Raw genomic sequence first — 53,820 nt, forward strand, 5'->3', positions numbered from 1 at the left:
GGTGGGGGGGGGGGGGTGGGGGGGCCGGGGGGGGGGGGGGGGGGGAGGGGGGGGGGGGGGGGGGGGGGGGGGGGGGGGGGGGGGGGGGGGGGGCCCGGATGCGGGCGCGGCGCGCGGCGCGTCAGGTGCGGGCGGGGCGGGGCTCGCGCCCGGCGCGGGTTCGGCGGGCTTCAGGCCGAGAGCGGACGTGGACGTGGGGGGCGTTGGGCCGGAGCCGGGCCGGGACGTCGTCGCGCCTGGTGCGGGCACACCGCGTGCGACGGCCGCGAGGTGACTGATCAGCGCGGGCGGTGAGGTGTGTGACGGCGGTGAGGCCGGTGATGAGGTCACGGTCCCCCGAATTCGTGCGGTGACGGTCATGGGCCGGTGGGCTGCGGGTGGCCGGGATGCGCGAGCGCGGGCTGCCCGAGCCTGGTGGGTCAGGGCACCGCCCTGCGGCAGCGTCGAAATCGTACGCACCCGGGCGTTGGTGCGGTGCCTCGGGTGAGCGGCGGATCCTGCCGCACGGGAGGGCTCGGGAGCGGGTGCTTGGGTTCCGGTCCGGCCCGGTACGGTCCGGCCGGGGCCGGTCCGCTCCGGCCCGGCCCGGTACGAGCAGGCCAGGCCAGGCCCGATCTAGCCGGCCAGGCCAAGCCCGGTCCAGCGATCAGGTCCACCCCGGCCCCCGGGCCTGCACGCGCGAAGCCCGGACACCATCACTGGTGTCCGGGCGTTCGTGCCGTCCGCCGCACCCCCGTCCCCACGGGGTATATGGCCGAATGTCCCCGGCCCGGGCCGCTCTCCCGGGCCTGGGGCGCCGCTCAGCGCCCCAGCACTCCGGCCACGGACGACGCCTGGATGACGACGGCTTCCCAGCCGCCGAAGACGACCGCGAGCAATACGGCCAGCGGCAGCACCATGGCCGCCGCCACCAACGGATGCCGGGTGCTGGACTGCCGGCCGCCCAGCGCGGCGAACATCCTGCGCCCGTGCGCTCGGATGACCGTGCGTCCTGCGATGTCCGCCATCGTCCTGCTCCTGTCGTCTTGTAAGGGGCGGCGGGCGTCTGACCTCGGGGGACGAGTGCACCGCCCGCCGCTTGTCCTCAACATTAGGCGCGGCGCGAGCGCCGGGCGTCATGCCGTCGTATCGATTGGCGGGCCTCCCGGAGGATGACAACGCCCGCCCTCGCGTACTCCCCTGGGTGGAGAACGCTCTCTAACCCTTGGGGTCTTCCCCGAGGGGACGCTCTGTTTCGTCGATCCTGGGCACGGGATGCTCGACCAGCGCGAGCACTCGCGTGGCCATGAAGCGCGCCGTACGCACCACCGAGCCGCTGCGGGTGACTTCACTCACTTCCACCACTCCTCTGCGGACCGCCGTCTCCACTCGACGCCCCGCCCGGCCGGCCACCACCTCATAGGTGCGTGTGGTGTCTCCGGCATCCACGACTATCTCCACCCGGTCACCCTTCACCGATCCAATCCCCCTTCTGCGATGGACCATTGGGATCGCGCGCGAGGGTCAGGACGGCGGCTTCGCCGGCTGTCCCCCACTCCTTAAGGATCCCACCAGGCACTGACAATCAGGGTGCCGCCGCATGCGCGGCCTATCAGCACGCCGGGCCGTCAATCCGTAAGCTGTGCCTCGTCAGCGGGACCGGACGGCTCACATGGTCCGGGCAGCGGAGTGGGGCCTCCCCACCGGAGGTAGGGGTGGGGTATCCCCACCGGTAGGTAGGGGACGGAAGATGGCGATGATGCGGCTCCGGCGCGAGGATCCGCGTGTCGTCGGTTCGTTCCGGCTGCACCGGCGGCTCGGTGCGGGCGGCATGGGCGTGGTCTACCTCGGCTCCGACCGCCGGGGACAGCGCGTGGCGCTCAAGGTGATCCGGCCCGACCTGGCCGAGGACCAGGAGTTCCGCTCGCGCTTCGCCCGTGAGGTGTCGGCGGCCCGGCGCATTCGCGGCGGCTGCACGGCGCGGCTGGTGGCCGCCGATCTCGAAGCGGACCGACCGTGGTTCGCAACCCAGTACGTACCGGGGCCCTCGCTGCACGACAAGGTGGGCGACGAGGGGCCGCTGCCGGCGGCTCAGATCGCGTCGATCGGCGCGGCCCTGGCCGAGGGGCTGTTGGCGGTGCACGACGCGGGCGTGGTGCACCGGGACCTAAAGCCCTCGAACATCCTGCTGTCCCCCAAGGGCCCCCGGATCATCGACTTCGGCATCGCCTGGGCGACCGGCGCCAGCACGCTGACCCACGTCGGCACGGCCGTCGGGTCGCCCGGATTCCTCGCCCCCGAGCAGGTGCGCGGCGCCGCGGTGACGCCCGCGACGGACGTCTTCGCGCTGGGCGCGACGCTGGCCTACGCGTCCACCGCGGACTCCCCCTTCGGGCAGGGCAGTTCGGAAGTGATGCTGTACCGCGTCGTGCACGAGGAGCCGCAACTGGTCGGCGTGCCCGACGCGCTCGCGCCGCTGCTGCACGCCTGCCTGGAGAAGGACCCCGAGGACCGGCCGAGCACGCTCCAGCTGTCGTTGCGGCTCAAGGAGATCGCGGCCCGCGAGGCGCACGGGATGGACGACGGGCCGCCCCCCGGCGAGCGGCACCCCGAACGCCCCACCGGGCACCAGGCTGAGGAGTACGCGCAGCAGCGCACGGAGCGGCGCCCGGCCGGCCCGTCCACGCCCCGCGCGCAGGCCCCGCGCGCCTCTGCCCACCGGACGACCCCGAACACGGGGGCGCGTTCCTCGTCCCGTACGCCCTCTTCCCGCACCCCCGCGCGCCCGGCGGGCAGTCGCGCCGGCTCGCGCCCCGGCGGGCGCAAGACCTCCGCCGGACGGCGGGGGCCAGGCCCTGACCGGAGACTGATGCGGCAGCGGCTGATCGTGTTCGTCACGGTGACGTTCCTGGTCGCCCTGGGGATCGCGGCGGCGCAAGGGTGCGAGGGCCCGGCCAATGGGCTGGGCGCGCGCCCGCAGTCGGTGAACACCCAGCAGGTGCACGGGCCCCGCTGAGCCGATCCGCGCGGTCAGTTCAGCGAGCGGCCCGTCGCCACGGCGTAGAAGGCGACCGCCGCCGCCGCGCCCACGTTCAGCGAGTCGACGCCGTGCGCCATCGGGATGCGGACCCACTCGTCAGCGGCGACCAACGCCTGCCGCGACAGCCCCTCGCCCTCCGCGCCGAGCATCAGCGCGACCCGGTCGAGCCGCTGCGGCGCGGCCTCGTCGATGGACGCGGCCTTCCCGTCCGGGGTCAGGGCGAGCAGCTTGTAGCCGGCCTCGCGCACGGACTGCAGGCCGCGCGGCCAGGTCTCCAGGCGGGCGTACGGAACGGCGAAAACGGCGCCCATCGACACTTTGACCGAGCGCCGGTAGAGCGGATCGGCGCAGTCCGGCGAGAGCAGCACCGCGTCCATGCCCAGGGCCGCCGCGCTGCGGAAGATCGCGCCGACCATCTTCGCTTTGGGTCTACAATTGGAACTAGATTGGGGCCATTGTGGGTATACCTTCAGCCTTCCAGGGGAAGCGCGCGGTCATCTATGCGCGCGTATCCCTCGACGCCACGGGCGAAGGGCGATCCGTCGAACGCCAACTCGAAGCCTGTCGGCAGCTCTGTGAGCTGCGCGGCTGGACCGTCGTGGAAGAGCGGGTCGATAACTCGATCTCCGCGTCGACCGGTAAGGTTCGGCCGGCCTGGCAGTCAGTGCTGGCCATGGTCGGAGCTCGCGAAGTGGACTTGATCGTGGCCTGGCACATCGACCGAATGACGCGCTCGATGCTCGACCTAGAGGAGTTGATACTTCTCGCCGAGGACGCTGACATCGGCATCGCGACCGCGTCAGGCGACCTCGACCTGACCACTGATGTCGGCCGCATGGTGGCTCGCATCCTTGCAGCTGTCGCGCGCGCCGAGGTCGAGCGGAAGGGCGCCCGCCAGAAGCTGGCGAACGCCGCCCGTGCCGCCGAGGGCAACGTGCACTCCGGTGGCGTGCGCCCCTTCGGCTACGAGAACGACCGGATCACGGTAGTCCCCGAGGAGGCCGAGGCCATTCGCCAGGCTGCGGTAGACGTGCTCGCCGGCAAGGCGCTCGCCGAGGTGGCCCGCGAGTGGGCTGCTGCCGGGCTCGTTTCTTCTCGCGCCGAGGTCGGGTGGGAGAAGGGCAACCGCAAACCTAAGGCCGGCTGGACTCCGCGCGGGGTGAAGAACGTCCTCGTCAATCCCCGTTACGCCGGCATCCGCGTCTACAACGGCGACGAGGTGGGCACGGGCGTCTGGGACAAGATCCTCGGCCTGGAGACCTACCTCTCACTCGTCCAGATGCTCGTGGACCCCAACCGCAAGAGCGGCGAGAATGCGGGTCGCAGCGGGCGCAAGCCTCAGTCCCTTGTTACCGGCATCGCGCGGTGCCAGACGTGCAGGGAAACCGTACGCGCGGCGTCCAGTCGCGGCGAACTGACGTACTCGTGCCCTATGTCGCATGTCCACACGAACCGCGAGTACGTCGACACTCGTATCCACGGCGACATGATCGACCGGCTCTCCCGGCCGGATGCGCTGGCTCTGCTGACTCCCTCTGGCGACGACAAGGCGGACGAGGTGAAGGCCGAGGTGGAGAGGCAGCAGGCCAAGCTCGATCAGCTCGCCAAGCTCCTGGCCGCCGACCTGATGACCGTTGAGCAGTTCACCATCGCGACCGCAGCAGCCCGAGAGAAGCTGAAGAGGGCTGAAGGAGCGCTCGGGCAGATCGGTGTCAGGACTTTGATCGTCGGTCTCGACCTGGGCACGCCGAAGATCAAAGAGCAGTGGATGCCTCTCCCCCTGGAACGGCAGCGGAAGCTCGTCCAGGCCCTGCTTGAGGTGACTCTCGTCCCGCGCGGCCGGAAGCGTCGCCATCCAATGCCCCTGGGAGATCAGGTGATCATCGATGACTCGCAGGCGGAGCCCAGGTCGTAAGTCTCGACCCCAGGGATGTGTCAGGGCCCCCTCGCTCCGGACGCCCGCGGAGGAGGGGACCCGTGTCATGCCGCACATGCGTGTTTCTTCCCCATGGGGGCAAGCAGTGCCCGTACCAAACGAGACTGTTCTTCTGTGAGAGGTGGGGGCGGAGTTGTCTGCCTGCGGCGCCTCGCGATCTCGATCGCCTCATCCAGTGTCAGCCCCATAGCGCCACTCGGGCGTTCGCGGCGCAGGCGGCGGACGTGGCGGGAATGATTTCGGTGAAGACCGCCTCGGCCTTCTCGGCGCACATCTCGGCCTCGCGCTGCGCCTTCGAGACGAAGGCTGTGGACTCATCGTGGGTTCGCCGGATCAAGTAGGTGATCACGTCCAACTCACACGACGAACCCTGCAGGTTGCGAGACCTCCGCTTCTCCTTCGGGGTGTCCCCGCTCGGGGCCGGGTTCGAATGCGAATCGGCTTCCTGCTGCTCCGTCAGCCAGGCTTCAAGCGGGTCGCCGCGATACCTGCCCCTGCCTCCGGAACCCATGCGAAGACTGGGCGGCCCTTGCCGCCGGTTTCGCCAGACGTACAAGGTGTTCGCCGAGATAGCGAGATAGGTGGCTGCGCTCTCCACGTTCAAGCACGCTGGTTCGACGCGCGGCTGATTCTGATGGTCCATCACATATCTCCGAATTAGGGCGTTGCTTCTCGCCCATCGCGCAGAAGCCCTGAACTTGCCTCTACTGGCAGGAGAGGCCAGGGTCCGGAGAAATGCCGGTTTGGAGCGGCTGCGATGAAGTGATAGACGCCCGCCACAACGTCCAGGAGATCGCGATCGGGGCCCCTCACACACGCAGAACATCATGATCGGCATGGCCCTGAACATCACCAGGCTCGGTGCCCACTACCAGGCCACTCCACCGCCGATCCGCCGACCCACCCGGATCCACCAACTCTGCCTCGACCACGGCCTGACCGAAGCCGCCTGATCCCCAGGTACGACTTCGCCAACGGAGTCAGACGCATAGTGGTCTGCGGGAATTCAATGATGATCTTCAGAGGGTAACGAACGTTCCTTACCCGCCAGTCGAGCCGCGCTTTCCCGCTTCGCTCCGCCAGTGAGCGAGGTTGTACCTAATGATTTGTATGTGGGGGTGCTTGTCGCCCAGAACTCGCGCCATGAGCTCCAGCAGTTCGGCGAAGGCGTCCGCGGCCCCGGCCGCGTCCCCCGCCTTACCTCGCCAGTAGGCAAAGCTGCCCCAGGCAGCGAGGGTGAGAGGCGCGCTTTCGCCCAAGAGCCGTCGCCGAGCAGTAAGCAGCTGGTCGTACGCCTCTGCGGCCCTGGCCTCGTCAACGAGCTTCCTCATCGAGTTGAGATCCACAGCGACCATTACCTCATGAGCGGGCGTCCTGCGTCGCTGGATCAGGCGGATCTAGCGGGCGTGGCCAGCCTCGGGTTGGTCGTCACGGACTATGCGGCAAGTTCTGCCTCCTCGCCCCTGGTGTCTTTGACAGCAACGCTGACAGCTACGACCCCGAGCAACCACGAACGACGTCGTGCGAGCAAGATCCCGTCAACCTCTGTGACGTGATCCTGCACACGACCAAAAGGCACTATTATAATGTCAGGGCAGTTGACGATCCACTCTGATCGGGGCTCACCCATGGTCGCGGAGAGCGTCGCCCAGATGATGAGCAATCTCGGGGTGACGAAGTCGCATTCGCGGCCCAAGACGTCGAACGACGACCCCTTCAGCGAAGCCCAGTACAAAACGCTCAAATACCGACACGACTATCCGGACCGGTTCGGATACATCGAGGACGCCCGCGCGTGGTGCGAAGACTTCTTCGACTGGTACAACCTGGAACACAGACACTCCGGCATCGCCATGCACACGCCATTCGACGTCCACTTCGGGCTCGCCGGACAACTCCGCGAGATGCGCGCCGACGTCCTGACCTCGGCCTACGAACAGCACCCCGAACGCTTCGTGCGCAAGGCACCCGAACCACCGAAGCTGCCCGACACCGTCTGGATCAACAGACCACCCACCCCGCGTCACCCCGACGCAGAGATCCCGGCACAGGGATAGACCGAACTCCCTGACTCACCGAAACTGACAGCTTCCGCTACTGCTGTCGCACGGCGACGTACAGAAAGAGACGCAGCTCCACTACATCGCATACCGGCGGATCAAGAACGTCGCCACCGTCCGCTTCCAGCCACGCAACCGCATGCTCGTCGTCACGCTCAAGGTGGACTCCGACACAGTCGATCTGCGCGAGGGTTTCACCCGCGACGTCTGCGGCGTGGGGTGCCTGGGCACGGGCTCTCTGGAGGTACGGATCAGATCTCCCGAGGACCTGGCTGAGGCTGCCGATTTGATTCGGCGGAGTGTCGACGAAAGCTGATCTCCCGAACGGCCAAGGGCGGCGTCACCGGGTATCCGGTGACGCCGCCCTTCTGCGGTCCGTCGCTGTACGAGGGCTGTCCGGTCTCATTCCTCCGGCCCAGCCAGCTTGAAGTCGTCCTGGGTCAGTGCGTTGCGTAGGCGCTGTTCGGCGATGTCAGCGTAGTGATCGGAGAGTTCAATGCCGATGAATTCCCGACCTTCGAGCAGTGCCGCCACTCCAGTCGTGCCGGACCCCGTGAACGGGTCCAGGACCGTACCGTCCGGCGGGCAGATCCGGACCAGCTCCTGCATGACCTCAACCGGCTTCTGGGTGATATGGGCTCGGTCCTTCCGGGGCTGGCTCGCCGTGTAAAGACCGGGCAGGTAGACGGGGTTGCGGTCGGCGTCGACCGGTCCCTTCGTGCCCCAGACGATGTACTCGCAGGACTGCTTGAGGCGGCCCTTCTGCGGTCGGGAGACCGGCTTGTGCCACGAGGCGATGCCTCGCCACGTCCACCCGGCGGCCTGGAGCGCATCGGTCGTTGTTGGCAGCTGGCGCCAGTCCGTGAAGACGAGCGCGGTGCCGGACTCGACCGTGGCCCGGTAGGACTCGGTGAGCAGAAGAGTCAGCCAGTAGCCGTACGAACGTTGGTCGCGGTTCTCGCCGGGGAAGTTGGCCAGATCGTGCCCGGAGTCGGCCGAGGTGTACTTCGCGCGGGCCGTGCGGCCGGTGCGCTCGGAGCTGGTGCGTCCGCCCGAGTTGTAGGGCGGGTCGGTGATCACGGCGTCGACGCTGTTGTCGGCGATGCCGGCGAGTACCGCGAGCGCGTCGCCTCGGTGCAGGGTGTACGGCATTGCGCGGATCTCTCTTTCCGGAAGGCGGTCGTGCGCACAATTCCCCTTCGGTAGGGGTGTGCGTGTCGACAGGATTCGCTCCGGGAAACTGCGGACGCAGCGGCCTGGGCGAGCAATGCCCTGGAGGTTAACCACATTTCCCGGCCGCACCCAATGGGACGTAGATTCCCGACGGGTGATGGCAAGCTCCCGATCCCGGGTCGTTTGGTGCGGCCGGATTTCGTCTCTACAGTCTCGTCATGTTCACAGGGCGGGACCAGGTCCTGGCCCTGTTGGGCTGCGCTGATGCGTGTCGTTCCGTCCAAACGACAGCGCACGCGGCCTTGCAACAACCGAGCTCTTACCCGAAGCAGAGGTTTGCCCATGTGGCGTGTGAGATTACGAGCGCGGCTGAGTGCCGCTATTCGATAGGAGGACCAGCGCTTGGGAGTCAGCAGCTCCCGACACTGGATTCTCTCCCCCGTTGGGTATTGCTGGTTTACAACCGGCGCGGTGCCGGTGGCCTTTCGACGAGAACGCCGGCACCGCGCTGCCTACGAGTAAGGAGCTGCTGATGCAGCATGCCCAGGCGCGCCCATCTCCCGAACGCGAGCGTCGCCGGATGCGCAGCGCAGTCTCTGGCACGCGGCTGTGAAGAAGGTCGCCGTCATAGCGGGGGCCGTGACGGTTGGTCCCTTGCTGCTGATCCTGCCCATCGCCGTAGCGCTGGCGGGTGCCGGCAACGCGCAGGCCACCTGTGCCGAAGGCGGTGCACAGCCGGTGGACACCGGCGCGGTCGCCAAGCAGGTGCGATCGATCCTCAAGGGTGACGGCAAGGGATCGGTCTCCATGCTGGGGCTGGAGGCCCCCGAGGAGCAGATCCCGAACGCCAAGGCGATTCAGGCCACTGGTGTCGCGATGAAGGTTCCATCGCGCGGACAGGTCGTCGCGCTGGCAACGGCCCTACAGGAGTCGGGCCTGCGGAACTTGGACTATGGCGACCGGGATTCCCTGGGTCTGTTCCAGCAACGCCCCAGCCAGGGGTGGGGGACCGCGGCGCAGATCCGGCATCCGGTGCACTCCTCGACCAAGTTCTACGAGGGCCTCCTCAAGGTCTCGGGCTGGGAGTCGATGACCGTCCCCCAGGCCGCCCAGACGGTCCAGCGGTCGGGGTTCCCTGGTGCCTACGCCAGGTGGGAGCCCCTGGCCACGGCTCTCCAGAAGGCCGTCGCCAAGTCCCTCCCTCAAGGGGGTGCGGCCGAGGAGGGTGACAGCGAGGATGCCAAGCCAACAGCTCCGGCCAACAGTTGCGGCACCGGCACCGGCGGTGACGGATCGAAGTTCGGTCCGATCCCTGCCGGGACTGTCCCCAAGGGCTACAAGGTACCGACTGACGCACCCAAGTCGGTTCGCACGGACATCCGTTGGGGCCTGGGGCAGCTCGGCACGTCGTACCAGTGGGGCGGCAGGTGCACAGATGCGCACGGCCAGGACCCGATGGGCCGGTGCGACTGCTCGTCCTTGATGCAGGCGTCCTACAAGGCCGGCGGCGTCTCGATCTCCCGCACCACGTACACCCAGGTCAAGGAGGGTAAGTCCGTCAGTAGCGATGCCCTTGAGCCCGGCGATCTCCTCTTCACGCACGGGACGGCCGCCGTGCCTGAACACGTCGGGATGTTCATCGGCGGAGGACTGATCCTGCAGGCCCCCAGGACCGGCGACGTGGTCAAGTTTTCGACCCTCGCGGACTGGAAGCCGGGCATCCTCGCCTCCCGCCGAGTCGTCTGACCAACTCCCCCTTCCACCTCTTTTCCCCTCGCTCCGTCCCGCTGGGCCCTCGCGCGCCCAAATCCCGCACTGGAGTTTGAAATCAAGCTCATCCAGCACGTCCAGTACCTCGCATACAACCCCGGCGTCACGCCAAGGGAGGGCGGACTTCCCGGCCTCAGCGTGCTGAAGAACGTCGTCAGCAGCATCAACCTCTTCGGCATCGTGGCGGTGGTCGGCGCCCTGGCTCTCTCCGCGCTCGTCTGGGCCTGGGGGCACCACAGCGGCGGCCCCCAGGCGGAAGCCAGCGGCAAGAAAGGCACCGTCGTCGCGGCCGGTTGCGCACTCCTGCTCGGCGCGGCCAACGGAATCGTGGCGTTCTTCAGCGCGATGGGGACGCAGATCCACTGATGCTGAAGAAACGTCTCCCCCAAGCCGATCCGGACACTCCAGTCCCCGCCTCCTCTGTGCTCCACCGCGTCCTGATCGGTGCCGTCGTCCTCGCCGTGCTGACCGCCCTGGCCGGCCTCCTCGCGTATCTGACACGCGGAGAGGCACCAGCCCCGGCCAAGGGCTCCCCGTCTGCGGTGTCCGGTTCCGCTTCGCCGTCACCGCAGGCCACTCCCACCAAGTCCAAGGGGGAAGCCGTCGCGGCACCGCCCAGGAGGAGCGATCCGGTCGAGTTCGCCAAGGCGGCCACGAAGGTCCTCTGGACGTACGACACCCGTTCCTTCTCGCAGGCCGAGCACCTGGCCGGACTCAAGCGGTGGATGACGGGCGAGAAGAAGTACGCCGATTGGAAGTCGGCCAGCCAGCAGGTACCGAGTCCGGTGTTGTGGGCGCGGATGCACGACAACCAGCAGCGTGCGAGCGCCACGGTCGGCGAGGGCCACTTCCCGCAGGCGTTCAAGTCGGCTCTGGCCGCTGAACCGGGCGCGATCACCGACGCCTACGTCTACGCCGTCACGGTCACCGGCAAGCAGTCCCTCACATGGAAGGGCTCCGGAGCCGGAGCCGAGCCCCGCTCGACCACGCTGGGCGTCCAGTGCCGTCCCGAGCAGCCCTGTGCCCTGGCCGGCGTCGCCCCGCGCGTCTCGCCGTGACCCCCGAAAAGACAAGGAAGGAGGCATCCCATGGGGGTCTGTGACATACCCATGATGGACAAGGTCTGCGGCGTGGTCGATGCCATCGACTTCGTCTCCGATCCCGGCGGCAGCATCACCGACGGCATCGGTGCATGGATCGCCAAGTCGATGGGCGAAGTGGCCCAGTCCGCCGCGGACCTCGCGTCCAAGGCCGTCGACAAGACCACAGCCGTCGATCTCAACGCCGAGTGGTTCCGCAGCAATTACGAGCTGCTGCTGCCCATCGGCCTCATCCTGACCGTCGGCACCTTCTGCCTTCAGCTGATGCGTGCCGCCTGGCGCCGAGACGAGCGCGCTCTTGCCCAGGCAGTGAGCGGCACGGTGGCCGGGGTCATCTTCGCCTTCGGCGCCATCGCCTGCACCACCGTCGCGCTGACCCTCGTCGACGCGCTCAGCGCCGGCCTCTTCAAAGCGGCGAACAGTTCCATCGACGACGCCGTCCGCCGCATGATCAAGGTGAACGAGCTGGGGTCGATGTACGGCCTGGGCTGGGGCGTCCCAGCCATCGTCGCCCTGGGCTGCGCCGTCGGAGCCTTCCTCTACTGGGGCGTGATGGTCGCCCGAAAAGTCGGAATCCTGGTCTTGGTGACGTTGGCGGTCTTCGCCGGTGCCGGCGGAGGCTGGGAAGCGGCCCGCCGTTGGCGGCGCGGCTGGATCGAGGCCACCGGCACACTCGTCGTCAGCAAACTCCTGATGACGATCGTCTTCCTTCTGGGCATCTCTGCCTTGGGCAAGACCGACCCCGGCGACGGCACCGCCGCTCTCGCGGACGTGATGGCGGGCATCGTCATCATGGTCTTGGTCATGCTGTGCCCGTACGCGACGTACAAGTTCGTGCACTGGGCCGCTGACGGCGGGAGCCAGGACGATCTGCACCGCACTGGTATGGCTGGCCTCGGAGTCGCCGCCGGCGCGACCAAGGCCGCGGGCCAGCTCGCGATGCGGGCGGGCACCGGCATGCCCGCTCCGCAGGGGCCGTCGAAGGTTCCGGGCCAGAGCTCGGACGGCGTCGCCTCCGGCATCGATCCCACCGGGGGCAGCCAGCCCCAGCAGACCAACTTCCGCTTCGGCGAGGACCCGAACGCCGAGGGCGACAAGGGCCGGGCTCTCATCCGGCGGCCTCCGACCGATGGCGACCGCGGCCAGCCGCTCATCCAGCGACCCGGTCAGGGCTCGGAATCGGAATCGGCCGCCGGGGCGGACCCAGGCGCGGCGGGGCCTCAGCCGCAGAGCGCGCCGGTCGGCTCGTCGCAGCCCGTACGACTTGTACCGCCCGCCCCTCGGGGCAGTGCTCCGCCGGCGACCGGAGGACCTTCTCCGCAGGGAGGGGCCGCGCCAGCCCCGTGGCTCTACCGCGAACCGCCGGGTGATTCGGGCTCCTGATCCTCATTCCCGGGGCGGGCTTGGCCCTCGCAGCCAAGCCCGCCCCCGCCCCCTTCCCCTTCTTTCTTCTCCACGCTCCAGGGACGGCTTCGCCATGCTCTCCGACACCCCACAGCCCGGTGGCCCGGCCACAGTGAAATTCCCCTATCGCTCGCGACGCGGGATATTGCTGGGCCTCTCCGCTCCCCAGCTCATAGCCGTCGCGATCTCCGGCCTGCTGCTGTTCGCGGTGCTGCTCGCCTCCGGCGTGACCGGCGCGCTCAAGCTCATCCCCCTGTGGGCCGTCATTCTGCTGACGGTATTCCTCCGCCACCGGGGACGTTCACTCGCCGACTGGGCCCCTATCGTCGCCCGATATACGCTTCGTCGTTTCCGCCGCCAGCTGATCTGGCTCTCCAGCCCCTCCACCCGGCCCCGCCGTGAGGGCCTGCTCCACCTGCCCGGCACCGCCGCGTCCCTGCGCGTGGTCACCTCCCCCAATGGCCGGTTCGGCGCGGTGCACGATCCGCACCACGGAACGCTGACCGCGGTGGTCAGGGTCTCCTCCCGGGCCTTCGCGCTGCTCGACCCGGCCTCCCAGAGCAGCAACGTCTCCGGCTGGGGCCGTACTCTGGCCGCTCTGTCTCGTACCGGTCACATCGCCCGAGTTCAGGTCCTGGAGCGCACCGTGCCGGACTCCGGGGACGCGCTGAACCGTTACTGGCACGAGCACGGCAATGCCGACGCTCCCCTCGCCGGACCGGTGTACGCCGAGCTCCTGGCCGCCGCCGGTCCGGCCGCCGCTCCGCACGAGACGTACGTCGCGCTCGCCCTGGACCTCAAGGCGGCCCGCCGCCTGATCAACCAGGCCGGCGGCGGACTGGCCGGAGGCTTCGCCGTCCTGGCCCAGCTCACCTCCACCTTCGACCAGGCCACCCGCGACTCCGGTCTCACCCCGAACGGTTGGCTGTCCTCGGCTGAGATCGCCGCCGTCATTCGCACCGCCTACGACCCCAAGTCGTCCGCCGCACTGGACCGGTGGTCCCCGACCGGCCGACCGCGAGCCGACCCTTCCGCCGCCGGGCCCGTCGTCCTGGTCGAGAAGGCCGACCGGATCCAGACCGACTCTGCGCACCACGCCACCTTCTGGATCGAGAACTGGCCGCGCATCGAAACCTCCCCGGGCTTCCTGCACCAGCTGTTGTTCACCACCGGCGTGCGCCGCACCCTCTCGCTGACCTACGCCCCCAAGGGACTGGACGCCGCGCTCAAGGACGTGCAGCGCAAGAAGGCCACCGTGATCGCGGACGCCGCAGAACGGCAGCGCAAGGGCCAGGTCGACTCCGAGGAAGACTCGGTCGAGTACGCGGACATCAAGAACCGCGAACGCCAGCTCATCGCCGGCCACGCGGATGTCGCCCTGACCGGACTGCTCACCGTCTCCGCCGACACGGACGAGCAGCTCAACGCAGCCTGCGCGGCGATCGAAACCGCCGCCGTCGCAGCCCTGGTCGATCTACGACCGCTCACCTGGCAGCAGGCCGAGGCCTTCACCAACGCTGCCCTGCCCCTCGCCCGCCCGTAGCGCACCGCTTCCGCCGAACGCGCTCTACCGAAGGGCACCCCCCTCATGCCGACCGAGCCGCTGCCCGATCTCTCACCGGACTTCATCCCCTTCGCCACTGCGGCGCTCGACTTCCACCGGGTGATCAACATTCCCGCCGGAACCGTCGCGGCCAGCCGCATCGAACTGGACGCCATCCACGCCCACCTCACCGCCCTGTACGGACTGTTGGACACCCACACCGCCCGGACCACGCCCATGGCCAAGCCCGAGGGCGACCACCTGCGAGCCAGCCGGATTCGGATCTGGCAGGCCGCCGAGCACCTCCATGCCGCTTATCACGCAGCCCCTCACCCGGATACCGGCCGCCTCTCCACCCGGAAGGCGCGCCGCGCGCGGCTCCCCGAGGGAGCGCCCGAACTCACCGTGTGCCAGCGCCACCTGACCACCGCCGTCCTGGTCCGCCGCGACCACACACCGGCCGACCTTCGCGGCCCGTTCACCGGCCTCACCCGCCACTGACCGCCAGGAGCACCGCCACCATGTCGTCCCGCATCCGTGCCAGCGCCAGTCCGCTGTTCGTCCCCCGCAAGACCGACCGCCGATCCGCCCGCGCCGCGCGTGAACAGTTCGCCGCTGCCCGGGACCAAGCCCGGCACGCTTCCCGCCCCGAGATCCGCCGTACCCCCACCGGTCTCGACCCAGACCTACGGGCCGCCTTCCCCGCCGGCGGTCGCCCCGGCCCGGCCTCGGCCCGCGGCGGCAGCCTCAAGCTCCCGGCCCACCGCATGACGACCGCCACCGCCAGCGGTGCTTACCCCTTCCTCGCCGAGGGCGGCCTCGGCGCGCAAGGCATCTACATCGGCCGCGACGTCCACGCGCAAGCCGCGTTCACGTACGACCCCTTCAGCCTGTACGGGAAACTCGACGGCTTCACGAACCCGAACATCCTGCTCGCCGGAATCATCGGCATGGGCAAGTCCGCCCTCGCCAAGTCCCTTGCCGTACGCGCCATCGCCTTCGGCTACCGGATCTACGTCCCCTGTGACCCGAAGGGCGAATGGACCGTCGTCGCCGAAGCCCTCGGCGGCCACACCATCGCGCTCGGCCCCGGGCTGCCCGGCCGCCTCAACCCACTCGACGCACCCGCGAAGCCGCACGGAATCGACGAAGAGGACTGGGCCGGCGAAGTCCGCAAGCGGCGCCTGCTCCTGCTCGGCTCCCTCGCCCGCACCGTGCTGCGCCGCGACCTGCACCCCATGGAGCACACCGCACTTGACGTGGCGCTCGACCAGGTCGTGACCCACGCCGAGGCAGCGGGCACCACACCGCTGCTCGGCGACGTCGCGCACATCCTTGGCTCCCCCGAGCGACTCGACTCCGCCCTCGGCGAGCTGTCCGGACGACTCGGCCAGGCCGCCGAGGACCTCGCCCATGCCCTACGGCGGCTCGTCCACGGTGACCTGGCCGGCATGTTCGACGCGCCGTCGACCGTCCACTTCGACCCGACCGCCCCGATGCTCTCCATCGACCTGTCCCGGCTCGGCGGTACCGGCGACGACACCGCGCTCGTCCTCGCCATGACCTGTGCCTCGGCCTGGATGGAGTCCGCCCTCGCCGACCCCGCCGGCGGCCGTCGCTGGGTCATCTACGACGAGGCATGGCGCGTCATGCGGCACGTCGCCCTGCTGGAGCGGATGCAGAGCCAGTGGAAACTGTCGCGCGGCCTCGGTATCGCCAATCTGATGGTGATCCACCGCCTGTCCGACCTGCTCGCCGCGGGCGACGCCGGCTCCCGGGGACGCGCCCTCGCCGAGGGCCTTGTCACCGACTGCTCGACCCGCATCATCTACCGCCAGGAAGCCGACCAACTCGGCTCCGCCGCAGCCCTCCTGGGACTGACCGGCGTCGAGACCCAGGCCGTCTCGGCACTCACCAAGGGGCGCGGGCTGTGGAAGGTCGCGGGGCGAAGTTTCATCACCCAGCACCTCCTTCACCCGCGCGAGCGCGAGTTGTTCGACACTGATGCCCGCATGCTGGGCTGAGCCTGGATGCAGACCTCAGCTCGATATTCGCTCCGTCCCTCGCTACTGGCTCATGCAAACACCGGTCCTCTCGGACCAGCCAGTCACGAGTGGTTCTGGCACGGCGGCACTCCTGCCGGGTGCACGTCTGAGTGCCCGTCCGGGAACTGATCGTTTCGGCGGTGGGGGCAGAATCAGCGATCTCGGCCGAACGAGCAGGACCTCTTGGTAGCAACAGCAGTGTCGAAGCCGTCCGCTGCACCAAGAGGTCCTGTCATGCCGTTGTACGCCACCGCCCCTGTCGCTGTCTCGCCGCTCGGTGAATCTCGCTGCTCGTGCGTGGCCTGCCGGTTCGGCCATGGCGCCGCCCGCGCGCCCCGGCCCCGCCTCTACACCTCGGACATGACCGACGCCGAGTGGCAGGCCCTCGCCCCCCCTGCTGCCGTGGCCGGCCTGGCTGGACGGCAACGGCGGGCACCCGGAGAAGTACTGTCGCCGCCTGGTCATCGACGCGATCTGCTACGTCGCCGACAACGGCAACAAGTGGCGCAACCTGCCGGCCGACTACGGCATCCCCTGGAAGACGCTGCACGCGACCTTCACCCGCTGGGCGAAGGAGGACTTCACCATCGCCGTCCACAACGACCTGCGCGAGCAGGTCCGCCGCGCCGAGGGCCGGGAGGCCGAGCCGTCCGCGGCGATCATCGATTCGCAGTCGGTGCGGGCCGCCGAGAGCGTCGGTGCCGGCAGCCGGGGCTGGGACGCGGGCAAGAAGGTGGGAGGCCGCAAGCGCCACGTGATCGTGGACACCATCGGCATGCTGCTGGTCGTCGTGGTCACTGCCGCGAGCGTGCAGGATCGCGACGGCGCGAAGCCGGCGCTGGCCTTCCTCCGCGAGTTGTTCGAGAGGATCACCCTGATCTGGGCCGACGGCGGCTACGCGGGCAAGCTGGTGGACTGGGCCAAAGAGCAGCTCGGATACACGCTGGAGATCGTCAAACGCAGCGACGACATGACCGGCTTCGTGGTGCTCCCGCGAAGGTGGGTGGTAGAACGCACGCTGTCATGGATCTTCCAGCGGCGCCGCTGCGTGCGCGACTACGAGCGGTTACCCGAGCACCACGAGGCCATGGTCCACTGGTCGATGATCATCCTGATGAGACGTCGTCTCGCACGGGCCGACTCCCGCCCCTCCTCAAAATGATCAGTTCACGGACGGGCACTCAGGGCCGGGGTCACCAGTCGACGTGTGCGGTGATCCACCTGGCCAAGCCATCTTCGTCGTCAGCAGCGGGCAGGTCAGGACCGCAGGCGAGTGGGGTGTGGGACAGCTGCAGGTGGGTGAGATAGCCGTAGGGGCCGTTGTCAGCTGCTGGTCCGAGTACCAGGGCGTGGGTGGGGGTGCGCCAGATGTGGTGCGTCAGCGCGGGCCCGGTTACCACGGCTGCGGATGACGGAATCGTCCGCTCAGGGGCTGTGCCGAGGTGCTCGGTCACTGCCTGCGCTGCCTGTGCGAGCACGGTCTCGCAGTCTTGGTCGTTGCACGGTCTACGGCCACTCCAGCCGGGCAGCTGCTGCCAGTCGTCCATGATGTCGTACAGCCATGGTCCGTTGGTCATGCTCTCGTCGTCTGGGTCAAGGGGGTACAGCTCGCCGAACACCAGGAAGTGCCGGGCGTCTGGGTGTCCGAACGGGCTGTGGCCGTCGCTACACAGCACGTGTCCGTATCCGGTGCGGAAGGAGTCGCAGACCAGGTCAGGTTCCCAGCTCCATCCGCGTTGCTGCATCTCCGCGGCGATGACGTTGTCGTTGTCGGGAACGTGCGGCGCGGTCGGCAGGGCGACGAGCTCGGAGACGGCCGCAGCGGGCAACGGCCGGTGGGCGAGGGCGTGTACGGGGATCGGCATGCGGATCACTCTAGAAGCGGGCGACGCTGTCGAAACTCGTGAACATAGCGTCCCGGCCGCTGCGGGCTAGTCGGGGGCTTCGCACATGGGCGTGAAGATCGATAACCGGTTCGCGAAGGCACCGGAATCTCACGATGCGGACGCTGGGCCGAGGTCCGATTCTACTTCGAACCCTACGAATCCAGGCATTCGATCTTCACTCTCCCGAGTGACGTGCGGAGGATGGGGCTAGTGCCTCTCGAGCCGCTGTCGAAGTGCTCCCCATTCTTGTAGACAAAGCCACACGAAGACTCTACAAAGCGCGCCCAAGTTTGTGCACCACGACCGCTTCTCCCCCTCGCCAACTGAAGTAGACAGCCAGCACTCAACATCACGACGTCCACATGCTGTCACCGCCCGAACGACCCTGGTTACTCAACCTGATCTGGCAATCGCGCCATCACGTTCCCTGGCCTCAGCTGCTACTCCTCGCACCGATGCGAAGTCTGGTCACCTCGTAGCGCAAATCCCCGGCCCCGCCAAATGCGTCCCCGCAGCAGATCATCAACCTCCGCACTACCCCGATCTCTGTGAGGTGCGTTTCTCGTGGCGCAATCACGCCCGCACATATCCGTCGGCCACCACGACCAGCACGGCATCGTGGCCGACGCTTCCCACGAAAGCCACGTCGCCGAACATGCGCTGCGGCTGGTTGGCTTCCAGCGCGCCTGCCCGGCAGCGAGCTGCACGTCATGACCGAGCCGGAGCGCGATCCGACCCGTCGAGCCCGGCAGGCCGTGCAGTCCCTGCGGGCGGCGAAGTTCGACGTGTCCGCCGACGCCGCGTACGACCTCGCCCCGTACACCCGTCTCAACCCCAACCGCAGGCTCCTGGATCAGCTGGAGCACAAGCCGGAAGCGGCCAACGCGCAAGCGCCCCCGCATCTCGCGGACCAGGCTTTCGCCTCCGCCCGCGCATTGGACGCCGATATCCGCGCCGCCCGAATCGTCATCCACGATCAACTGCGCGACCCCGAGAGCACCCTGCGTGCGGTCGGCACCGATATGCGTACGCACGAGGGTGTCCTCCTATACGGCGAGGGTGACTTCCGGTATGTCGAGACCCGGCTGGACGACACTGCCCTCGCTCTCGACGCCTTTTCCTACGTCCGCGGCAACGGGCGCTCAGAACCGACACCGACTGCGGTGAGCCGCCGGGCACAGGCCGCCACCGACGTCTCACCGGCCCGCGCCGGAGCTTCTCCGCCGCAGCGACCTGCCGCCGAAATCGGCTACAGGACGGCTCCTGCCGCTCCGCAGCCTGCTCGCGCTCGATAGTCCCCCCGCGCCGAAGGAGCCACATTCGATGCACCGACAATTCCACCCCGACGTCGCCTTCGGAGTTCACCCTGACCTCGGCATCGCAGCGGCCGTCGCCGATGACCGACCCTTCTTGGACGAGGTCCTCCGCAACCACCACTTCCTCTACAGCCAGGATCTCGGCATCTACCTCCTGCCGGGTGACACCCCGTACAACACAGCGGTCCGTACGGTCACCAGCGCCACCCGCGAGTTCCAGGACTCCGGCCTGTCGGTAGCCGCCGATCCCCGCATCATGCTGCCCCCACCCGTTCCCACGCCCGATGGCGTACCAGTACGGGAGACCGTCCCCGGTCAGTCGCTGACCGCCCTGACCAGCGAACTGCACGAGTTGCGCCGCTCGGCCGATGTCGCCGACTTGCTGGATCAGATCCTCGACGAGCACCACGGAACCGTCAGTGACCTGGAGGAGTTCATCGACACCGCTGCCGCCTGGTGCGACCGATTGGAGTCTCCCAACGGCCACGAGTTGGGGCAGCGGCTGCGCACGATCGCGCACCATGTCGCTTTCCTCGGCGACCAGCTCGCCGACGCCCAACTCGACCTGTCGGTCATGGCAGATCTGACGCCGGACGGTGCCTCGCTTCTGGCCGAGGTGCCTCTTCCGGCCCGGTACGACGTCCTCCCGGTCACCCGCGCTGCTCGTGCTCGCGCGGCCGTGGCGTCCTCCCCGCACCGCCAGGCCGACGCGGTGCCAAGCCCGAAGGCACCACGTGCGCCCCAAATGACCCCGCCCGGCACCAGCCATGCGCGCTGACCTCTCCCCCCAAATCCTCGAAGGAGACCGACTCATGGCCGTCAAAAAGCTCTGGTCCATCGACCACGCCTGCGAGCACACCGCCGAAGCTGACCTCTCCGACCGTCCGGCTGACCAGCGTGCCGGCTACGCACGTTGGCTCACCGGACGTAACTGCACCGCTTGCTGGCAGGCCGCCCGTGACGAGGACGCCGAAGCGAAGGCTGAGTGGCTGGAGAAGAAGAGGTCCGCCGAGCAGGCCGTGGCCGAGGAATGGTCCGAGCGGTACGGCATGCCCGCGCTGGACGGCACCGAACGCGCGGTCGCCTGGGGCAACCGCTGCCGCCGCCAGCTCGTTTCCGCCGCCTACACCGCTCTCCTCCTCGAAGGCACCACCAGCGAGTCCGAGTGGGAAGCCATCGAGGACGCCGCGCGGCCCCTCACCCGCGCCGGGTGGTGGATCGATCAGCGCGACGCCGACCCGGCCGACCTGCCCGAGCTGCTGGAAGCGGCCACCGATGGCGACCGGCCGACCGAGAACCCGCACTTCTAGAGGAGGGCTGCCATGGGTACTCCCCACACCGCCGACGCCGATAGGAGCCCCGTCGTGATCGCCAGAAGAACGCGCCACCCCGTCGTCTTGACCCGTGTCGCGCACCCTTGGAACTCGCCTTGCCATCTGCACGTACCAGCGCGCCCTCGTCCACCACCGGCACCGACCTCCTTCTCTCCCTGCTCCTGGCCATCGCCGGCTTCGGCATCGGTGGCGGGTCTCTGGCCTGGCTATTCGGCAATCTCGCCAACACCCTCGCCGGATCGGACCCTTGGGCGGGCTATCAGCCCACCACCGCTCTCCTGCACCCCGATGAGATCTGGCCGCACCTCCCGCAGCCCGCCGTCGTCGCCGGCTGCTACGTGTTACCCGCCCTCGTTCTCCTGGCCGTCGCCTTGCTCGGCGCGAACGTGTGGCTGCGGCTGCGCGGCAATCCGAAGGGGCTCGCCGACCAGCGCGATCTGGCCGCCCTGCTTCCGAAGGAGATCGCTGCCAAGGCGATCGACCTCCGCCCCAGCTTGCAGGGAAGCAAGCCCAAAGAGGTCGAGCCGGACGACCGGGGTGTCCTCCTCGGCACCCTGAATCCGGGCAGCACCGAGGTCCGCTCCTCCTGGGAGGACGTTCTCCTCGCCATCATGGCCCCCCGGTCCGGAAAGACCTCCGGACTGGCGATCCCCGCGATCCTGCGCGCTCCCGGACCTGTCCTGCTGACCTCCAACAAGGCGGCGCGTGATGCCTTCACCGCGACCCTCGACGCCCGCGCCGGTGTAGGCACCGTCTGGACGCTGGACCCGCAACAGATCGCACACGCCCCGCGCACGATGTGGTGGGACATCCTCGCCGACGCCCACGACCTCACCGGAGCCCGGCGGCTCGCCGGGCACTTCGTCACCGCCTCCGTGAACGAGTCGAGCGCGGGCGACTTCTGGTCCACGGCCGCCGCCAACACACTCACCGCGTTGTTCCTCGCCGCCGCCCGGGGTGGCCGCGCGATCACCGATGTGCTCGCCTGGCTCGCCTCCCCCGCCGACCGCAGCCCCATCGACCTGCTCCAGGACGCCGGGCTCGACGCCGTCGCCGCCCAGCTGCAGGGCACCGTTGTCGGCGCGGTGGAGACGCGGGACGGCATCTTCGAGACGGCGCGGCAGTTCGCCAGCTGCCTCCTCGACCCCCGCATCGCCCTGTGGGTGACCCCGCCCAAGGGCTCGGAGAAGGTACGGGAGTTCAAGCCCGAAGAGTTCGCGACCAGCAAGGACACGCTGTTCCTGCTGTCGAAGGACGGCGGCGGCTCGGCCTCGGCGATCATCGCCGCAGCAGCCGACGCCGTGATGCGGACGGCCGTCATCCAGGCCGAGCGCGACGGTGGCCGGCTCGACGCCCCGCTGCTCGCGATCCTCGACGAGGCCGCCAACGTGTGCAAGATCGCCGACCTTCCGGACCTCTACTCGCACCTGGGCTCCCGGGGCGTCATCCCGATCACCATCCTCCAGTCCTACCGGCAGGGTGTACGGGTCTGGGGCGAAGCCGGCATGGACGCCCTGTGGTCCGCCGCGACGATCAAGCTGATCGGCTCCGGCATCGACGACGCGGATTTCGCGGACAAGCTCTCGCGCCTCGTCGGCGATCACGACGTACGGACGGTCTCGGTCTCCACCAGCGAGTCCGGCAAGTCGACGTCGGTCTCGACGCGCCAGGAGCGTGTGCTGCCCACCGATGCCATCCGAGCGCTGCCGAAGGGGACCGCGCTTCTGCTGGCGACCGGTATCCGGCCCGCGCTGCTCGACCTCAAGCCCTGGTACAAGGAGCCGGACGCCGACCGGCTCAGTGCCGCCTCCGCCCAGGCGACCGAGGCGATCACCGTGCGCGCTCTCGCCAAGACTCTGCGCCAGGACGGCCCCGGACCTGCGGCATGACCAGGCCGTTGTTGTACAAATCCCGGCGAGACGGCCGCGAGTCGGCTTCCGACTCCGGCCGCGCACCGAGCGCCCTCGCTGTCGCCGTTCTCCTCCCTTGCCCTCACCTCTCCTTGAGGAGCCCCATGCCCCACCCCTCTCCTTCGTTCGCTGCTGTCCGCGCCTCCGAGCGGCTTGCCGGCACACCCGTCGTACGACGGGGCACCGACTGGTGGCTCGACACCCCGACCGGCTCCGTCCTCGCCTCGGACCCGGCCTTCACCCGCGAACTGGATCGCTTCGCCGCTGACATGGCGGCTGCCAACCAGACCGTCTCCGAGCTCTGCGCCCAGCCCAAGACGCACCGGAAGGCTCGCCGGTGAATCCGCTCGTACGGGCTGAGCAGGCCGTTTTGGGTGCGGTCTTCCTGGACCCCAGCCAGCTCGACCACCTCTCTTCCTGGCTACGGCCGAACCACTTCCACCGACCGGCGCACGCGGCCACCTACGCCGCGATGCTCAAGTTCCGAGCCGCCGGCCACCCCACCACTGCCGCACAGAACGGTGACCCCGTCCCGTTGTCCTGGATAACCGACACAGTCGCCGAGGCCAGCGCTCACACCCGAGGGCTCACCCCCTCGTACGCCCACTCCCTCGTGTCCGCCTGCCCCCGGCCCGAACATGCCCCGATCTACGGACGGATGGTCCTGGAAGGCGCCATCCACCGCAGCGTCGCCCAGCACGCCACCCGGCTGCACCAAGCGGCTCGCGCCGATGCGATCCGCGGCGGCGTAGAGGAAACGATCCACCACGCCGAAGTCCTGTCCGATGTACTGGCCGATCTCGCCCACCGCTGGGGAACCGCGCCCAGGGCGGTGGCTCCCCAAACGCCTGCCACCTCGTCCGCCGCTCCTCCACAGCCGGTAGACGAACGGCTCCTCGCGGACGAAGAGTTCCTTCTGGCCTGCCTGAGCGCGCGTCCTCACCAGCTGAGCGACTTGGTGGGCTGGCTCCACCCCGGCGATTTCGCCGATGCCGGCCACCAACAGCTCTACCGGTCCCTGGGCGCCCTGCATCACCGAGGCGAGCCCATCGATCAGATGACCGTGCTGTGGGAGGCGCAGCGTCGGGGCGCTCTCGCTGACCGGACGCTCGATGCCGAACACGTGCTGCGGATCTGCGATCCATCAGCATTCGCGGGGGCGGCGGAGCACTTCGGAGAACAGGTGGTCCAAGCCTCGCTCGTACGCACCGCAGCCGACTCGGCCCGGCAGGTGCGGGCGCTGGCCGACGACGAGTCCTTGGCCCCAGGACGGCTGATCAGCCATGCCCTCCACGCGCTGGGCCCACTCGACGATGTCCGCCGCCGCTGGCGCATCGGCAACGGGAGCGAACCTGCGCCGCTCCGTACGGCGAACGACGCAGCCGCCCCACCACCCACTGCACGTATCGACGCCGCACGCTCCCGCAGCCGGCAGCCCCGTCCTGTTTCCGCGCAGACCACGGCTACGGCCGCTGGCTCCCGCTCCGCCGCCCCAGACCGCTTGCACCGACGGAGTTCGTCATGAGTGTTGGACGCATATCCCACGAGGCGCATGAGCTGTACGCAGCCGCCCAGGAGTTCGATGATCTGCGCGACGGCATCATCGTCCCTGACACGCCTGGTGACCTCCCCGATCTCGTCACCGGGTCCAAGCAGCTCGCCGAGCTGAGCGGTCTGTTCAAGGATCTGTCGGACGAGGTTCTGTTCCGCGCCGTCGCCGAAGATCCCGGAATGGATCTCGGCCCGGTCGTCTACGCGTACACCTCGGCGTCGGTACCTGCCGGGCGGGCCACGGAGCACTTCACCGAGGCGTACGCACAGCTCGGCTTCCTGCACCAGTTCGCCGAAGCCCGCGATACGCCCGACCTCCGTGACGCCCGTGAGGCCGCGTTCGGCGTCGTCCAGGAGCGTCTGGAGATCGTCCGCCAGGAACTGGGCGAAGCCAGCAGTACCCTCCGGGGCTCGGCGGATCGCCTGGACAGCAGTCCGCCGTACGTCGCCGCTGCGCTGAGCCGTTCGGCGCGGTCAGCCAATGCGGTGTACCGCCTACCTCCAAAAGCGCTGGCCACCGGTCCGATGCAGCTCGCTTACAACCCTTCGTCTCGCCATGCCCGCTGACCCGATGGCGTCGGTGCCCCACCCCTTGATCGGCAGTCTCTGCTCGGGGTACGGCGGCCTGGACCTGGGTGTCCAGGCCGCTCTCGGCGGCACCCTGGCCTGGCACGCCGACATCAACCCGGGCCCTGCCCGCATCCTGTCCCGGCATTGGCCGGGAGTGCCGAATCTCGGCGATATATCCGCTGTGAACTGGGCCGATGTCCCCCGGGTGTGCGTGCTGACCGCCGGGTTCCCTTGTCAGGATGTGTCCGTTGCCGGTCGTCGCGCTGGACTGGCCGATGGCACCCGTTCCGGCTTGTGGCATCACGTCGCCCGTGCTGTTGAGGCCCTCAACCCGTGTCTGGTAGTGATCGAGAATGTCCGGGGTCTCCTCTCCTCTCCCGCGGGTTCCCCTGGCGACGTGGAATTCTGCCCGTGGTGTCTGGGAGACACCGCAGGTCAGCCTGCTGTGCGAGCACTCGGTGCCGTACTCGGTTCCCTGGCCGACCTCCGGTTCGATGCACGGTGGTGCGTGCTTCGCGCCTCTGCGGTCGGAGCCCCGCACCGCCGGGAGCGAGCCTTTCTCGCAGCCTGGCCGTCCGGGAGGTTCGGCTCTGCTCAAAACGCCGACGAGCAACCTCGCCGTGAACGGCGGCAGCCAGCACCCGGCGAAGCGGAAGAGCGGGGGCCACGGACCGAATCTGGCGGACGAGGTCGAATGGCTGCTGCCGACGCCCAAGGCATCCGACGGGATCAAGGGGTCACCGAACCAGCGTCACGGCAACGGCGACTTGACCCTGCCATCGGCGGCAGCCCGGTTGCTGCCCACTCCCCGGGCCAGCGACACGGGCACACCTGGGCGCCAAGCGGGGAGGGGCTTCCGGCCGCCACTGTCGGCGGTGGTGCTGCCGCTGTTCTCCGAGCCGATGCCGGCGGAGGAAGCCTCGGCCTCTGGGGACCGTACGCCGCCGCCGTCACCCGATGGGAGATGGCCACTCGTCCGGCACCGCGGCCGACCGACGATGCGGGCCGCCTGAGCCCTGCTTTCGTGGAGTGGATGCAGGGCCTCGAACACGGCTGGGTGACCGGCACTGCCGGGCTGGGACGACCCGCACAACTGACGGCTCTCGGCAACGGCGTCGTGCCCCAACAGGCGGCACGTGCCCTGGAGATCCTCGCTCCTCCGATCGCCCGCTGCCCGCACCGCAGGGCCCTTTGAGGGGCGCTTTCTACACCCGATTTCCGGCAGGGCCAAACCCGCTTTCCTCCGGAACCTCGGTACCTCAACCACCCGAACCTGCGGAAGAGGTAGCCATGTCCGAACCCGCTCACGATGGCGACGAGTCGGTGCGTATACCCGATCACGACCTGGATGACCTCGTGTCCACGGTCACGCGTCTGGTCACGGAAAGCCGTAAGCAAGCCGAGACGCTCTCCCGACTCACCGACACTCAGCCGACCGAAGAGGACGAGGAGCCCGCGGAAGCCACATCCGATTCGGCGGCGGCGCCGACCGGTGACGAGGCCGCCGGTGGGCAGGCGGCCGAGGACCACGGTCCGTCGTCCATCTTCATCCTGGCGCTCGACGGCAAAACATACGCCGAGGAGCTGGCCGCGCTCACCGACTGGGTGCACGATCTCCTGCTGCCCGTCTACGGTCGGGAGATCGCCAGCGGCCGACCGTGGTGTCAGCAGTGGCAGAAGCATCCCGAGGCCGTAGCCCGCTTGCACGCCCTCTGGCTGGCCTGGCAGCAGCTCACGGATGTGGAGGCAGGCCTCACAGGTCCCTCAACGTGGCAGCGCGATCACCTCGACCCGGCCTGGATGCAACTCCGCACACCCGATGGCCCGTTCGGCGCGTGCACCACCAGCCCTGCCCGCCCGAACCATCGCCTTCTGGCCTCGCCCGATCCTGCCGGAGCCTGAGATGGCGAACAACTACGAGCCCTCGTCGCCGGACTACCGGCTGTACGGATTCCGTGCCGCTGACGAGCGAGTCGAGGACGACTTCGGCTCGGTCGCGATCTCGGACGACACGTTCGTGACCCTGGCCGAGCACCACACCGGTGACGGCCGCGACAGCTACATGCTGCTGTACGACGGATCGGCGATCTGGGGAATCCCGGGTGCCCCGTCGTACGTCTCGCTGCACATCACCCGCGACCTCGAACAGCGGACCTTCTGCTTCGACCAGGGCACGCACCCCGTCGTACCGCTGGCCCAGAACTGCCTGATCCGGCGGGGCTGTCCACCGGACGCCATCGAACTGTCCAACGACGAGGGGCCAAGGGCCGCTGACGCCCTCACAGCCCAGATCGAGGCTCGACTCAAAACCAACCCGGACAACCGGTACGAGGTCCTCCACCACTACACCGACGACCCCGGCATCTTCGACTTCGGCATCGAGACCCGGACGCTCACGTACGACAGCCACCCCGGCTCCGCAAGCGCCCCGTACCGCCTGTTCCTCGAAGAAGTCGCCAAGGACATGGCCTCCTACACCGTGCGAGAGGGAGTGTTCACCAGCGCCGAGGCGGCGGACCACTGGATCTTCCAGCGCGAGACCCCGTTGCCTCTGGCTCCGCCGCCCGTCTCCACAGTCAACCAGCGGGCCGAAGCAGCCCGCGCCCGCTCGACGGTCACCGCTGCCGGCCTCGCCGTGCCCCCTGCACCGGTGACCGCGCCCCGACCGTCGGCCGCAGACCCGTCCCGACCTCGCCGAAGCGCACCGTGAGCGCGGCCCGCTACGCCTTCGCGGCACACCCCGAAGCCCTGGCCGACTTGCGTGCGGTCCCCGACCAGATCCGTGACCTGGCACTGCTGGAACTCCAGCACCTCGTGCACGGCAATGAGCGTGGTGCCGCGATGCAGCGCGAACTCGCTGGCTGTCACAAGGTGTACGTCGATCCCGAGACCAAGTGGCGGCTCGTCATTCAGTACCGGGATGCTCCCGACTCCTCGCAGTACAACCGGGAGATCTTCCTCTTGGCCGTGGGAGAACGCCGCGACAACGCCGCTTATCGGAGCGCATCACGGCGGCTGAAGCAGCAACCATCTGCACAGCTCCCGAGCGACAACCGGGTGAGCCAGCGTGCGCAGGCGGCCCGAGCCCGTTCACCGCACGTACGCGGCTGTGCCCAGCCCGTGCAGTTCCAGCAGCCCCCATCCGCTGGGGCTCCTGTGGCCGGCACCCGCCGATCGCGCTCTTGAGCCAGTGCAGCCCCACCCACTCTGGACTCCCGGCTCGCCGACTGCACCGCTCGGTTCGCCGGAGCGATCTTCCCTCTTCAGCAAACGCCGAGCGCGACTCGGGCAGCGGCGGCCGTACGACGAACACCTTCCGCGTCCCCCGACCTGTTCTCGCACACCCCGGCTCCCAGCACCGGGTGCCGGACTCCCCGACCGCGGTGTCCCACCCTTCGCGAGCGCCGTGATCGCGTTGCCCGTCGCCAGACCCTCCGCCTGTCATGGCGCCCGTACGGCTACGCACAACCGCAGACGAGCCGCAACGGGTGCCCACGATCCGTCACCCTCCGGAGGCAATTCCGCATGCCGAGCATCGCCCCGTACGCCCTTGAACCGGGCGCAGAAGTCCTCGCCGGCCCCGTCTACCTGGCTGGCGCCGGCGACAGCCGAGTCATCGCGGTTCCCCTTGATCGCGCCGAGGGATGGACCAAGACCGTCGCCTTCGGCACCGACACCTACTACACCAGCCCCTGCCAACGCGTCCGGATCGCAAACGCGTTGGAGAGCCACTACGGCGGCTGGACCATCGCCTTCGCCGAGGACCCCCTCGGCGTCCCCGACTGGATCACGACCTTCGACCGGAACACCCCCGCCGAGGCCATCGCAGCATTCACCGGGACGCTCGTGGAAGGTCTGGAGACAGGCTCCGCCGACTGCCGGCGCGGCGGCAAGCAGTACACCGGCGACAGCCCGGCCGCGCTGCTCGCCGAGCGTGGTTGGGAAGCGCTCCCCGGCGCACGGCCGCACCACCGACAGGTTTCCCCCGACGGCCGGGCGGCGTACCGAATCCGCTCCGGTCGCGTCCACGAATTCGACGAGCTGCTGGACCCGGAGAAGTCGATGTGGCGGATGTCCGCCGGCCTTGATCCGCTCAACACATCCGCCTGGCAGGCGTACTTCAGCAGCGCTACCCCCACGCACCTCATCGCTGCCTCGGCCGCCGTGCTGGCCGACCCGACGCCCGTGACTCGGCAAGCCCACTGGATTCCGGAGCGCCATCGTCTCCTCGTCAATGTCCAGCTCCCGAGCACCGAGCAGCCGGCTTCACGCCCGTCTGCGGCTCTGGCCCGCAGCTCCTTCGCGGAGAAGGCCTCCGCGACCCGGCAACCGTCGGCAGCGCACACGACCGCGCCCGTCCTCTCCACCGCGTCGCGCCGACAGCGCTGACGACCCCATCCGCACGGAGGTACGCCATGCCCGCCCCCGACGGTGACATCTACGTGTCTCCGGTGTACCTGGCCGGTTCCACACACACCGGCGATCCGGCTCTCCAGCCGCTCCTCGACCAGGACTTCCGCCTCCACCGCGACGACCTGGGGAACGTCTACGTCTCCTCGCCCGAGCAGCACATCCGCCTGGGCTACCTCCCCGAAGGCGAAGACTCCACTCTGTGGAAGATCGCTGTGCACTCCGACCCGTTCGGCCCGCCACGCTGGGTCGCCACCTTCGACAACGCCACGCCCACCGAACTGGTGGCCGTCTTCACCACCGCCCTCGCCCAGGACTACCAACGGGGCCACGACACCTACCTGTACGGGAACACCAGCAGGGCGACCGGCTTCCAGCCGCTGATCGACGCCGGCTGGCAGACGGGCAAGACACCTCACGTGAGCGTCTCCACACCGCCCGACGGCCTCGCCGAACTAGCCTACGCAAACGGCTCGTTGGACCATCAGTCGGAACTGTCCGGCGACGGAGAACGCTGGATCGCCTGGGGCGGACGCGACGGGTACGGCTCCCGCTGGTGGGCCTCGTTCACCACGCACACCCCCGCGCATCTGATCGCCGCCACAATGACCGCGCTTGCGGACCCCACTCCGGTCGCCCGGTGCGAGTCCGAAGTACCCAATCGGAACCGCGGGGCAGCCCGCGTCACCCCCGTCGAACCCCCAGTACCCACGCCGCTCGACGTCCGACGGGCTTCCGCAGCCCGGTCGCGGTCAACCACTCCCCGCCCGTTTTCCGCCTCACCAGCAACTCCAGCACAGCGCCCGGGAGCCTGCCTGTCCCTGCCCTCGTCGCGACGTCGTTGATCCGCCCCACGCCTGCCGCGAAGGACACTGCCACGGGCCAGTCAACTCCCGTAACACCTGCGATATCCAGCTCAATACAACTCCAGAGTTCCGGGCAGCCGGCCACCGATGATGACTTCACCAACCACTTATACGAGGCCACACAGACCCTCCTCAAATGCTGGGGGCCGGCTCGATCTCCAACTGCCCTTGAGGGAAGGCTCCACTGGATGGGGGCAGCCATGAGAAGTACAGCAAGCGGTCGAATGTCACTGCCAAGGACGTCGGCGGGTGGGGAACCGTGGCTACGAGGCGCTTCCCACCTTTCGGCATCGGTGATCTATTGGTCGATGACCGATGTCATGCCCCGCCGTCTCACAGCCACGGCCACACCGACCTGACGAGATCCGTCGGCTACCGGCGCACGGACGCAGACGAGCGGGGTTACGGATGCGGGAACTGCTGGCCAGGATCGAGGCACGCCAGGCAGCGGCGCGTGAGGAGGCCGACCGTCTGCGTGAGCAGATCACGCGGCTCACCGGGCAGCTGGCCGCCACCAAACGGACGCTGGGACGCCTCGACATCACCCGCGAGCCGCTCCTGGAGATCGCGGAGGAGACCGACACCAGCAGCCCGGGACCTCTCCCATCCGCATACCGGCAGATCCTTGCCCTGTTCGGCCTCTTCACTATGCCGCGACCGGCACCCCGTCCCCGGCAACGCCCCCTGAGAACCGCGCGCGCTGCACACATTGAACTCGCAGCCTGCGCGTGCGGACGCGAGATTGGCGACCGGAGCGTGGCGCGTGGGCAGGGGGGTGGACGGGGCTCGCGCTCGCCGGGCTGCCGGATGGGACGGCCTCGCCCAGTCGTCCCATCCAACCTCGGTCGTCGGCTCAGCCCTTGTCGACCTTGATGACAACCGTGCTGCACACCTTGTCGGCGAAAGTGCCGGCGCTACCTGGTTCGCGTACACATGCATCTCGACTGCCTCCGCATCCAGCCGCGCCGCATCGCGGAAGAACGCCGGGTACTGGGCCGGCGCCACTCCCTCCTTCATCTCCACGAGGACGCCGTGTGCCCCCAGGGGCCTCGTTCGCCGTGTCGATGAGCTGGGGGGCGGAATCCGCCCCCCAGCTCGAAGGAGGCGATCGTCGACGGCGAGTATCCGGTTCCGGCCGGGGCTGCGCGGCCCAGCCTTCCCGGGCGCGCCCTCGCCGATATTGGGCAGACGCGCCGGGAAGGGCCACAAAGCGGCGACCTATGCTCCACTTATGCACCTTTCGCTCAAATTATCCTCAGATTCATTGCGCCCTGCGATCACCCTGGAAATGATCAGGTTGTACGTCGAACAGGCGTACCGCTCCTGCTGGTTAGCGGGACCATCCCCATACCTGAGAGAGGCCTTTCCATAGTGCTGCTCGCATCACGCCCCGCGCTGCGCCGCTTATCCGTAGCCGTCGCGGCGATGGCCGCCGCATCGGTCTTCACGACCACGGCCGCCGCCGCCCACGCCAACCCCGCACCTGCACCCGTCGCAGCGACATCCAACGTGACCCTGTCCGCAGACGACGAACTGCCGCCTCTCACTCCCGAGGAAGAGAAGCGGGCAGTGGACGCTGCCAGGGAGATTGCCGAACTCGGGCTCACCGAGGACGAGATATCCGCCGCTCTGGAAGCGTCCATTAGCTACCCCGCCGTCACCGACGGGCTCCGCGATCGACTGGCCGAACTGCCTGGCAGACCCACGGCCGAACAGACCGCACAGGCGATGTACCCGGGTGACGCAGACGCCCAGGCGGCGATCCTGCCGACCCTGGCCGACGAAGGGGCGCGCAGCTCCGCCCTGTTGATGCTCGGCGAGAGCACCGGCGTTACGAACCCGCAGGCTCAGTTCGGCTGGTGGGACGAAACCGTGTACCTCGCCAAGTGCGGTGCCGCGGTCGGCCTGTTCTTGCTCAACTTCGTTCCGGCCGGAGCCAGTGTCAAGGCTGTGCGCGCCTTCAGGCTCATCAAGGGCTACGGCGCAAAGAAGGCCGCCTCGATCATCTGGCGGTTCGTACGGGGCAAGAACACAACGTCAAAGGAACGTCGTCTCGTCACGGCCCTGTTCGGGGTTTCCGCGCTCTCCGCAGCCTGCAAGCGATAAGGGGAACGGATATGCCTCCCGTGGCTGAAGTCCTGGCCGTGGCCGTCCTCGCGGCCGAAATCGTGCTGATGTTCGCGGCCTGGCGGTCCGCGTCGCGGCGGGTGGTCGCCCATTCCCGCAAGCAGGGGCCCAGGCCCGGTGTTAACGACCATCCCGGCCAGGCCAGTGCCGTAATGCTGGGCGTCGCCGCCCTGGCCACCACTGCGGGGGCGGCGATCCGCCTCGGCTCCTGGGACGTGACCTTTGCGAACCTGTCACAATTGCTGCTCTTCGGCGTCATCGCCGGGGGAATGGCTGGTCACTCGCTAGTGCTGCTGATCACCCGGGGACAGTCCGAGGCCGACCAGCCTCGATGGACGTTCCCCGCCGCCGCCGCTGTCGCCGTCATTGGCGGTGCCGTCTCAAGCGGGTGGGTCCTCACCTGAGCCGCGTCTCCGGCGACTCCCGCGAACGGCAGTCGAGCGAACTCCCCCAGATTCGACCGTCCGGGGGAGTTCCGGGTGCCGCGCGCCGTCGCTCCGGAGGACACGACCATCGTGGCCGCCGATACGTCCAGCGCACTCGTCCACGACGACGAGAGGCCGCCCGGGGACCGGACGCCGGGGTGCGGCGGGACGGCACGGGCGAGAGGCGGATGATGGAATCTCACGCCTGGTCAACGTCGGGTGCGAGCCCACCAACTGGGCCAGCTCCTCCACGCTCAGCTCGATCCGTCTGCTGTCGGCCATCCTCACCCGGCCCAGGTAAGCAGCCTCGACATCGTCGACGGCTTCGTTGTATGTACGGATCTCTTCGCTGCGCAAGCGGGTTCTCTCCCCCTTCGTCCTCGTGACCGGTCGTTCTGGCCACGCATGAGATAGCCGTCTGTGCCAGCCGATTCATTCCTGTTCCTTGCCCTACCCGCTCCCAACGAGGAGCAGGTAGGGCTCCAGTTCGCCCACGGCAGACGCGCATCGTCGGCAATGGACTGGAGAGATCGTCTTGGACCATGTCAACGTACGGGTGCCGGGAAAACCGCAGCTCAACGGAAGGTTTCCCTCGTGACGATCACCGTCCACGCCCCACTCAACACCCCCAGCAATCTCCAGCATGCCGACGGCGCGCTCGGCCCCTCGCCGGAGCACGCGCATACAACGGGCGGCACTCCGCTCGCCGAAGGCTGCCTCGGCCGGTATCGGTTCATCGCGACCTGGAGCTGCGATCAGTGGGCAAGCGACCCCGCCCCCACCAAGTCGTACGCCGCCGAACAGGACAAGCGACACCGTGCCAGTAGCGCCAGGCGGAAGGTCACTACGCCCTGCCAGATACCACGCCGCGCTGCGCGAGCTGCTCCACCTGGACGCCAGGCGCTGAATCGAGCCTCGTCTCTCCGCCCGTTCCATCGCACCGAACACTCCTCGACCAGGAGGCTCCATTGTCGAATCACCTCACCGTAGGCCAGCTCGTCCGCCAGCTCCAGACCGTCGACCCTGACCTTCCTACGTACCTCGCCGTCAACCCGGACTGGCCCCAGTCCCACTACGTCGGCCGGGTCGTCGTAGGCCGTGGAACGAACGGACTGGCCGTCTACATCGCCGAAGACGGCCAGGAGGACGTGCTGCCGCCCGTGGTCCGCACGGAGCTGAACTGGGGCGCTGTATGACGAGCGTTCCCAACCCGGATCCATCCGTCTTCCTGCGCGAGCTGGTCATCCCACCGATGCGCAAGGGCGTGCGGGGAGCGCTCGTCCGCAAATTATCCGCTATCCCGGGGGACGCCCTCAAGTAGCCCACGGGGAGCTTCCTGCGGCTGATCCCTGCCTTGGGGACCATTCTTGCCGGCCCGACCCGCGCGTACAGGCACGGGTCCGTCGCTCTAGCCGGTGACTTCGCACATGGGGTTTTAGGTCTCCAGCCAGCGGGGTCGGGTTTCGTCGATGCCGAGGAGTTCGAGCAGGTGTGCTTGGACTCCTCGGCTGACGAGGATGACGGGTGGGTCGGTGGCGGTGCCGGGGCGGAGCATGAGGCCGTCGAGGTGGTAGAGGATCATGCGGCCGGTGGGTCGGACCTTGCGGTTGTCGGGGTAGAGGCCGGCCATGGTCTGCTCGGGGCCCAGGGCCTGGCGGACCTGGCGTTCGATCAGGCAGTAGACCAGCAGGGCCAGGCAGATCACGGTGATCAAGGCCGTGATGCGGCGGTTGTGCTCCAGGAACAGCGGCGCGACGGCCAGGGGGCCTTTGAACTCGCCGTAGCGGCGTTCGACCACTCCCTGGCCTTTGTAGCGCCGGAAGACCTCGGCCGTGTCGGCCTGCTCCGGAGTCAGAGCGGTGACCAGGGAGTACCAGCCGTCGGCGGCGGCTTCGGCGGCCAGGACGTCCTCGTCGAAGTGCCAGGCCAGAGTGGGTTTCCCGTCGGGGCCGGCGGTGACGGTGGTACGCAGGCAGCTGGCGACCCGGCGGGACTTGGTGATCACCCCGATCCGGGCCTGGACCTTCTCGGCGGTGGTGTAGTACCGGCCGCCGGCCGAGTTCTGCAGTTTCTCCAGATCCTCGGTGGCTCTGGCCAGACGCTTGGCGCGTGCTTTGCGCTGGCCCTCCGCGTTGCCGGTGGAGTGGACCAGGATCCGGCGCGGGTGGTGGACCGGGTCGCGCTTGCGTGGTCCTGCCATGGCGTGGACGTCTTCCAGGACCCGGTAGGACTCGCGCTGGTCGGCGGGGGTCTCCCGCTCGCGGTCGCGGTCGTTGACGTAGTCGACCAGCTCGGCGGCCCCGAGGTCGGCAGTGGCGTAGAAGCCGGCTTTGACCTGGGCCGCGGGTATGGGGGCGACGAATCCGACCCGGGCGTCGAGCAGGGCGGTGATATTCGGGTCGGACACCAGTTTGGAGTCCGCGACGAGCAGGAAGTCCTTGCGGTCGGCGATCTTCCGCAGGGCCTTCATCGCGCCGACGACCTGGGCGACCTCGCCCGCTCCGCCGTCGTAGGCACGGTGGAAGACGGGGATGCCACCGTCGCGGGTGACGGCCAGTCCGGCCTGGATCTGCTTCAGATCGACCCGCCGGTCCTTTGGGTGACCGTATCTGACCTGCGCGTACTCCTCTTCCTGGTCCGGGTAGGCGCCGAACATGGAGATCGACGTCATGTCCCAGTGGATCTGAGCGGTATCGATGCCGAACTCCGCGATGGCCTGCGCGCCGACCGAGCCGGTGATCTCCTCCAGGCGCGGGGCGATCGCGTCCAGAGCGCGGGCGATACGGTCGTCGTTGAGCAGGTCCGGCTCGATGCCGAAGACCTCCCCGACAGCCCACTTCCGCGCCCAGTCCTCCACCCGCACCATCGAGGTCGGCGAGGACAGCCGGTTGGCGACCAGCGCCTCAACGACCTGCCCGTGCGTCAGATGAGCCACCTCACGGACAGGACACAGCTCGTCGATGATCCCGGCCACGTCCAGCCGGCGCAGAAACTCGGCAGAGGCAGGCAGAGCGCCCAGACGCCTCTCCACCACAGGCGCCAACTCCACCGACATGCGGGGGCGCTGGACCCGGGAACGACGCGAACGAGATATCGGCACGCCCAGAACAACGACCCACACCCACCGAAGTACCGGCCAACTCATCAGTTCATCCGATTCAGCTATGTGCGGAGGATCGGTCTAGCCGAACGTGGCGACCAGCAGCGCCGCGGCCACCGTCGCGGCGGCGAGCACGACCATCACGGCCCGCCCGCCCTTGCTGGTCCGGCGGTCTTCCGGCGACCGTGGCGCCGGCCGCACGCACGAGTCCGGCGGCCTGGGCCCGGGAGTGTCGAGCCAGTAGGCGCCCTGGCGAGGCCGCGTACCGCACGGCATCGTGAGGGGGAATGTCCATAGCAAAGCAACGAGCCCCCGCTCTGGGCGAAACAACCGAAACCCGTGCCCCCGACGGGCAGTTGCCCTCGATGGTGCCGGGCAGGCACGGAGGAACCACTCGGGAGCCTCGGGCGCCGTGCCTGCCAGGGGTACTCCCGCACCCCGTGGGCGGCACCGAGGGAGTGTGTCCCGCACGGCGCAGGGGAGCCATCCGGCAGGGCGCACACCCGGCCGGAAGGTCGTGAAACGTCCCGCTGCCTCTGCGTCACCGGTGTGACGCACGGCGATTCTCATAAATTGGGGGCCGTTGATGAGAGCCACCCAACGTCATGTCCCGTCTCTACCTGGCCCGAAGCCGGGGCTGTGACCTGGGGCGACCAGATCAATCGAGACGGGACGTCGGGCGTGGCAACGCGGTGGACCGGCAACGTGCAGTGCGACGGCGTGACATCGGCGTCTCACTTCACTACAGGTCACAGCACCACAAGAATTCTGGGCCACGGTCGGGGCCGACCTACCCGGCGGCTACTCAGGTTGAACTCGTAGACCTGGCGAGGTCGTGACGTTCCTTGATCCTTGCGGTAGGCCGGGATCATGAGGTACGCACAGAGGGGTGGGTATACGCCCGCCGAGCAGGGTAGGCGCGAACAACTGAGGCTTCAGGAACTTCGTTGCCACCGACCTCGGCGGTCTCGTCCGGATCATGAAGCGCAAGCTGAAGAAGATCCAGTTCCACCCCCACCTGATCGACGGCTGCCTCGCGGAAACAGGGTTGATCATCGAGTGCACCATGATCGAACCGTCGGGGTCTACGAGTTCAACCTGAGTACCAGCAGCGTCCACTCTGCCCACACGTCAACGCCGGCGGATAACGAGCCACTTCGGGTCCGGTCAAGATGAATGGAAAGTCGCTGCGGCTGCACGCAGAGCTATTGCGCTCCCTACATCATGGTCACGGGCGCAATCACCACATCTCTTCGAGCACTTCGTCGAGAATACGGTTCCACTCGGATTCTTGATCGCTTAGCGGGGTGAGGTCAACTGAATTTACTGCCTGCTGGAAGTTGTCGACGAGAGCTTCGACGTCAGGCGAATCTGGATAGGCTTCTTTGTATGCATCATCGAGTTTACGAAACTCCGTCAGGCAGTACACCAAAGATTCTATGTCACGATGCATGAGTTGGTAGTCGAGCGCACTTTCCTGGAATACGTAGACTTTTCCCGAGGCGGGATCAAGTACCACGAGTGCAGCGGGAAGGTAGCCCAGAACCTGCCAAGACCGGGACTCCGGTGGGCAGTGGCGGTCATCGAGGTCGAACAAATGGCCCAGTTCGTACGGGTCGCGCTCGGGGCCCTGCATTCCGGCACGGGAGACGAATACCCGATCGTTCGGCAGTCCGACAGAACTGAGAAACTCCGCCGTTACGGGATCCAAGTTGCTTCGGGAGCATTCGGGGAGGAATACAACTCCGTCTGCGCCGTAGAGGCGAATGAGGTCTTCACTGGTCACCGGAAAGCCTTCCTCGCCTGCTGGAAACTGCTGACCACCCTGCCCGCACCACACCTGGCCCACGTCAACCACTCCGACGCGCAAGGAAGGAGCGGGCCGCACCAACCTCAAGTATCACGAGCACCGGATACTAGCCAACTCGGGCCTATAGAAGCGGCGTCGCTCATTAGGCCGACCAGGATGCCTCTACGATCTCTTCGATGATCCGCGCCCACTGTGAGCCTTCGTTTGAAAATGGAATCCGATCAAAGGAGCTAATTTTACCTTTGAATTGAATTTCCAGCTCTTCGAGATCCACATCGCTATCACTGGCCTTCGTGAAATCCCATAAGGCAAGAACGGTATAAACCAGTGACTCCACATCACGGTGTAGCAGTTCATAGGATTCCAGAGGGGACCCCTCAGGGAATGAATAAACTTTCCCATTCTCTGGATCAAGAGCGATAATCATGTACTGGAAAGAGGCCAGCTCAAGTCAGGATCGACATTCATCAGGCAGCCTGCCGCCATCATCGGTGAATCTTTCTGAGAGCTTCACGGTATTTCCTTCCGTTCGCGACATAAACTGATTGTCGTGCGGCAGGCCGATGCTACTCAGGAAGTTTTTTGTCTTTTCATGGAGCTGCAATCCGGATTCATGGCGCGGGAAGTAAACGACATCCGATAGGCCGTATCGACTAATCAGGTCTTCCGGCGTCACCGAGTATGGCATGTTCTGCTCTCCATATTAATAGCTCGAGAATGTACGGTCCACGTCAGCGTCCATGGGATTCCTTCAATTCTGACATGTAGTCCCTATGTTCCTTGTCGCGACGACCACGCAGAACACGTATTCATTTGCGTGACGCACGGCAGTACCGCTGAAATGGCGGTCTCCATCCATCGGTCGCAGCTCACCATGCCCCTTCGATGATCTCCTCGTAGATGATGTTCCACTCGGAGAGAGGGTCCACAAAAGGGAGGTCGTCGAAATTCCCGATTTTTGACCGCAGCTCACCGGCAAGGGCCTGCTTATCTTCGACAGAGTCCCTGGCCAGCTGGAAATCCTGCAGTGCGCAGAGAGCATGAACTAGGGACTCCACGTTGCGATGCACCGGAAAGTACCTGTTCGTGCCTTCGGGGAACGCATAGACTCGCTCACTCGCCGGGTCAAGGGCCAGGAAAGAGTCCAGGAAATAGCCAAGGATCAGCCATCTCTCGGCCGCCGCTGGGTACGGGCGCTCCTGACGAGAGAGGGCCTCCCCGAGGAGTACCGAGTCCTGACCCGTGTCGGCGGTGTCGACCCGCGAGAGGAAGACGTCATCGTGGGGGAGGCCCACTTCGTGCAGGAACCGCATGGATGGCGACTCTCCGGAAGCCGTGCTGTGTTCTTCTCGTGGGAAAAATACGATTCCCTGCACGCCGAACAAGCGAATAATATCGTCTGTGCTGACAGCGTAATTCATGCCAGGAACTCCCTGATCTTCTTCTCAAGTCTAGCGGCCGTGAGACTTCTTCAATTGTGCCATGTATTTCGCATGCTGAGCATTTCCCTCATCCTTTTTTCCACCCAGCTGATCATAGTCGACTGTGTTTCGTACTTTCAGGCCAGGGTTTTCCGGGACGAAGTACTTGGCTAGCCACGCGTCGCACCTGCTGTTTCGCAGCTGACAAGGCGCTCTTTCAGTGAATACTTCATCAAGTCCAGCTGCCTTACCTTTATGTAGCAGCGGGTATCCAATTACGCGCTCCGAATGCATGCCCCGGTCACTGGCCCCAACGAGTATGATTTCCCTTTTCGTTGTTGGGTCGATGTAACGACCGGCGGCGTAGTTGTTGTCGGAGCTGTAGTCGTTCCCCGCGTAGCGAGCTAACTGGGTTGCCCTTCCCAACTCATTGTCATACGCGTTTACTTTTTTCGACTCTACCTTGTTCTTGGTGTCCTCCGCAGAAATCCTGTACCTAGCTCCCTCGCCCCTTGTTGTGGGTCGCCATACTTTTCCGTTCGACTCAAGGAGCCCGTGGATGCCGGAGTCATCGTTCTTATCGACTCGTTTGAGCTCCCCGTCAGGCGTGAGATCTCGAACTGTGCCGTCCTTGCTGAGGAGGTACATCGGGACATCATCGTCGCCGTCCGATTTGCACTCGTCGAAGTCCCGTTTGCGCCGCTCGTCCTCGTCCTTGTGCTCTTTCTTGCTCTTGTCTATCTTGCCGCCGTGCTCTTCAAGGACATCGACCGTCTGATCGGCCTTCTTGTCGACCGCGTCCTCGGCCTTGTCCATGATGGTGCCGAGCTTGTGGAAGCGGCTGTCCTTCTTGACGGAACTGCGGCGCTTGGCGCCCCCGGTCTTGTGGGCGCCCTTCTTCTTGTCAAAGTTGTCGCGGGTCTTCCTGTAGTCGCCTGCGGCCCGGTCGAACTCGTCGAATTCGATGACGAGGCCCTGCGCCATGTCCGCACTGCCGGTGGCGTAGTCGGCGAGATCCTCCTCGCCGGCGCCCAGGCGGTCGGTGAAGACGTCTTCGATCTTGCCGAGGATCTCAGCCTCGATCTTGTCCGTCACGACCGAAGTGATCTCAGCGATCGCGTAGTCGAGGGCCTCATGCAGCGCAAACCGGCACAGCACGATCGCCCCTGCACTGATGGCCGCGCTGGCCCCGAAGCTGAAGACCATACCGACGACGCCGACGGTGGCAGCAGCGGCCGTCGTACCAAGCTCGGTGATGCATGCGGCCTTGCAGCCTTCGATGAAGCCTGCGCATGTGTCCAGAGAGTCGGCCAAGTCGTCGAGCGCCTTGGCGAAAGTGGCCAGATCCTTAGTGGTGAGCTTGCCCCAACGGCGGTCGATGGCGGCAACCGTCTGGCCCTTGCTACGGCCTCCGACGATATGCGAGCAGGCGTCGTTGCCCTCCTTGACGACATCACCCAGACCCTCCGCCAGGCGGCGATAGTCCTTGGCGGAGTCCCGGACTTCGTCCTCGTCGATGTTGGGCCACTGAGGGACTCTGTCGGGGATCTTGGCTTTCCTTGGTCATTGCCCTTGGCGCCACCAACGGGGGCGGGGTAGTCCGTGGGCGTCGAGGTACTGCTGGAACGCCGTCGGTGGACGGGGTCGGTAGGTGGAGTCCGGGGGTTCTTGTTCGCTGAGGCGTTCGATGTTGATCGCGATGGCGGTGAAGACATGCTGGACGTGGGCTTTGGCGACGCCTCGGTAGCGGCAGCGGCGCATCTGGTGGCCGTTCACGAGCTCGTTGACGGTGCCCTCGACCCCGGACCTGCGGGCGTATCGGCGTCGCCATTGTGGGTCGTGCTGGTCGGCACGGTTTTGGGTCTGGAGTTCGTGGAGGTGGCGGGGGAGGAAGTTGACGGTGCGCGGGGCTCTTCCGCTGGTGCAGGAGGAGCGGACGGGACAGGGATCACAGTGGGCCGGGTTGAACCGGACGACGGTGTAGGGGGCCATGGCGGGCAGCTCGTACCAGTTACCGCTGACCTTGCCGGTGGGGCAGGTGACCGTGCGGCTCTCGAAGTCGATGGTGAAGTCCTCGCGGGAGAACCCGGTGGAGCGTTTGCGTTGCCAGGAGTTGCCGGGCTTGACCGGCCCGACCAGCTCGACGCGGTGATCGCGGGTGGAGGAGTCGAGGAGGGCGACGGAGACGTAGCCGCCGTCGACCAGGTGCTCGCAGGGCAGCAGACGGCGCCGTTTGAGCCGGGCGTGGATGCCCGGCAGAGCGGTGCTGTCGGCGGTCGGGACCGTGGTGGCCACGTCCGTGATGACGTTAACGCTGCCCTCGTCGCAACTCTCAGTCACATGGGCGAGATAGCCGGTCCAGGTCCGGTGACCGCGGCGGACGTAGCGCGCCTCGAGGTCGTAGGGCGACTCGATGCGCTGCCTGACGGGTGGCAGGCCGTCCTTCTCGGCGCGCGGACGCAGCTGTCCGCGGGCGTCCACCAGGAAGTTCTGCACGATGATCTGTCGCAGTGCCTCTGCCGCCGGGCCCGGACGGTGGGTGCGGACACAGTCGAGGAGTTCGGCTGCGTCGTGGCCGGCCTGTTTCAGGCGGGCGGCCGGATGGCTGGGCTGGCTGACCAGGCGGACCTGCCGCCCGTAACGCGAGGCCCAGTCCTCGTCCACCAGGCCGTCCAGAAGATCGGGGTAGTCACGGGCGGCCTCCTCCAGGGCGGCGCGGACCGCTTCCAGGACCAGCTCCAGACGGGTCAGTTCCCGCACCGCGGCCAGCACATAGGTCGAGTCGGTACGCTGCCGGCCACGCGCCTTGACCAGGCCGGTCTCCTTCAGCCGGGCCAGCACGAGATCGAGGAGGGTATCGGCCCGGCCGTCCTGGGCGAGACGGTCGCGGAAGTCGGACAGCACACTGTGGTGGAAGCCGGGATCGTCCAGCTCCAGGCCGAGGGCGTACTTGACGTCGATGCGGCAGCGCACCGCCTCGGCCGCCTGCCGGTCGGACAGGTTCAGCAGGAACTGCAGCACGCTGACGGTGGCCAGCTGGGCGGGCGACAGGCCCGGCCGCCCATCGCGCGGATACCAGGCGTCGAAGTCCTCGTCTCTCCACAGCCCGTCCAGCCGGTCACGCACCCACATCGCCGTCGTACCACGGGGATTACTCGCCCGCGCCACCTGCGCGGTCAACGGCGGAACCTGCACGCCAGAACAGGGACGGAGAGACATCGACCCACCTCACGTACGACAGCCGACCTTCAGAACCAAGCCGAGCATGGCCGATGATCATGCCGTCGCGCCTGAGAATCCGAAGATCCCCGACAGAGTCCCTCACTGGACACCCACGAGGCCCAGCACCTCGACAAGCTCATTGGGCAACTTCTTACCCACGCGTTACATCCCCCTCAGTAATCAATCCCCCTAACCTGCGCGCCACGTGAGTGATCGTCAATCACAGGCAGGTCGAGAGCGATGCGATGCGCCGAGTTACCGCGGGCGGAGGCAGATCACGCTCTCGTCCATGCCGATGAGCAGCCGTTCATCGCCAGTGAGCGCCAGGGCGTTCACTGGTGGACCGGGCCGGAAGGTCCGTGTCTCGCCGGTATCCATGCGGCGTAGTTCGACGAGGCCGTCTGCCCAGCCGATGGCCAGGAGCACTCCGGTCGGTGTGTGCGTCGCGCTGAGCGCCCGGACGGGGTAGGGGCGTTCGGTCACGGGGGTTGGGTGTGGCTGGGTGTCCGGTGCCCAGACGCGGACGGTACCGTCGGCGCCGCCGCTGTACAGGAGCGGGATCGTGTCCTGGCCCTGGCCGGTTGGGAGTTCGAGCGTCGTCAGGGTGGTGACGCGCCCGGTGTGGAGGCGCGCGGTGCGCTCGGTGGCTGTGCTGCCGGTCGTGATGGCGACACTGTGGACCGCGCCGGTGGCATCCCCGGCGGCAGCGATGGTGCTGGTGGCGGCGAGCGCCGTACCGGGGGTGTGTGTGAGGCGGGTGGTGAGTGCTGCGGCGGCCCGTTCGGTCGGCGTGGGCCTGTCGTCGAGCAGGGCTGCGATGCCTGAGGCGCCCGGTGCGTTCGGCGACTTCTGGGCATGGAGGCGCCCTTGGCCGTCGAGCGCCCATACCGTTCCGTCAGCCAGGGCGGCTACCGCTCGTGCGTGCGCGACTGGCCGGGGCAGGCGTCCGGTGGGAGTGCCATCGGCCGTGTCGAGGGTCCGGAGGCTGCCCGCGTGATCGGCGAGCAGGACCTGGCCGCTCAGCGGACCCTGGCCGTGGGCCATCGCCATGACGGGGCCCGGCCAGGGCGGGGTAACGTCCCCGCGTAGGCGAGTCCACTCCACCTCCCAGGGCGCGGTGGCGGCCAACTCGGCCAGCCACGGGCCCAGCCGCGGATCGGCGCCATCGCCCAGGGCCGCCCACAAGGTGAGGGCGCGCGCGGCGCTGTCCTGGTCGCGCCACAGGGACTGGCCTGCGTGCAACCACGCCGCGCGCAGGCCGCCGTGGTCGTTCTCCGCATTCTCATAGGCGAAGGTGACCTGCCACGGGTCGGCGGCGCAGAGCGCCGCGGGGTCGTTCAGGTCGATGACAGTCCAGGGCGCGGGGCCGGGTTCGTCCAAGGCCGGCGGCAGGTCGGCGACCGGGTACGCGGATCGCCAGGCGGCATGGCGGGCCGGGTCGGTCCACTGTGCCTCGTCCAGGTCCATGACGGCCATCCCGGCAGAGGTCAGCAGCGGGAGTACGGCACCGTTGCTGCCTGCCTCGACGAGCAGGCGGGTGTGCTCAAGACCCAGCAGGGCGAGCACCAGCTCAGCCAGCGCGGCGGGGTCGCCCGCCGCATCGAGGCCCGGCACCACGAGGGTGATACGGCGCTCGTCGCCGGAGAGCTCCTGCACCAGTTCCCCCGGCGACCTGGCCACCACGCCCAGTTGCTCGGCCAGCGTCCACACCGCGCCACGTACGCTCTGGCCTTCCAGCGGCACGAAGGCGTGCACCCGGCGCTCAGGCGGCGTCCCGGGCCGGGAGCCATGGGCGACCAGCCAGGCCAGCAGCGTCGACTTCCCACACCCCGCACTGCCCGAGACCAGACACAGTCGAGGCGCGGTCGGGTCGGCCAGCCACCCGAGCAGGGCGGCTGCCGCGGGTTCCCGACCGGCGGCGGGCCGCGCCCACTGACTGTCGCTCACCGGCGGCCCGCCTGCTCGGCCGCGTGTGTGATCAGCTCCTTGAGGCCCCTCTCGCGGGAGTCGGCATCGGTGCCGTAGTCGAAGCTGTGTGTGAACTCCGCGGTGGGGAACATCTGTTGCATCCAGACCGCGCAGTAGTGGCCTGGCATCATGCACGGTTCCAGCTCGCAGTACACCCGTCGCACCTGTTCCGCCGCGACCCCTTCGCCCGCGAGCCGCTGCCAGATCAGCTCCTCGGGATGGAGCAGCCCCGGCCCGGTCGTCTCGGTGACAGTGTGTTTTTGGCCCGCCCTGTCGACGTACTCGAAGGCGGCGGAGAAGGGGAAGTTGAGGGTGTGCCGCACATCGTCCAGAACACGCGGCCACCAGCTCTCCCGCTCCTGGAACGCTCCCGCGTCGATCCCGCGCAGCTCCGCGCTCAGTTCCCGGAAGTCCGCAGCCGCCGCCGACAGTCCCGACGAAGCGGCGATCGCCGGTAGCGTCCGGTCCAGCGCGGTCATCGCGGCATTGAACGCCATGATGTCCGAGCTGACGAACATGTCTTCCGCGTCGGCTTCCAAAGACACGGCTTGCACCACTCCATCGGGCCGCACGCACAAATGCGCCAGCCCATCCGTGCCGATCCGCAGCCAGTTCTCAAGTTCGGCCGGGGGACGACGCAGGCCGTGATGTCCCGCGAACACGCCCAGCGCCGGGGCGTCCGTCGTGCCGGAGGCCATGAAGTAGGGCACGACGTGCAGCGGCACACCCGCCCCCTCAAGAGCTTCGCGCGCCGACTCCGGCAGCCGCACCCCGAATACGCGAGCGACACCGAACCGGCGCATGCCCTCCCGCCCGAAATGGGCGACGCCGGGATCCGGGACGGGCACTGACATGGTGACACCTCACACAGCAAAGAACGGATGGCTACGACCATAGACCGGGGCCCACGCCACCACCCCGCCGGATGGCCGGAGGCGCCAGCAAGACAGCGGCCGAGGAAGGAGAAGACCGGATGAATGTTCCCGGATTCGCACCGGCCGTTGACTGCGTCGCCGCCTTGTCGCGCAGGGCCAGGGCGGCCGACTGCCGCGTCCATCTGAAGCCCAACCTCGTCAACTGGCGTCCTGTCCGCCCATTAGGGGGTGTCCGGCGGATCACCCGGGCGTCGGGGTGGGGTCTGTGGTCGGGAGGATTGGGTAGTAGCTCCGCTACTTGATTGAGGGTCCTTGATGAGTCTGACCGGCCAGATCCTTCCGCTCGTCGGCGTCGTGCTCGGCGCTGTCACATCGTTCCTGGTGGGGAGCCTGAACGAGCGGACAAGGTGGCAAAGACAGCAGTCCGTCCGGTGGGACGAGCGCCGGCTGACTGCCTACGCCGAGTACATCGCTGCCGTCAAGGAACTCGCCGCCCGATATCAGCGCATCGCTGCGGCACGCGGGTTGGTCACCGGCCCTGCGCCCCTGGAGCTCACGGACGAGGTCCTCGCTGAGCTCGCCGAGTGGGAAGCCCGTCAGTCTGCCTTGTCCGCGACGTGCGGGCTCCTGGGAGACACCGAGACGAACACCGCGTCGAAGCCGCTGAACCACTGTCTCTGGCGTCTGGAACACCTTGCGCGGGGCGTACCGACCGAGGTCGAGCAGAACTGGGAGCAGGCATACCAGGAGTTCAGGGATGCGCGGCGGCAGTATGTCGAACGCGCCCGATGCAGCCTTGACGTGCCCGGGGCTGTCACTCGCGAGGTCGCCTGGCCCGCAGCCTGGCGGCCCGCATCGCACTCATCCCGGACAGAAGACTGACCCCGGACCGATCACGGCCGGAGCCACAGCCGGATCGCGGCGACGCTGACCGCCCCGTAAAGACGTAGGCCCTGTCGTCACAGCGGGCCGCGACCGCTCGGAAAATCTTGAGCCGGTTGATCGTCCGCTCGACTTCGTTGCGACGACGGTAGATCGTCTTGTCGAAGCTGGTCGGACGGCCACCCTTGTCGCCACGGCGCTTGCGGGCGGCCCGCTGGTCCTTCGGCTCCGGGATCGTGTGCCTGATCTGCCGCCGACGCAGGCAACACCGGCTGCGGCGCGACGAATAGGCTTTGTCACCCCCGAGGTGGTCGGGCCGAGTGCGTGGGTGTCCGCCTCCGGGCCGGGGTACTCGAATCTGATCCAGCACGGGGATCAACCACCGGGCGTCGCCCCATTGGCCGGGCGTGATGACGAAGGCGAGCGGACGACACCCGCCCTCACCAGCCAAGGTGGATCCCGCAGGTCAGCCCGCCCCGTGAACGGCCCGGGGCCTCGTCAGGGCGGTGCCGAACTGGCTTACCGCGTCTCCCGGGGATTCTCGGTGGGCGGAGCGGGCTCCTGCCGTGTCCTGACGAGCGCGACAGGAGGTGGAGTCCACGCTGGCCATGCTCCAGTCGATCCGGCCCTCGGAATCGGCGTCGGCGTCGGCGTGGACAGCCCGCAGGACCCTCTCCCACGTGCCGTCCGCTGACCACCTGCGATGACGGTCATGGACCGTCATCCGCTTCCCACAACGGGACGGCAGATCCCGCCACGGCAGGCCGGTCCGCTGCCGAAACAGAATGCCGTCAATCACCGGCGGTGGCACTGCCAACACCCGCCACGCCCAAGGGATTTCGACAGACGGTTCCAGCCGAGCCCGCTCATCATCCGAATGATCACCCCGCCCCATATCGACCGAAGCGACCTACCCCGGTGAGTCACACGATTCATCGGACAAGACCTAGACCTTGCTCATGGTCCGGGTGACCATGATCTCGATGGCCACACGCTCAGGGTTGGCACGCGGGGGTTTGTAGCGCCGGTGTATCGCTGTACCGCCTCAGCGACGGCTCGGGGTCGCGGTTGACCATGGCGATCCCTTCGAGGGTGGCTCACGGGCTCCGTCGACCTGGCTGCCCGCGACGAAGGCATCAGGACCGGCAGTGATGACGTTGCGGGCCTTCATGGTGGTGCCGCCGGTGACGACGCGGGCGATCCAGGGCGGATGGATCCCAGCGAGGGGCCGCTTGGTCTCCCCGTCTGGCAGCTCCTCCTTGCTGCGGGCAGCAGCTAGGAATCGGACATTCCCGTGCAGAATTCTGTCATTTGCGCGGGCAGTTCGCTGCGTTTAGCAGCTCCAACCGTAACGTCATGCCGCTGCTGCCACAGCAGGCACACGGGGTGCTTCTGGCCGCGCGGCAGCGGGGGGAACAGGACTCACAGTGATACTCAGATTGGCGCGCGCCGCAGCGGCCACCGTCGCGGCGTTCGCCGTAGCCGCCACATGTATGGGGGCAGCGCAAACTGCGCCCGCGAGGCTGACGCTCCAGGTCACCGAGAGCCCGGTCGTCGCGGCTGCCGGGATCGATACTTGCCAGGTCAACAGCATCCGCTACAACCGTTACGAGGAGTGCCAGTCGGTGCGGGCGACCGTGCGCGTGCTGCGCAACTCCGCTGAAGTCGGCCGGGCGACGTTCACGGTCACCCATCACATGAAGCTCAGCCAGAAGTCGCTGAAGTGGGCGGAGACGGTGCACGTCAGCAGGGCGGCCCTGGTCGGCAACGCCGCCGGCATCCGGACGAAGCTGTCGGCGTCATGCGGCAGCCCGTGCAAGGCGACCACCCACGTCCCGGCCCACACACTGGGTTCCGCGTTCTCCGGAACCGTCAAGTACGTGGACGGCGTCCGCAAGAACAAGACCCACGGTGCCACGTCGAAGTACGCGTACACATTCGTCAAGGCCGGCTTCACGCCCGGCGGGTTCTCCTACAAGTCGCTCAACTTCCGGTGTGACGACACCTTCTGGAACCGGGCGAACACCGTCCGCACGCTCAAGGCGGGGTGTGTCTTCCCCAAGTACTCACCGACCCTGACGACGATGAGCCAGCTGCCGGACATAGCGAACAACATCCGCCGAATCCAGGCACAGGGCGGCCACTACGGCAAGCCCGGCTCCGGCCACGCGCTGCGCCGTCTCACCGACGCGAGGAAGGCCGCAGCGAACCGGCGGGCCGTGTGCCGCGGGACGGCTCCGCGACCGGGACTGTCGTGTGACGAGTACCCGTTCGCCTCGACCTACGAAGGCGGTACGACGCTGCCCGCCGGCAGCCGGGGCATCGCATGGGTTCCCGAAGGACAGCAGGACCAGCAGGGTGGCCGCCTTTCGGCCTTCTACAAGAAGGACCGTGTCCTGGACCATGACTCCTACTGGGTCGCGGTCTGACCTGAACAATCAGCTGTGACGATGCGGTCCCCACCCGCCGGGTGGGGACCGCATCGTCACACCAGGAAGGGGAGAACGATGCAAGCCCAGCGCCCTACCCGGGTCCAGGTCTCGCACCACCAGTACGTCCTGTTCGACACGGACGCCGAACCGCTGGAACGAGGCATCGACGACATCCTCGCCGGCAACGGACTCGTCTCGGTCAACTCCGAGGCCACCTACGCCAGCGTGGTGACCGGAACTTCCTACGGAGATGTCGACGTCGCCTTCGAAGTCTCAGGCACCGAGCCGCCGCTGCGGACCGACGGCTGGGACGAGGTCGTCGAAACCAGCCTGTACTTTCCCGGTCTGGGCCCGATGGTCGGCGGCCCCGTCACCGACGATCTCGACCTGGTACCCCTTCTCGGCCCCGACGAGGAGTACCAGTGGTGGCGGTTCCGGATTCACGCGCGGGGACGGGACGCAGCCTCAGCCGCAGGCGACATCTACGCCGACGAGGGCGACACCGTCCTGGAACAGCACCTGCTCCAGGGATGGCCCGCACCCCGGGAACCAGAAGTGCGGCACAAGCTCACCGACCAATTCGGAACACGCTCCCGCACCCTCGACCCAGAATCCTACGCTCGGGCGAAAGCCGCAGAGGCAGCCCATGACGCCATGCCTGCCCCGCAACCGCAGGAGATCCGAACCCGCCCCATGCAGTCCGAACTACGCGCAGACGACCAGATCTAGGCTCTGTCTCTTTGGTTGGTTTCGGCTCCGGATGAGGATCGCGGCGAGGTGGAGTGCGGCCAGACACCCATAGGCTGACCCGATGGGCTTTTTCGATAAAATGAACGGCACCAAGTACCCCAACAGCGGTGTCGCACCGCGTTCCGCCAAGGAAGTCCGGGCCGCGCTGCTCGCGATCAACGGGCCGGACGTGCCGTACGTCGTGCGCAATGCCACCCCCAAGGAGGGTGCAGACCTGGTGGCGGAGTGGCTGATCCGGGAGCCTGCCCGACGCTGGACCCAGCTGCGCCGCACCCTTAAGACCCGGATGCGCCTGGTCCCGGCGAACCACGAGGTACGTGCCGTCGACCAGATGTGGGAGGTCGAGTGGGTCGGGGACCCACCCAGGCCGAAGAGAATGTCGCGCAAGTACGGCCGTGGGCAGGTGACCATGGTTTCCCGAAAGTGGACGTACGAGCGGGGGGCCGACGGCCGCCGGCACAAAACGGAGACGTTCCGCTTCGACACCGCGGACATGAAGGACCCCCTGCGAGACGCGGTCCTCGACGCGGGATGGACATGGCGCGGAGTATCGTTCGGCAGGCTGTGACCGGCCTGCGAGACACGAAACCGGGCGAAGGACTCCGCGGCCGTTAGGCTCCATAGCCACGGATCGCGCGGGAGGAGTGCGCCTCGTCCGCCAGGACCATCACCGGGGCCCGCCCCGGGATGGTCCCCTGCAATCCCGCCCATTAGGACAGGTAGGCGCCGACCAGCGTGCCGTCATAGCCAGCGGCCCGTGCTGCGGCCTCCAGGCTCGGGAAGTCTTCGCCACCGGAATCGATCATCGCTTCGAAGTCCGCGCGGCCGAGTTCACGCTCGACCCACTGGTCAGAGCAGCGGCAGCGGATGCTGACTTCGTTCCGGTCGCAGATGACCATCCAGTCCCGGCGAGCGTTGCACCGGGAGCACATGACCGTGGTCCCGGTGATGGTCAGTTCCTCGGGGTGAGTAGTGCAGCGGGCACGAACGTCGTCGTCGGACGGCTGCATCTCCTCCTGGAGCCGCAGCAGCGGGTCGTCGCCGGGCGCCGGCTCCGGCAGCGCGGTTCTCTGCTTCTTGAGATCTTCGCTCAGCATCCAAATCAGCTCCTCGTGGGTCTATCTGATCAGCACTAACAGCCGTCGGCGGCCGGCGTCCAGTCCTTTGTCTCGCAGGTCAACGCCTGGGACCTCGCTGGCGCGGAGCTGTCGGGTTGGTGCGGGCGAGGGTTTGGACGGGCTGCGGCTCCGGGGAACGGGGCTTCTGCTGCGGCGCCTTCGTGCCGCTACGTGTACGGGATGAGTCCATGGTGGCGGGCAGTTTGCCCAATCGCCGGAGCCGCCAGACCAGAACGTCGGTGACGTTGTCGGCGGTGTCCAGCTCCCGCCATTCGAGAGCGGTTTTCAGGAGGGCGGCGGGGTCGTTTCCAGCACGCTCGGCCTGGTCCAGGGTGGCGGTCAGAGCTTCCCAGCCCGGCTCACCGCGGAGGCGGTCGGCGTGCTCGGGCAGCGTGGCACGGATGGTGTCGGCGTGCCGCTCTCGTGCAGGGTTGGGGAGCCGACGGCCGTGCTCGCGCATCGCGTTCATCGGGGCGGTGGCGGCAGATCGGTAGGCAGCGCGCAGATGTTGGGCGGCCTGCTGGGAGGCGGCGGCCTGCTGGGCATGACCGTGGGCGGAGTGCCAGCGGACGGCTGCGATGGCAACCAGCACCATCGTGGACAGGAGCATCGCCGTAGCGCCGCCGTCTTCGCCTTTGCCGAGCGCGTTGCCGGCGCGGATGATGCCGCGTGCGGCGGATCGCACGGCTCGGTTGTCGACACGCTCGGCACGGACGTGGGAGCGGGTCGCGCGCTCGAAGGCGCGGGCGGCCTCGCCCAGTTCCTTGCGGGTGGACGCCGGGGAGGTCTGGGCGACGGCGTCGAGCAGTTCGCCGACGCCGACCAGCTGCGCGGCGGCATCTTCGTCGTCGTCTCCGCCGAGTGCGTCGGCTGCCCGCTCGGCCACGCGTACCGCATCACGGCGCGCACGAGCTGGGAGCCATACCCGGTCGCCGGGTTGGTTGCTGTGATCGCGATCGTCGCTGACCGGTCCCGCATCGAGTCGTCGGCAGATCTTGGGCAGGGAGAGGTCCGGGGCGAGTTTCGAGCCGGAGAACCAGACCGGCTCGCCATCGCGGTTGCGGTCGCCCGGGAGCGCGACTTTATATCCGAGAGTGTCTCCGGAGGGAGCGAGCCGCTTGTTGACCCGTAGGCCGGCTTCGGCGAGGCGGCCGAAGAACTCCTCTTCGTCCGCAGCCCCGGCGACTGCCTGGCGGACGGCTTCTCGCAACGTCTCACGGGGCGTCTCCGCACGGCCGGCGCGTTCGGCCTTCGAGCGCTCGGCGCTGGTGGGCCGCTGGGCTGCGGTGCGGTCACCACCGTTGAGGATCTGCAGACCGAACTCGGCTTCGATCTTTCGGCATTCGGCCTGGGCGCGGATGCCGTCTTGATGCCGACGTGGCCGCCGACCGTCCTCACGGACGAGGGTAGCCACAAGGTGGATGTGATCTTCGGCGTGGCGTACGGCGACCCAGCGGCACGCCTTGTCGTCGCCGTCTTCGGCGATTCCGGTGGCGCGCACGATGCGGCGAGCGACTTCCGCCCACTCGGAGTCGGTGAGGATCCGGTCGCCCGGGGCGGTCCGTACCGGGCAGTGCCAGACGTGCTTGGCGGGCCTGCGGTCCTTCGGCAGAGCGAGGACGGGAAGGTCGAGCCGGTCGGTGAGTTGTTTGAGAGTGGCGGACGGGTCTCGGCCGGGGTCGGGAGCCAGCTCCGGTACCCAGGCCGCGACCAGGTGAGGGTCGGTGTGCTCGTCCCTCCGGCCAGGTCCGTAAAGGTAGTTGAGCAGTCCGTATGTACGACCGCCGGTGGAGATGTCCGGGACCACGCTTCAGCGCCTCGCGATCTCGACGGCGGCGGCCTCGATGCGAGTGGCAGCACGCATCACCCGGGCGACGACCTCGTCCGTGTAGTCAGCTTGACCGCCCGAGTTGAGGATCCGGGCGACCTGGTTGAGGTTGTTGCCGACGCGAGCTAGCTGTGCGCTGGCGGCCATCAATTCCTCCACACGGCCTCGTTGGTCCAACAGCCATGTCTTCGGACCACCTTGGGCCTGGGCGACCGCGACCGCGGCGTCGGCGAGGAATCCGGCAGTCTTCAGGCCGACGGTCTCGGCGGCGCGCTTGACTGTGTCGAGTTCGTCTCGGGTGAGCCGGACGCTGCGGACTTGATCGCGGTGCACGCTCTGGCGCAAGCGGGGGCGCGTACGCGTCGCGTCGGGCGACGGTTCTTCTCCTCCTGGTTGCGATCCGCCCCCGGTCGCAGCCTCAGAGTCCGGCGCCCCCTGGTGCCGGGCCTCCCCCGCCTCCTTTGGGGCGGGGGCATGCGCTTCCGAAACTCCTCCGCAGCCACCGGCTGCGGAGGAGTTTCGGAAGCTACAGCTTGCTCGGCTTCGTACCGGGCGGTGGACTTGCCGCAGGTCCGGGGTGGTGTCGGCCGGCTCGGAGGGCGTCATCGGAGCGTCATCGTCATCTGGCCGCGTACGTCGAGCAGGATCTCGGTGACGTAGTCGAGTGCGAGGACCGGATGGTGGAGGGTTCGCGGCGTACTTGTCGGAGTTCGCTGGACGGTCCAGGTCCCGTCGGGTTGCGTCTCGGCGCGGTGAAGGTGTCCGTGGTCGTGAAGCACGGTGATCCAGGCGTCGGCTTCGGCGTGAGCGGCCGGTGTGGTGCGCATGTTGTCTCCAGTGCGGGAGGCAGTCGGGAAGCGTTGGCTCGGAGCGGGTGACCCAGCCATATGAAGTGGCCGGGTCACCCGTCGTACGGGCCGGTTGATCAGCGACCTGGTGTTGCTGAGTTCGGGTTGGCCTCGGCGCGGAGCTGTTCCATCAGGCTGGTCAGTAGGTCGTTGGCCAGCGGGAGACCTTGTCCTCGGATGGCGTTCGCGACGACCTGACGGGTGACTTTGCCGGACTCGGTGACCGCTCGGCGGGCGATCGGCAGGAGTTCGCCGGTCACCTGATCGGCGTTCCGGTCACCGCCCTCCGAGGTCTCCGGGACGGTGCCCCGAGGAGCCTCCGGATTGCCGGTGACCAGCTTGGCCAGGTGCGGGCGGGTGACCGGGGCGGTTCTGGTGACCGGCTCTCCGCCCACGTCATCGGTTCGGCCAGTGGTTGTGGCCGCATCCTCCGGGGTGGCCGGGTGTTGTGTGGGCTCGTCCTCGCGGCTGGCCGGTTCGCGGGGGTCCTGGCCAGCCGTTACCACCGGACGGCTGTACTGGCCGGATGCCCCGGAGAGGGCGGCGGGCTGGCGTCCTGAGGTGACCTGGCTCGCCCGGTCCTCCTTCGGCTGGCCGACAGTCTCCGGCCGGTCAGCGGTACCCCGGTCAGTCCGGTGACCGGAAGCGTCCGGGTGTCCGAGCTGTCCGGGGACAGCCGGTTCGGCGACCCGGCGGGCGATGAGGATGTACAGGTGGACAGCTCCGGCCAGGGCGAGCGGGGCGAGGGTGGAGAGGATGCCGACGGTGACGTCCCCGAGCAGCAGCCCCGCCCCTTCTGGCGTCTGCTGGTTGAGGCGGACCGCGTGCAGGGCGTTGGCCCAGATACTGGCGGCCGTCGCGACGCCGAACAGCATCCAGACGTAGCAGCGGGCTGCTAGCGGGGCGGCGCGCAGGACGAGCAGGGCTCGCACTCCGTAGGCGATGAACCCGTCGATCACCAGGGGAAAGGCGAAGGTAAGGAACCCGCGAATATGGATGGGTGCGTATCCGTTGAGGGTGTTGCCGATCAGGCTGTGAGTATGAGTCCTGATCGGTAGCGGACCTGGTGGTTGCGGGTGTGTTCCTGCTGTTCGTGCCAGGTCCAGTAGGTGTCGAAGTCG

The 53,820-nt window shown here is 67.9% G+C and carries 51 protein-coding genes and 5 pseudogenes; 34 read left to right on the forward strand and 22 right to left on the reverse strand.

Annotated elements, in window-relative coordinates:
- Window positions 1–800 precede the first annotated feature (800 nt).
- Window positions 801–1,007 carry a hypothetical protein gene (locus tag QMK28_RS18620; RefSeq protein ID WP_326439329.1) on the reverse strand — a complete coding sequence of 69 codons (207 nt, stop codon included), beginning with the start codon at window positions 1,005–1,007 and terminating at the stop codon, window positions 801–803.
- Window positions 1,008–1,197: 190 nt separating this feature from the next.
- On the reverse strand, window positions 1,198–1,455 hold the full coding sequence (locus tag QMK28_RS18625) for a hypothetical protein (protein WP_326439331.1): 258 nt from the start codon (window positions 1,453–1,455) through the stop codon (window positions 1,198–1,200).
- Between the two features lie 274 nt (window positions 1,456–1,729).
- Between QMK28_RS18625 and QMK28_RS18630 the strand changes: the two genes are divergently transcribed.
- On the forward strand, window positions 1,730–2,995 hold the full coding sequence (locus QMK28_RS18630; RefSeq protein ID WP_326439333.1) for a serine/threonine-protein kinase: 1,266 nt from the start codon (window positions 1,730–1,732) through the stop codon (window positions 2,993–2,995).
- 14 nt (window positions 2,996–3,009) lie between these two features.
- Here QMK28_RS18630 and QMK28_RS18635 read toward each other — a convergent pair.
- A pseudogene (locus tag QMK28_RS18635) lies at window positions 3,010–3,432 on the reverse strand (TrmH family RNA methyltransferase); the annotation flags it as partial.
- A gap of 44 nt (window positions 3,433–3,476) precedes the next feature.
- Here QMK28_RS18635 and QMK28_RS18640 point away from each other — a divergent pair.
- Window positions 3,477–4,934, forward strand: a complete 1,458-nt coding sequence (locus QMK28_RS18640) for a recombinase family protein (protein WP_326439335.1) — start codon at window positions 3,477–3,479, stop codon at window positions 4,932–4,934.
- 199 nt (window positions 4,935–5,133) lie between these two features.
- Here QMK28_RS18640 and QMK28_RS18645 read toward each other — a convergent pair whose 3' ends face one another.
- Window positions 5,134–5,598, reverse strand: a complete 465-nt coding sequence (locus QMK28_RS18645; RefSeq protein WP_326439337.1) for a helix-turn-helix domain-containing protein — start codon at window positions 5,596–5,598, stop codon at window positions 5,134–5,136.
- Window positions 5,599–5,995: 397 nt separating this feature from the next.
- Entirely contained in the window at window positions 5,996–6,310 is a 315-nt protein-coding gene (locus tag QMK28_RS18650) for a hypothetical protein (protein WP_326439339.1), read from the reverse strand.
- 240 nt (window positions 6,311–6,550) lie between these two features.
- Here QMK28_RS18650 and QMK28_RS18655 point away from each other — a divergent pair.
- Window positions 6,551–7,012, forward strand: a pseudogene (locus QMK28_RS18655) (integrase core domain-containing protein); the annotation flags it as partial.
- 405 nt (window positions 7,013–7,417) lie between these two features.
- Here QMK28_RS18655 and QMK28_RS18660 read toward each other — a convergent pair.
- The gene (locus QMK28_RS18660; protein ID WP_326439341.1) at window positions 7,418–8,167 is read right to left on the reverse strand and encodes a DNA-methyltransferase; all 750 of its coding nucleotides are present in this window, start codon (window positions 8,165–8,167) and stop codon (window positions 7,418–7,420) included.
- 630 nt (window positions 8,168–8,797) lie between these two features.
- Here QMK28_RS18660 and QMK28_RS18665 point away from each other — a divergent pair.
- From QMK28_RS18665 to QMK28_RS18700, 8 genes are all read left to right on the forward strand, one after another.
- Window positions 8,798–9,934 (forward strand): C40 family peptidase, encoded by a 1,137-nt coding sequence (locus tag QMK28_RS18665; RefSeq protein WP_326439343.1) that lies wholly within the window; start codon window positions 8,798–8,800, stop codon window positions 9,932–9,934.
- Between the two features lie 81 nt (window positions 9,935–10,015).
- Window positions 10,016–10,324, forward strand: a complete 309-nt coding sequence (locus tag QMK28_RS18670; protein WP_326439427.1) for a DUF6112 family protein — start codon at window positions 10,016–10,018, stop codon at window positions 10,322–10,324.
- Window positions 10,324–11,016, forward strand: a complete 693-nt coding sequence (locus QMK28_RS18675) for a hypothetical protein (RefSeq protein ID WP_326439344.1) — start codon at window positions 10,324–10,326, stop codon at window positions 11,014–11,016. The genes QMK28_RS18670 and QMK28_RS18675 overlap by 1 nt, the downstream gene beginning before the upstream one ends.
- 30 nt (window positions 11,017–11,046) lie before the next feature.
- The gene (locus QMK28_RS18680; RefSeq protein ID WP_326439346.1) at window positions 11,047–12,441 is read left to right on the forward strand and encodes an SCO6881 family protein; all 1,395 of its coding nucleotides are present in this window, start codon (window positions 11,047–11,049) and stop codon (window positions 12,439–12,441) included.
- A 94-nt stretch (window positions 12,442–12,535) separates the two neighbouring features.
- On the forward strand, window positions 12,536–14,005 hold the full coding sequence (locus tag QMK28_RS18685) for an SCO6880 family protein (protein ID WP_326439348.1): 1,470 nt from the start codon (window positions 12,536–12,538) through the stop codon (window positions 14,003–14,005).
- A 45-nt stretch (window positions 14,006–14,050) separates the two neighbouring features.
- Window positions 14,051–14,506, forward strand: coding sequence for a DUF6238 family protein (locus tag QMK28_RS18690; protein WP_326439350.1), 456 nt, complete (start codon window positions 14,051–14,053; stop codon window positions 14,504–14,506).
- A gap of 20 nt (window positions 14,507–14,526) precedes the next feature.
- Complete coding sequence (locus tag QMK28_RS18695) at window positions 14,527–16,029, forward strand: ATP-binding protein (RefSeq protein ID WP_326439352.1); 1,503 nt, start codon at window positions 14,527–14,529, stop codon at window positions 16,027–16,029.
- Between the two features lie 436 nt (window positions 16,030–16,465).
- On the forward strand, window positions 16,466–17,212 hold the full coding sequence (locus tag QMK28_RS18700) for an IS5 family transposase (protein WP_326439429.1): 747 nt from the start codon (window positions 16,466–16,468) through the stop codon (window positions 17,210–17,212).
- Between the two features lie 31 nt (window positions 17,213–17,243).
- On the opposite strand, the gene QMK28_RS18705 is transcribed toward QMK28_RS18700, so the two are convergent.
- A complete protein-coding gene (locus QMK28_RS18705; protein ID WP_326439354.1) occupies window positions 17,244–17,915 on the reverse strand; it encodes a hypothetical protein in 672 nt (223 codons plus the stop codon).
- 585 nt (window positions 17,916–18,500) lie between these two features.
- On the opposite strand from QMK28_RS18705, the gene QMK28_RS18710 reads away from it, so the two are divergent.
- The 18 genes and pseudogenes from QMK28_RS18710 to QMK28_RS18800 all read left to right on the forward strand — a co-directional run bounded on the left by QMK28_RS18710 (window position 18,501) and on the right by QMK28_RS18800 (window position 33,641).
- Complete coding sequence (locus QMK28_RS18710; protein ID WP_326439356.1) at window positions 18,501–18,650, forward strand: hypothetical protein; 150 nt, start codon at window positions 18,501–18,503, stop codon at window positions 18,648–18,650.
- A complete protein-coding gene (locus QMK28_RS18715) occupies window positions 18,647–19,231 on the forward strand; it encodes a hypothetical protein (RefSeq protein ID WP_326439358.1) in 585 nt (194 codons plus the stop codon). The genes QMK28_RS18710 and QMK28_RS18715 overlap by 4 nt, the downstream gene beginning before the upstream one ends.
- A 28-nt stretch (window positions 19,232–19,259) precedes the next feature.
- A complete protein-coding gene (locus tag QMK28_RS18720) occupies window positions 19,260–20,030 on the forward strand; it encodes a hypothetical protein (RefSeq protein ID WP_326439360.1) in 771 nt (256 codons plus the stop codon).
- Window positions 20,031–20,064: 34 nt separating this feature from the next.
- On the forward strand, window positions 20,065–20,562 hold the full coding sequence (locus QMK28_RS18725; protein ID WP_326439362.1) for a hypothetical protein: 498 nt from the start codon (window positions 20,065–20,067) through the stop codon (window positions 20,560–20,562).
- A gap of 119 nt (window positions 20,563–20,681) precedes the next feature.
- On the forward strand, window positions 20,682–22,475 hold the full coding sequence (locus tag QMK28_RS18730) for a type IV secretory system conjugative DNA transfer family protein (protein WP_326439364.1): 1,794 nt from the start codon (window positions 20,682–20,684) through the stop codon (window positions 22,473–22,475).
- 125 nt (window positions 22,476–22,600) lie between these two features.
- On the forward strand, window positions 22,601–22,837 hold the full coding sequence (locus QMK28_RS18735) for a hypothetical protein (RefSeq protein WP_326439366.1): 237 nt from the start codon (window positions 22,601–22,603) through the stop codon (window positions 22,835–22,837).
- Window positions 22,834–24,021, forward strand: coding sequence for a DnaB-like helicase N-terminal domain-containing protein (locus QMK28_RS18740; protein WP_326439368.1), 1,188 nt, complete (start codon window positions 22,834–22,836; stop codon window positions 24,019–24,021). The genes QMK28_RS18735 and QMK28_RS18740 overlap by 4 nt, the downstream gene beginning before the upstream one ends.
- The gene (locus QMK28_RS18745) at window positions 24,018–24,614 is read left to right on the forward strand and encodes a hypothetical protein (protein WP_326439370.1); all 597 of its coding nucleotides are present in this window, start codon (window positions 24,018–24,020) and stop codon (window positions 24,612–24,614) included. Before QMK28_RS18740 ends, QMK28_RS18745 begins: the two co-directional genes overlap by 4 nt.
- A 4-nt stretch (window positions 24,615–24,618) precedes the next feature.
- Window positions 24,619–25,128: pseudogene (locus tag QMK28_RS18750) on the forward strand (DNA cytosine methyltransferase); the annotation flags it as partial.
- 513 nt (window positions 25,129–25,641) lie between these two features.
- Window positions 25,642–25,812, forward strand: coding sequence for a hypothetical protein (locus QMK28_RS18755; RefSeq protein ID WP_326439433.1), 171 nt, complete (start codon window positions 25,642–25,644; stop codon window positions 25,810–25,812).
- A gap of 95 nt (window positions 25,813–25,907) precedes the next feature.
- Window positions 25,908–26,519: a DUF4913 domain-containing protein gene (locus tag QMK28_RS18760; RefSeq protein WP_326439372.1), complete on the forward strand. Its 612-nt coding sequence runs from the start codon at window positions 25,908–25,910 to the stop codon at window positions 26,517–26,519.
- 1 nt (window position 26,520) lies between these two features.
- The gene (locus QMK28_RS18765) at window positions 26,521–27,327 is read left to right on the forward strand and encodes a hypothetical protein (RefSeq protein WP_326439374.1); all 807 of its coding nucleotides are present in this window, start codon (window positions 26,521–26,523) and stop codon (window positions 27,325–27,327) included.
- On the forward strand, window positions 27,324–27,803 hold the full coding sequence (locus QMK28_RS18770; protein WP_326439376.1) for a type II toxin-antitoxin system RelE family toxin: 480 nt from the start codon (window positions 27,324–27,326) through the stop codon (window positions 27,801–27,803). Before QMK28_RS18765 ends, QMK28_RS18770 begins: the two co-directional genes overlap by 4 nt.
- Window positions 27,804–28,142: 339 nt before the next feature.
- Window positions 28,143–29,006 (forward strand): DUF317 domain-containing protein, encoded by an 864-nt coding sequence (locus tag QMK28_RS18775; protein ID WP_326439378.1) that lies wholly within the window; start codon window positions 28,143–28,145, stop codon window positions 29,004–29,006.
- 26 nt (window positions 29,007–29,032) lie between these two features.
- Window positions 29,033–29,872: a DUF317 domain-containing protein gene (locus tag QMK28_RS18780; RefSeq protein WP_326439380.1), complete on the forward strand. Its 840-nt coding sequence runs from the start codon at window positions 29,033–29,035 to the stop codon at window positions 29,870–29,872.
- A 1,392-nt stretch (window positions 29,873–31,264) separates the two neighbouring features.
- Window positions 31,265–31,999, forward strand: coding sequence for a hypothetical protein (locus QMK28_RS18790; RefSeq protein ID WP_326439382.1), 735 nt, complete (start codon window positions 31,265–31,267; stop codon window positions 31,997–31,999).
- Window positions 32,000–32,019: 20 nt separating this feature from the next.
- Window positions 32,020–32,424 (forward strand): hypothetical protein, encoded by a 405-nt coding sequence (locus QMK28_RS18795; protein WP_326439384.1) that lies wholly within the window; start codon window positions 32,020–32,022, stop codon window positions 32,422–32,424.
- Between the two features lie 989 nt (window positions 32,425–33,413).
- The gene (locus QMK28_RS18800) at window positions 33,414–33,641 is read left to right on the forward strand and encodes a hypothetical protein (protein WP_326439387.1); all 228 of its coding nucleotides are present in this window, start codon (window positions 33,414–33,416) and stop codon (window positions 33,639–33,641) included.
- A 239-nt stretch (window positions 33,642–33,880) separates the two neighbouring features.
- On the opposite strand, the gene QMK28_RS18805 is transcribed toward QMK28_RS18800, so the two are convergent.
- Window positions 33,881–35,479, reverse strand: coding sequence for an IS1634 family transposase (locus QMK28_RS18805; protein WP_326439389.1), 1,599 nt, complete (start codon window positions 35,477–35,479; stop codon window positions 33,881–33,883).
- Between the two features lie 1,033 nt (window positions 35,480–36,512).
- Here QMK28_RS18805 and QMK28_RS18810 point away from each other — a divergent pair.
- Window positions 36,513–36,647 (forward strand): annotated as a pseudogene (locus QMK28_RS18810) (IS630 family transposase); the annotation flags it as partial.
- Window positions 36,648–36,785: 138 nt separating this feature from the next.
- Here QMK28_RS18810 and QMK28_RS18815 read toward each other — a convergent pair.
- From QMK28_RS18815 to QMK28_RS18850, 8 genes are all read right to left on the reverse strand, one after another.
- Window positions 36,786–37,394, reverse strand: coding sequence for an SUKH-4 family immunity protein (locus QMK28_RS18815; RefSeq protein ID WP_326439392.1), 609 nt, complete (start codon window positions 37,392–37,394; stop codon window positions 36,786–36,788).
- Window positions 37,395–37,497: 103 nt separating this feature from the next.
- Window positions 37,498–37,800, reverse strand: coding sequence for an SUKH-4 family immunity protein (locus tag QMK28_RS18820; RefSeq protein WP_326439431.1), 303 nt, complete (start codon window positions 37,798–37,800; stop codon window positions 37,498–37,500).
- Window positions 37,801–37,806: 6 nt separating this feature from the next.
- Entirely contained in the window at window positions 37,807–38,043 is a 237-nt protein-coding gene (locus QMK28_RS18825; RefSeq protein WP_326439394.1) for a hypothetical protein, read from the reverse strand.
- A 181-nt stretch (window positions 38,044–38,224) separates the two neighbouring features.
- Window positions 38,225–38,776, reverse strand: a complete 552-nt coding sequence (locus QMK28_RS18830; protein ID WP_326439396.1) for an SUKH-4 family immunity protein — start codon at window positions 38,774–38,776, stop codon at window positions 38,225–38,227.
- A 30-nt stretch (window positions 38,777–38,806) separates the two neighbouring features.
- Window positions 38,807–40,324: a WXG100-like domain-containing protein gene (locus QMK28_RS18835; RefSeq protein WP_443050768.1), complete on the reverse strand. Its 1,518-nt coding sequence runs from the start codon at window positions 40,322–40,324 to the stop codon at window positions 38,807–38,809.
- 15 nt (window positions 40,325–40,339) lie between these two features.
- A complete protein-coding gene (locus QMK28_RS18840) occupies window positions 40,340–41,956 on the reverse strand; it encodes an IS1182 family transposase (RefSeq protein ID WP_326439400.1) in 1,617 nt (538 codons plus the stop codon).
- A 297-nt stretch (window positions 41,957–42,253) separates the two neighbouring features.
- Window positions 42,254–43,945 carry a hypothetical protein gene (locus QMK28_RS18845; RefSeq protein WP_326439402.1) on the reverse strand — a complete coding sequence of 564 codons (1,692 nt, stop codon included), beginning with the start codon at window positions 43,943–43,945 and terminating at the stop codon, window positions 42,254–42,256.
- Window positions 43,942–44,820, reverse strand: a complete 879-nt coding sequence (locus QMK28_RS18850; RefSeq protein ID WP_326439404.1) for a nucleic acid/nucleotide deaminase domain-containing protein — start codon at window positions 44,818–44,820, stop codon at window positions 43,942–43,944. The genes QMK28_RS18845 and QMK28_RS18850 overlap by 4 nt, the downstream gene beginning before the upstream one ends.
- 336 nt (window positions 44,821–45,156) lie before the next feature.
- Between QMK28_RS18850 and QMK28_RS18855 the strand changes: the two genes are divergently transcribed.
- A complete protein-coding gene (locus QMK28_RS18855) occupies window positions 45,157–45,723 on the forward strand; it encodes a hypothetical protein (protein ID WP_326439406.1) in 567 nt (188 codons plus the stop codon).
- 11 nt (window positions 45,724–45,734) lie between these two features.
- Here QMK28_RS18855 and QMK28_RS18860 read toward each other — a convergent pair.
- Window positions 45,735–46,618 (reverse strand): annotated as a pseudogene (locus tag QMK28_RS18860) (IS5 family transposase).
- 532 nt (window positions 46,619–47,150) lie between these two features.
- Here QMK28_RS18860 and QMK28_RS18865 point away from each other — a divergent pair.
- The 3 genes from QMK28_RS18865 (at window position 47,151) to QMK28_RS18875 (ending at window position 49,473) form a co-directional block, all read left to right on the forward strand.
- A complete protein-coding gene (locus QMK28_RS18865) occupies window positions 47,151–48,152 on the forward strand; it encodes a NucA/NucB deoxyribonuclease domain-containing protein (protein WP_326439408.1) in 1,002 nt (333 codons plus the stop codon).
- Window positions 48,153–48,230: 78 nt separating this feature from the next.
- Entirely contained in the window at window positions 48,231–48,884 is a 654-nt protein-coding gene (locus QMK28_RS18870; RefSeq protein WP_326439411.1) for a hypothetical protein, read from the forward strand.
- A gap of 82 nt (window positions 48,885–48,966) precedes the next feature.
- Window positions 48,967–49,473, forward strand: coding sequence for a hypothetical protein (locus QMK28_RS18875; RefSeq protein WP_326439413.1), 507 nt, complete (start codon window positions 48,967–48,969; stop codon window positions 49,471–49,473).
- Between the two features lie 142 nt (window positions 49,474–49,615).
- On the opposite strand, the gene QMK28_RS18880 is transcribed toward QMK28_RS18875, so the two are convergent.
- From QMK28_RS18880 to QMK28_RS18900, 5 genes are all read right to left on the reverse strand, one after another.
- Window positions 49,616–50,002 carry a hypothetical protein gene (locus tag QMK28_RS18880; protein WP_326439415.1) on the reverse strand — a complete coding sequence of 129 codons (387 nt, stop codon included), beginning with the start codon at window positions 50,000–50,002 and terminating at the stop codon, window positions 49,616–49,618.
- Between the two features lie 79 nt (window positions 50,003–50,081).
- Window positions 50,082–51,830 carry a relaxase/mobilization nuclease domain-containing protein gene (locus QMK28_RS18885; RefSeq protein ID WP_326439417.1) on the reverse strand — a complete coding sequence of 583 codons (1,749 nt, stop codon included), beginning with the start codon at window positions 51,828–51,830 and terminating at the stop codon, window positions 50,082–50,084.
- A gap of 3 nt (window positions 51,831–51,833) precedes the next feature.
- Window positions 51,834–52,196: a plasmid mobilization relaxosome protein MobC gene (gene mobC, locus QMK28_RS18890; RefSeq protein WP_326439419.1), complete on the reverse strand. Its 363-nt coding sequence runs from the start codon at window positions 52,194–52,196 to the stop codon at window positions 51,834–51,836.
- 257 nt (window positions 52,197–52,453) lie between these two features.
- On the reverse strand, window positions 52,454–52,678 hold the full coding sequence (locus tag QMK28_RS18895; protein WP_326439421.1) for a hypothetical protein: 225 nt from the start codon (window positions 52,676–52,678) through the stop codon (window positions 52,454–52,456).
- Window positions 52,679–52,776: 98 nt separating this feature from the next.
- Window positions 52,777–53,658: a hypothetical protein gene (locus QMK28_RS18900; protein ID WP_326439423.1), complete on the reverse strand. Its 882-nt coding sequence runs from the start codon at window positions 53,656–53,658 to the stop codon at window positions 52,777–52,779.
- Between the last annotated feature and the right edge of the window lie 162 nt (window positions 53,659–53,820).

This window comes from Streptomyces sp. H27-D2, from assembly GCF_035828615.1.
Lineage (GTDB): Bacteria > Actinomycetota > Actinomycetes > Streptomycetales > Streptomycetaceae > Streptomyces.

What these genes read in the sequence shown, in the direction of transcription:
- QMK28_RS18620 (WP_326439329.1), bottom strand. Translation starts at nt 1,007, where the DNA reads ATGGCGGACATCGCAGGACGCACGGTCATCCGAGCGCACGGGCGCAGG.
- QMK28_RS18630 (WP_326439333.1), top strand. Translation starts at nt 1,730, where the DNA reads ATGGCGATGATGCGGCTCCGGCGCGAGGATCCGCGTGTCGTCGGTTCG.
- QMK28_RS18645 (WP_326439337.1), bottom strand. Translation starts at nt 5,598, where the DNA reads ATGGACCATCAGAATCAGCCGCGCGTCGAACCAGCGTGCTTGAACGTG.
- QMK28_RS18650 (WP_326439339.1), bottom strand. Translation starts at nt 6,310, where the DNA reads ATGGTCGCTGTGGATCTCAACTCGATGAGGAAGCTCGTTGACGAGGCC.
- QMK28_RS18660 (WP_326439341.1), bottom strand. Translation starts at nt 8,167, where the DNA reads ATGCCGTACACCCTGCACCGAGGCGACGCGCTCGCGGTACTCGCCGGC.
- QMK28_RS18675 (WP_326439344.1), top strand. Translation starts at nt 10,324, where the DNA reads ATGCTGAAGAAACGTCTCCCCCAAGCCGATCCGGACACTCCAGTCCCC.
- QMK28_RS18680 (WP_326439346.1), top strand. Translation starts at nt 11,047, where the DNA reads ATGGGGGTCTGTGACATACCCATGATGGACAAGGTCTGCGGCGTGGTC.
- QMK28_RS18685 (WP_326439348.1), top strand. Translation starts at nt 12,536, where the DNA reads ATGCTCTCCGACACCCCACAGCCCGGTGGCCCGGCCACAGTGAAATTC.
- QMK28_RS18690 (WP_326439350.1), top strand. Translation starts at nt 14,051, where the DNA reads ATGCCGACCGAGCCGCTGCCCGATCTCTCACCGGACTTCATCCCCTTC.
- QMK28_RS18695 (WP_326439352.1), top strand. Translation starts at nt 14,527, where the DNA reads ATGTCGTCCCGCATCCGTGCCAGCGCCAGTCCGCTGTTCGTCCCCCGC.
- QMK28_RS18705 (WP_326439354.1), bottom strand. Translation starts at nt 17,915, where the DNA reads ATGCCGATCCCCGTACACGCCCTCGCCCACCGGCCGTTGCCCGCTGCG.
- QMK28_RS18715 (WP_326439358.1), top strand. Translation starts at nt 18,647, where the DNA reads ATGACCGAGCCGGAGCGCGATCCGACCCGTCGAGCCCGGCAGGCCGTG.
- QMK28_RS18720 (WP_326439360.1), top strand. Translation starts at nt 19,260, where the DNA reads ATGCACCGACAATTCCACCCCGACGTCGCCTTCGGAGTTCACCCTGAC.
- QMK28_RS18725 (WP_326439362.1), top strand. Translation starts at nt 20,065, where the DNA reads ATGGCCGTCAAAAAGCTCTGGTCCATCGACCACGCCTGCGAGCACACC.
- QMK28_RS18735 (WP_326439366.1), top strand. Translation starts at nt 22,601, where the DNA reads ATGCCCCACCCCTCTCCTTCGTTCGCTGCTGTCCGCGCCTCCGAGCGG.
- QMK28_RS18745 (WP_326439370.1), top strand. Translation starts at nt 24,018, where the DNA reads ATGAGTGTTGGACGCATATCCCACGAGGCGCATGAGCTGTACGCAGCC.
- QMK28_RS18760 (WP_326439372.1), top strand. Translation starts at nt 25,908, where the DNA reads ATGTCCGAACCCGCTCACGATGGCGACGAGTCGGTGCGTATACCCGAT.
- QMK28_RS18765 (WP_326439374.1), top strand. Translation starts at nt 26,521, where the DNA reads ATGGCGAACAACTACGAGCCCTCGTCGCCGGACTACCGGCTGTACGGA.
- QMK28_RS18775 (WP_326439378.1), top strand. Translation starts at nt 28,143, where the DNA reads ATGCCGAGCATCGCCCCGTACGCCCTTGAACCGGGCGCAGAAGTCCTC.
- QMK28_RS18780 (WP_326439380.1), top strand. Translation starts at nt 29,033, where the DNA reads ATGCCCGCCCCCGACGGTGACATCTACGTGTCTCCGGTGTACCTGGCC.
- QMK28_RS18825 (WP_326439394.1), bottom strand. Translation starts at nt 38,043, where the DNA reads ATGCCATACTCGGTGACGCCGGAAGACCTGATTAGTCGATACGGCCTA.
- QMK28_RS18830 (WP_326439396.1), bottom strand. Translation starts at nt 38,776, where the DNA reads ATGAATTACGCTGTCAGCACAGACGATATTATTCGCTTGTTCGGCGTG.
- QMK28_RS18850 (WP_326439404.1), bottom strand. Translation starts at nt 44,820, where the DNA reads ATGTCAGTGCCCGTCCCGGATCCCGGCGTCGCCCATTTCGGGCGGGAG.
- QMK28_RS18855 (WP_326439406.1), top strand. Translation starts at nt 45,157, where the DNA reads ATGAGTCTGACCGGCCAGATCCTTCCGCTCGTCGGCGTCGTGCTCGGC.
- QMK28_RS18870 (WP_326439411.1), top strand. Translation starts at nt 48,231, where the DNA reads ATGCAAGCCCAGCGCCCTACCCGGGTCCAGGTCTCGCACCACCAGTAC.
- QMK28_RS18875 (WP_326439413.1), top strand. Translation starts at nt 48,967, where the DNA reads ATGGGCTTTTTCGATAAAATGAACGGCACCAAGTACCCCAACAGCGGT.
- QMK28_RS18880 (WP_326439415.1), bottom strand. Translation starts at nt 50,002, where the DNA reads ATGCTGAGCGAAGATCTCAAGAAGCAGAGAACCGCGCTGCCGGAGCCG.
- QMK28_RS18895 (WP_326439421.1), bottom strand. Translation starts at nt 52,678, where the DNA reads ATGCGCACCACACCGGCCGCTCACGCCGAAGCCGACGCCTGGATCACC.